General features: G+C 61.8%; 54 protein-coding genes and 2 tRNA genes (1 of these 56 only partly in view). 35 read left to right on the forward strand and 21 right to left on the reverse strand.

All coding sequences use genetic code 11. The features are described 5' to 3' along the window. Together AMS69_RS16400 and AMS69_RS19835 are read left to right on the forward strand one after the other, a co-directional pair. Positions 1 to 285, forward strand: a 285-nt coding sequence (locus AMS69_RS16400; protein WP_162230994.1) for a transposase, incomplete at its 5' end; no start/stop codon positions are given. Beyond that, the gene (locus tag AMS69_RS19835) at positions 282 to 1,031 is read left to right on the forward strand and encodes a sulfatase-like hydrolase/transferase (protein WP_274378016.1); all 750 of its coding nucleotides are present in this window, start codon (positions 282 to 284) and stop codon (positions 1,029 to 1,031) included. The genes AMS69_RS16400 and AMS69_RS19835, both read left to right, overlap by 4 nt. A 120-nt stretch (positions 1,032 to 1,151) precedes the next feature. Here AMS69_RS19835 and AMS69_RS20315 read toward each other — a convergent pair whose 3' ends face one another. Continuing rightward, positions 1,152 to 2,774, reverse strand: coding sequence for a hypothetical protein (locus AMS69_RS20315; RefSeq protein ID WP_155119986.1), 1,623 nt, complete (start codon positions 2,772 to 2,774; stop codon positions 1,152 to 1,154). Between the two features lie 138 nt (positions 2,775 to 2,912). On the opposite strand from AMS69_RS20315, the gene AMS69_RS16410 reads away from it, so the two are divergent. The 4 genes from AMS69_RS16410 (at position 2,913) to AMS69_RS20950 (ending at position 5,520) form a co-directional block, all read left to right on the forward strand. Beyond that, positions 2,913 to 3,707 carry a glycosyltransferase family 2 protein gene (locus AMS69_RS16410; protein WP_053969148.1) on the forward strand — a complete coding sequence of 265 codons (795 nt, stop codon included), beginning with the start codon at positions 2,913 to 2,915 and terminating at the stop codon, positions 3,705 to 3,707. A gap of 87 nt (positions 3,708 to 3,794) precedes the next feature. Beyond that, positions 3,795 to 4,958, forward strand: a complete 1,164-nt coding sequence (locus AMS69_RS19840; RefSeq protein WP_077067825.1) for a glycosyltransferase family 4 protein — start codon at positions 3,795 to 3,797, stop codon at positions 4,956 to 4,958. Between the two features lie 126 nt (positions 4,959 to 5,084). After that, positions 5,085 to 5,261, forward strand: coding sequence for a hypothetical protein (locus tag AMS69_RS20945; RefSeq protein ID WP_238378570.1), 177 nt, complete (start codon positions 5,085 to 5,087; stop codon positions 5,259 to 5,261). A 13-nt stretch (positions 5,262 to 5,274) separates the two neighbouring features. Beyond that, entirely contained in the window at positions 5,275 to 5,520 is a 246-nt protein-coding gene (locus AMS69_RS20950) for an ATPase (RefSeq protein ID WP_238378573.1), read from the forward strand. A gap of 6 nt (positions 5,521 to 5,526) precedes the next feature. Here the strand turns inward: AMS69_RS20950 and AMS69_RS16415 are convergent, their stop codons facing one another. The 3 genes from AMS69_RS16415 to AMS69_RS16425 are packed head-to-tail and all read right to left on the reverse strand — an operon-like array spanning position 5,527 to position 6,907. Then, positions 5,527 to 6,039, reverse strand: a complete 513-nt coding sequence (locus AMS69_RS16415; RefSeq protein WP_053969149.1) for a metal-dependent hydrolase — start codon at positions 6,037 to 6,039, stop codon at positions 5,527 to 5,529. A gap of 8 nt (positions 6,040 to 6,047) precedes the next feature. After that, positions 6,048 to 6,497 (reverse strand): UPF0179 family protein, encoded by a 450-nt coding sequence (locus AMS69_RS16420; RefSeq protein ID WP_053969150.1) that lies wholly within the window; start codon positions 6,495 to 6,497, stop codon positions 6,048 to 6,050. Positions 6,498 to 6,529: 32 nt separating this feature from the next. Next, the gene (locus AMS69_RS16425) at positions 6,530 to 6,907 is read right to left on the reverse strand and encodes a DUF5820 family protein (RefSeq protein WP_053969151.1); all 378 of its coding nucleotides are present in this window, start codon (positions 6,905 to 6,907) and stop codon (positions 6,530 to 6,532) included. A gap of 610 nt (positions 6,908 to 7,517) precedes the next feature. Between AMS69_RS16425 and AMS69_RS16430 the strand changes: the two genes are divergently transcribed. From AMS69_RS16430 to AMS69_RS16460, 7 genes are all read left to right on the forward strand, one after another. Further along, on the forward strand, positions 7,518 to 9,590 hold the full coding sequence (locus AMS69_RS16430) for a PrkA family serine protein kinase (protein ID WP_053969152.1): 2,073 nt from the start codon (positions 7,518 to 7,520) through the stop codon (positions 9,588 to 9,590). After that, on the forward strand, positions 9,590 to 11,872 hold the full coding sequence (locus AMS69_RS16435; RefSeq protein WP_053969153.1) for a PrkA family serine protein kinase: 2,283 nt from the start codon (positions 9,590 to 9,592) through the stop codon (positions 11,870 to 11,872). Before AMS69_RS16430 ends, AMS69_RS16435 begins: the two co-directional genes overlap by 1 nt. Next, complete coding sequence (locus tag AMS69_RS16440; RefSeq protein ID WP_053969154.1) at positions 11,863 to 13,179, forward strand: YeaH/YhbH family protein; 1,317 nt, start codon at positions 11,863 to 11,865, stop codon at positions 13,177 to 13,179. The genes AMS69_RS16435 and AMS69_RS16440 overlap by 10 nt, the downstream gene beginning before the upstream one ends. Beyond that, positions 13,176 to 15,215: a SpoVR family protein gene (locus AMS69_RS16445; protein WP_053969155.1), complete on the forward strand. Its 2,040-nt coding sequence runs from the start codon at positions 13,176 to 13,178 to the stop codon at positions 15,213 to 15,215. Before AMS69_RS16440 ends, AMS69_RS16445 begins: the two co-directional genes overlap by 4 nt. A 61-nt stretch (positions 15,216 to 15,276) precedes the next feature. Further along, the gene (locus tag AMS69_RS16450; RefSeq protein WP_053969156.1) at positions 15,277 to 15,663 is read left to right on the forward strand and encodes a CBS domain-containing protein; all 387 of its coding nucleotides are present in this window, start codon (positions 15,277 to 15,279) and stop codon (positions 15,661 to 15,663) included. A 93-nt stretch (positions 15,664 to 15,756) separates the two neighbouring features. Continuing rightward, entirely contained in the window at positions 15,757 to 17,082 is a 1,326-nt protein-coding gene (locus AMS69_RS16455) for a cytochrome P450 (RefSeq protein WP_053969157.1), read from the forward strand. A gap of 67 nt (positions 17,083 to 17,149) precedes the next feature. Further along, positions 17,150 to 17,542: a secondary thiamine-phosphate synthase enzyme YjbQ gene (locus AMS69_RS16460; protein WP_053969158.1), complete on the forward strand. Its 393-nt coding sequence runs from the start codon at positions 17,150 to 17,152 to the stop codon at positions 17,540 to 17,542. 22 nt (positions 17,543 to 17,564) lie between these two features. On the opposite strand, the gene AMS69_RS16465 is transcribed toward AMS69_RS16460, so the two are convergent. Further along, complete coding sequence (locus AMS69_RS16465; RefSeq protein WP_053969159.1) at positions 17,565 to 19,547, reverse strand: AMP-dependent synthetase/ligase; 1,983 nt, start codon at positions 19,545 to 19,547, stop codon at positions 17,565 to 17,567. Positions 19,548 to 19,710: 163 nt separating this feature from the next. Here AMS69_RS16465 and AMS69_RS16470 point away from each other — a divergent pair, with 163 nt between their 5' ends. After that, a complete protein-coding gene (locus AMS69_RS16470; protein WP_053969160.1) occupies positions 19,711 to 19,920 on the forward strand; it encodes a hypothetical protein in 210 nt (69 codons plus the stop codon). A gap of 99 nt (positions 19,921 to 20,019) precedes the next feature. On the opposite strand, the gene AMS69_RS16475 is transcribed toward AMS69_RS16470, so the two are convergent. The 4 genes from AMS69_RS16475 to AMS69_RS16490 form a co-directional block, all read right to left on the reverse strand. Then, entirely contained in the window at positions 20,020 to 20,199 is a 180-nt protein-coding gene (locus AMS69_RS16475) for a DUF7576 family protein (protein ID WP_004592530.1), read from the reverse strand. A gap of 138 nt (positions 20,200 to 20,337) precedes the next feature. After that, positions 20,338 to 21,519, reverse strand: a complete 1,182-nt coding sequence (gene glmU / locus AMS69_RS16480) for a bifunctional sugar-1-phosphate nucleotidylyltransferase/acetyltransferase (RefSeq protein WP_053969161.1) — start codon at positions 21,517 to 21,519, stop codon at positions 20,338 to 20,340. Positions 21,520 to 21,628: 109 nt separating this feature from the next. Beyond that, complete coding sequence (locus AMS69_RS16485; protein WP_053969162.1) at positions 21,629 to 22,867, reverse strand: DUF4352 domain-containing protein; 1,239 nt, start codon at positions 22,865 to 22,867, stop codon at positions 21,629 to 21,631. A gap of 192 nt (positions 22,868 to 23,059) precedes the next feature. Next, positions 23,060 to 23,134, reverse strand: a tRNA-Glu gene (locus tag AMS69_RS16490). 138 nt (positions 23,135 to 23,272) lie between these two features. On the opposite strand from AMS69_RS16490, the gene AMS69_RS16495 reads away from it, so the two are divergent. Further along, complete coding sequence (locus AMS69_RS16495; RefSeq protein WP_053969163.1) at positions 23,273 to 23,938, forward strand: DUF502 domain-containing protein; 666 nt, start codon at positions 23,273 to 23,275, stop codon at positions 23,936 to 23,938. A 30-nt stretch (positions 23,939 to 23,968) separates the two neighbouring features. Here AMS69_RS16495 and AMS69_RS16500 read toward each other — a convergent pair whose 3' ends face one another. Continuing rightward, positions 23,969 to 25,933 (reverse strand): 3-hydroxyacyl-CoA dehydrogenase/enoyl-CoA hydratase family protein, encoded by a 1,965-nt coding sequence (locus AMS69_RS16500; protein WP_053969303.1) that lies wholly within the window; start codon positions 25,931 to 25,933, stop codon positions 23,969 to 23,971. Between the two features lie 113 nt (positions 25,934 to 26,046). On the opposite strand from AMS69_RS16500, the gene AMS69_RS16505 reads away from it, so the two are divergent. The 3 genes from AMS69_RS16505 to AMS69_RS16515 all read left to right on the forward strand — a co-directional run bounded on the left by AMS69_RS16505 (position 26,047) and on the right by AMS69_RS16515 (position 28,698). Continuing rightward, a complete protein-coding gene (locus AMS69_RS16505) occupies positions 26,047 to 27,204 on the forward strand; it encodes an acyl-CoA dehydrogenase family protein (RefSeq protein WP_053969164.1) in 1,158 nt (385 codons plus the stop codon). Between the two features lie 237 nt (positions 27,205 to 27,441). Further along, positions 27,442 to 28,041, forward strand: a complete 600-nt coding sequence (cysE, locus tag AMS69_RS16510; RefSeq protein WP_077067826.1) for a serine O-acetyltransferase — start codon at positions 27,442 to 27,444, stop codon at positions 28,039 to 28,041. A gap of 45 nt (positions 28,042 to 28,086) precedes the next feature. Beyond that, positions 28,087 to 28,698: a DNA-3-methyladenine glycosylase family protein gene (locus tag AMS69_RS16515; RefSeq protein ID WP_053969166.1), complete on the forward strand. Its 612-nt coding sequence runs from the start codon at positions 28,087 to 28,089 to the stop codon at positions 28,696 to 28,698. Positions 28,699 to 28,728: 30 nt separating this feature from the next. Here AMS69_RS16515 and AMS69_RS16520 read toward each other — a convergent pair whose 3' ends face one another. Then, positions 28,729 to 30,081, reverse strand: a complete 1,353-nt coding sequence (locus AMS69_RS16520; protein ID WP_053969167.1) for a RimK family alpha-L-glutamate ligase — start codon at positions 30,079 to 30,081, stop codon at positions 28,729 to 28,731. A 114-nt stretch (positions 30,082 to 30,195) separates the two neighbouring features. On the opposite strand from AMS69_RS16520, the gene AMS69_RS16525 reads away from it, so the two are divergent. The 4 genes from AMS69_RS16525 to AMS69_RS16540 all read left to right on the forward strand — a co-directional run bounded on the left by AMS69_RS16525 (position 30,196) and on the right by AMS69_RS16540 (position 32,993). Then, positions 30,196 to 31,218, forward strand: coding sequence for a succinylglutamate desuccinylase/aspartoacylase family protein (locus tag AMS69_RS16525; RefSeq protein WP_053969168.1), 1,023 nt, complete (start codon positions 30,196 to 30,198; stop codon positions 31,216 to 31,218). Positions 31,219 to 31,317: 99 nt separating this feature from the next. Next, positions 31,318 to 31,737 (forward strand): succinate dehydrogenase, cytochrome b556 subunit, encoded by a 420-nt coding sequence (gene sdhC / locus AMS69_RS16530; protein ID WP_053969169.1) that lies wholly within the window; start codon positions 31,318 to 31,320, stop codon positions 31,735 to 31,737. Further along, the gene (locus AMS69_RS16535) at positions 31,737 to 32,102 is read left to right on the forward strand and encodes a succinate dehydrogenase hydrophobic membrane anchor subunit (RefSeq protein ID WP_053969170.1); all 366 of its coding nucleotides are present in this window, start codon (positions 31,737 to 31,739) and stop codon (positions 32,100 to 32,102) included. The genes sdhC and AMS69_RS16535 overlap by 1 nt, the downstream gene beginning before the upstream one ends. A gap of 3 nt (positions 32,103 to 32,105) precedes the next feature. Beyond that, positions 32,106 to 32,993, forward strand: a complete 888-nt coding sequence (locus tag AMS69_RS16540) for a succinate dehydrogenase/fumarate reductase iron-sulfur subunit (protein ID WP_004961005.1) — start codon at positions 32,106 to 32,108, stop codon at positions 32,991 to 32,993. A gap of 155 nt (positions 32,994 to 33,148) precedes the next feature. Here AMS69_RS16540 and AMS69_RS16545 read toward each other — a convergent pair whose 3' ends face one another. Continuing rightward, the gene (locus tag AMS69_RS16545; protein ID WP_053969171.1) at positions 33,149 to 34,498 is read right to left on the reverse strand and encodes a sensor histidine kinase; all 1,350 of its coding nucleotides are present in this window, start codon (positions 34,496 to 34,498) and stop codon (positions 33,149 to 33,151) included. A gap of 249 nt (positions 34,499 to 34,747) precedes the next feature. On the opposite strand from AMS69_RS16545, the gene AMS69_RS16550 reads away from it, so the two are divergent. Further along, on the forward strand, positions 34,748 to 36,574 hold the full coding sequence (locus AMS69_RS16550; RefSeq protein WP_053969172.1) for an FAD-binding protein: 1,827 nt from the start codon (positions 34,748 to 34,750) through the stop codon (positions 36,572 to 36,574). A gap of 39 nt (positions 36,575 to 36,613) precedes the next feature. On the opposite strand, the gene AMS69_RS16555 is transcribed toward AMS69_RS16550, so the two are convergent. Then, positions 36,614 to 36,934 carry a cupin domain-containing protein gene (locus AMS69_RS16555; RefSeq protein ID WP_053969173.1) on the reverse strand — a complete coding sequence of 107 codons (321 nt, stop codon included), beginning with the start codon at positions 36,932 to 36,934 and terminating at the stop codon, positions 36,614 to 36,616. 210 nt (positions 36,935 to 37,144) lie between these two features. Between AMS69_RS16555 and AMS69_RS16560 the strand changes: the two genes are divergently transcribed. Continuing rightward, positions 37,145 to 37,246, forward strand: a tRNA-OTHER gene (locus tag AMS69_RS16560). 363 nt (positions 37,247 to 37,609) lie between these two features. On the opposite strand, the gene AMS69_RS16565 is transcribed toward AMS69_RS16560, so the two are convergent. Next, positions 37,610 to 37,834 carry a DUF7385 family protein gene (locus AMS69_RS16565; RefSeq protein ID WP_049919159.1) on the reverse strand — a complete coding sequence of 75 codons (225 nt, stop codon included), beginning with the start codon at positions 37,832 to 37,834 and terminating at the stop codon, positions 37,610 to 37,612. A gap of 86 nt (positions 37,835 to 37,920) precedes the next feature. On the opposite strand from AMS69_RS16565, the gene AMS69_RS16570 reads away from it, so the two are divergent. From AMS69_RS16570 to AMS69_RS16585, 4 genes are all read left to right on the forward strand, one after another. Next, complete coding sequence (locus tag AMS69_RS16570) at positions 37,921 to 38,961, forward strand: nicotinate-nucleotide--dimethylbenzimidazole phosphoribosyltransferase (protein WP_053969174.1); 1,041 nt, start codon at positions 37,921 to 37,923, stop codon at positions 38,959 to 38,961. A 2-nt stretch (positions 38,962 to 38,963) separates the two neighbouring features. Next, positions 38,964 to 40,286: a cobyrinic acid a,c-diamide synthase gene (locus tag AMS69_RS16575; protein WP_053969175.1), complete on the forward strand. Its 1,323-nt coding sequence runs from the start codon at positions 38,964 to 38,966 to the stop codon at positions 40,284 to 40,286. Positions 40,287 to 40,356: 70 nt separating this feature from the next. Beyond that, positions 40,357 to 41,166 carry a diadenylate cyclase DacZ gene (gene dacZ, locus AMS69_RS16580; RefSeq protein ID WP_053969176.1) on the forward strand — a complete coding sequence of 270 codons (810 nt, stop codon included), beginning with the start codon at positions 40,357 to 40,359 and terminating at the stop codon, positions 41,164 to 41,166. 2 nt (positions 41,167 to 41,168) lie between these two features. Beyond that, positions 41,169 to 41,963 carry a mechanosensitive ion channel domain-containing protein gene (locus tag AMS69_RS16585; RefSeq protein ID WP_053969177.1) on the forward strand — a complete coding sequence of 265 codons (795 nt, stop codon included), beginning with the start codon at positions 41,169 to 41,171 and terminating at the stop codon, positions 41,961 to 41,963. 6 nt (positions 41,964 to 41,969) lie between these two features. Here AMS69_RS16585 and AMS69_RS16590 read toward each other — a convergent pair whose 3' ends face one another. Genes AMS69_RS16590 through purD form a run of 3 tightly spaced genes read right to left on the reverse strand, consistent with a single transcriptional unit; the run spans position 41,970 to position 45,437 of the window. Beyond that, positions 41,970 to 42,518 carry an acyltransferase gene (locus AMS69_RS16590; RefSeq protein ID WP_202904571.1) on the reverse strand — a complete coding sequence of 183 codons (549 nt, stop codon included), beginning with the start codon at positions 42,516 to 42,518 and terminating at the stop codon, positions 41,970 to 41,972. 20 nt (positions 42,519 to 42,538) lie between these two features. Next, on the reverse strand, positions 42,539 to 44,035 hold the full coding sequence (locus AMS69_RS16595; protein ID WP_080508856.1) for a TrkH family potassium uptake protein: 1,497 nt from the start codon (positions 44,033 to 44,035) through the stop codon (positions 42,539 to 42,541). Between the two features lie 58 nt (positions 44,036 to 44,093). Beyond that, the gene (purD, locus tag AMS69_RS16600) at positions 44,094 to 45,437 is read right to left on the reverse strand and encodes a phosphoribosylamine--glycine ligase (protein ID WP_053969179.1); all 1,344 of its coding nucleotides are present in this window, start codon (positions 45,435 to 45,437) and stop codon (positions 44,094 to 44,096) included. Positions 45,438 to 45,587: 150 nt separating this feature from the next. Between purD and AMS69_RS16605 the strand changes: the two genes are divergently transcribed. Together AMS69_RS16605 and AMS69_RS16610 are read left to right on the forward strand one after the other, a co-directional pair. After that, positions 45,588 to 45,851 carry a hypothetical protein gene (locus AMS69_RS16605; protein WP_053969180.1) on the forward strand — a complete coding sequence of 88 codons (264 nt, stop codon included), beginning with the start codon at positions 45,588 to 45,590 and terminating at the stop codon, positions 45,849 to 45,851. Positions 45,852 to 45,905: 54 nt separating this feature from the next. Further along, positions 45,906 to 48,059, forward strand: coding sequence for a thioredoxin domain-containing protein (locus AMS69_RS16610; protein WP_053969181.1), 2,154 nt, complete (start codon positions 45,906 to 45,908; stop codon positions 48,057 to 48,059). A 3-nt stretch (positions 48,060 to 48,062) separates the two neighbouring features. Here the strand turns inward: AMS69_RS16610 and AMS69_RS16615 are convergent, their stop codons facing one another. The 3 genes from AMS69_RS16615 to AMS69_RS16625 all read right to left on the reverse strand — a co-directional run bounded on the left by AMS69_RS16615 (position 48,063) and on the right by AMS69_RS16625 (position 52,461). Continuing rightward, positions 48,063 to 48,452 (reverse strand): thioredoxin family protein, encoded by a 390-nt coding sequence (locus AMS69_RS16615; protein ID WP_053969182.1) that lies wholly within the window; start codon positions 48,450 to 48,452, stop codon positions 48,063 to 48,065. Positions 48,453 to 48,562: 110 nt separating this feature from the next. Continuing rightward, entirely contained in the window at positions 48,563 to 50,716 is a 2,154-nt protein-coding gene (locus AMS69_RS16620; protein ID WP_053969183.1) for a beta-glucosidase, read from the reverse strand. A 41-nt stretch (positions 50,717 to 50,757) separates the two neighbouring features. Continuing rightward, positions 50,758 to 52,461, reverse strand: coding sequence for a histidine kinase N-terminal 7TM domain-containing protein (locus tag AMS69_RS16625; RefSeq protein WP_053969184.1), 1,704 nt, complete (start codon positions 52,459 to 52,461; stop codon positions 50,758 to 50,760). Positions 52,462 to 52,541: 80 nt separating this feature from the next. Between AMS69_RS16625 and AMS69_RS16630 the strand changes: the two genes are divergently transcribed. Both AMS69_RS16630 and AMS69_RS16635 read left to right on the forward strand, forming a co-directional pair. After that, positions 52,542 to 52,811 (forward strand): DUF5827 family protein, encoded by a 270-nt coding sequence (locus tag AMS69_RS16630; RefSeq protein WP_053969185.1) that lies wholly within the window; start codon positions 52,542 to 52,544, stop codon positions 52,809 to 52,811. Then, positions 52,808 to 53,632: an ATPase gene (locus tag AMS69_RS16635; protein ID WP_053969186.1), complete on the forward strand. Its 825-nt coding sequence runs from the start codon at positions 52,808 to 52,810 to the stop codon at positions 53,630 to 53,632. Before AMS69_RS16630 ends, AMS69_RS16635 begins: the two co-directional genes overlap by 4 nt. A 6-nt stretch (positions 53,633 to 53,638) precedes the next feature. Here AMS69_RS16635 and AMS69_RS16640 read toward each other — a convergent pair whose 3' ends face one another. Continuing rightward, the gene (locus AMS69_RS16640; RefSeq protein WP_053969187.1) at positions 53,639 to 54,214 is read right to left on the reverse strand and encodes an MBL fold metallo-hydrolase; all 576 of its coding nucleotides are present in this window, start codon (positions 54,212 to 54,214) and stop codon (positions 53,639 to 53,641) included. A gap of 122 nt (positions 54,215 to 54,336) precedes the next feature. Here AMS69_RS16640 and AMS69_RS16645 point away from each other — a divergent pair, with 122 nt between their 5' ends. The 3 genes from AMS69_RS16645 to thyX all read left to right on the forward strand — a co-directional run. Next, positions 54,337 to 54,921 carry a response regulator transcription factor gene (locus AMS69_RS16645; RefSeq protein ID WP_053969188.1) on the forward strand — a complete coding sequence of 195 codons (585 nt, stop codon included), beginning with the start codon at positions 54,337 to 54,339 and terminating at the stop codon, positions 54,919 to 54,921. A 10-nt stretch (positions 54,922 to 54,931) separates the two neighbouring features. Then, a complete protein-coding gene (locus AMS69_RS16650) occupies positions 54,932 to 55,591 on the forward strand; it encodes an RAD55 family ATPase (protein WP_053969305.1) in 660 nt (219 codons plus the stop codon). A gap of 82 nt (positions 55,592 to 55,673) precedes the next feature. Next, a protein-coding gene (thyX, locus tag AMS69_RS16655; RefSeq protein ID WP_053969189.1) for an FAD-dependent thymidylate synthase crosses the window boundary here: on the forward strand, positions 55,674 to 56,157 show its 5' portion. The gene runs 260 nt beyond the window's last position; 484 of the gene's 744 nt are visible here — the first part of the coding sequence; its start codon is at positions 55,674 to 55,676; the stop codon falls past the right edge of the window.

Consider the following 56,157-nt stretch of genomic DNA (forward strand, 5'->3'; position numbering starts at 1 on the left):
CTGACCGTCTACACGGACGGATTTCGGGCCTACGATCCACTCGACGATGACGAGAGCTTCCACCGAGAATCAGTAATTCACGGTGACGGCGAGTACGTTGATGAAGACGCACACGTGAACACGTGCGAGAGCCACGCGTCGCTGGCGCGACGGTGGCTCTCGCCGCACCGAGGTGTCTCAAAAGACAAACTGACAGCGTATCTCAGACCGTTCCAACTTCGGCGACGAGTCCTCCGCAAACCGGGACGAGAAGCACTGAAACAGATTATCCGAGAAGTTCTCTGACTCACCAACAATGTACTTCACAAGAGCGTACAAATTTACTCAGGGATGCAGATCGGGTAGCGGGGATTGATTCAGATAGGTATCGTCAATTATACGATGACGGATTGAGGTATGTTGATAAGCAGATAGAAAATTTCGTTAACCAGCTTAAATCCTCTGGAATGTGGGATGAAACAGTTCTACTTATTACAGCCGACCACGGAGAGGCGCTATTTGATAGAAAAGGAATGTATGGACATCCGAGACATCATCATTATGATGAGTTGCTTCACGTTCCGTTGCTAGTGCGAGCTCCTGATTTGCCGTCGCAGAGAATTCAAAGCTCATTTTCGTTGGCATGGATACATGAACTTTTCGCTGAACTCATCTCCAAGCCAATCGGAGATTTCCCCTCTACGAGTGGAAGCAATAGTTGTCTGTCAGATGACCCAGCAGAGGAACCCGTGATCTCTGATACGGTAGATGAGAACGGACACACGATAACACTCCGAGATGACACTTGGAAATATATTCGGCACAATGTCTCCCCGCCCCAAGATTTCTGGTATCCGTTCGGTGACAATGAACAGGCATATCGCTACATCACCGACCAAGGAGAGCGGAATCTAGCGGATATTTCTAATGTGAAAGAGATGTCAACAGCGGCAGAGAGTTATTTAATTTCGCCTGAGGACCTTCCTAAACTGGAGGGCGAGTTTTCACGAGATATGGAAGAACAGTTGGAAGATCTCGGGTATAAGATGTAAGTACCGGTGTTGCAGACAGATGGGATGTGAATTTAATAATTGTAAAGCCATTTCATGATGTAGTAAGGATTACAGTTCAGAGAGGTGATTCATACGTTTTCCTCTTATGTTCTCAGATCTCTATTTTTTTGCGAATAATCGAACGTTCCCGGACGAGTATACAGTCGATCGATGTCTTAGTTCTATGAGAGGCTTGTAATCGAGGACTTGTGTTCCACTCATTCGATAGCGGTTGATGTCTCTAAGCACGATATGTCCCTTTACACTGGAGACATTACCATTGAACATGGGCTCTCCAATCGGTGTCCAGCCGTCTTGCAATGAGTGTCCCTCTCCCGGTCGGTATGTTCTATCGGCTGATATTTCGTGTAGCTCGCGTGCGTAATATAGGTCGGTTGAGACATTGTCCGTCACTCCACCTATAGTTCCCTTTGCGTGTTGCTCTTCCTCAGTAAGATACTGCCTGAATTGGCCTGGGTGATCCGGTGACGCAATCGGTGCAGTCAATTGAACTAAAATAAGGAGTCCGACAATAAAGATTGTGCCCGCACTGGGGAGGCGTTCAACACCAAATTCAGCGAAAATAGCGAACGGAACAACCGCTAACAGGATAACTCGTGTATATGGAATATTGGGACCGAAGACCGCTATCGCAACAAGGAGAGCGCTTATCATCCCAGCGGAAATTAATAGCTGGATTGATGCATCGTTAGTTTTGTACTGTTTGTGGCTGAAAAATGCCCAGCCAATACCAGCCGCGGCACCAAGAGTTAACCAGTGTAGATTCGTTAGAATTGATCCCCAGAGTCCACCTAAGACCGGCGATGCTGCTGAAAGATCAACGGAGCCCGTGGTAAATGCCGCTCCGAAAAGAGATGGGAGGAGTATCACGTTGAACAATCCCCATCCAAAACTTGTCACAAAAAACCATTGTAGAGCAGCCAGACAAGCTAGGATTACAGTAAAAATCCCAAGCAGCCGGTCTCCCCTTGAAAATAATGTCGCTACAGCAAAAATTGGAGCAATGAATCCAAGAGAAAGTTTATGAGTGAAGGTAAGTGCGGCGAGTAGGACCAGTAATAGCGCCGCTATTTGAATTCTGTTGAGACCATTTTTACGGGAATCCATCTGGATATGGATGATAGTAGCCAAAAAGAAGGTAGCGACGAGCGGGACAGCCAGTCCCTGTGGAATCGGTTGGATGCTCCACGCTGCAAGTGTTGATGCAGTCGCCGTAATAATTCCCGCAATGAGTCCGTTATACTGAAATCGTCGAGCAATTGTTGTTGCCGCAAGCGGGGGAACAATTGTCAGTAATATTGGAGATATGATTAGGGCCCCTCGCCCTCCCACTTTCAAAAGTATTCCAGTGACTGCAGCGAGGACGTGGAAGTTTGCCGCAACCTGATAGAAGGCTAGGCTACCGATAGCTTCGGTTGACCCAGATTGAATGATTCGTTCAACGCCAACAGCAATTTTATCTGGATCCATCCCGATCATTGACGGAGTTGAGAGATAAATGTAAACACGGAACATGGTAAGACCGGACAAGAAGACTGCTAATGCAGCCATCAGGTTTCGCCGAAGTAGATATGCGGCTAGCAATAGAATAAGGGAGAAACCAATCATTGAAATATAGTATCCAAGTGGAAATAAGAAGGGTGTACCCGATATCCCGAGAAACGTGAGAATAAGTGCAATCTTAGATTTGTGTATATTTCTTTTCACGATGGAAAAGTTCACTCTGATTAGTTGTTTCCTTGATTAGCTTGTCAGTCCTAAAATCTTTACTCTAACGCGCTGGTGTTGACTGAGTTAATAAAACGACCGAATGTTTTAAAACCAACATTTATTTAGGCACAATACAGCAACACAGGGTAAATGAAATCACTCTCTGTTTGCACTGCCACATACAATAATTCAGATACAATAAGAAGGGCCCTTGACAGCATTAATTCGCTCGCCGATGAAATCGTTGTATTAGATAGTCATTCAACAGATGGAACAAGAGATATTGTCGACGAATATGCAAATTCAGTCATCTACGATTATGAATTTGAGGGATTCGCAGATATGTTTCGGACTGCAACAGAGAAGTCATCAAATGAATGGGTACTCTTTGTTGATGCAGATGAAGAAGTCAAGGAAGACCTAGCTCGTGAAATTCAAAACACCCTTGATAGCCCCTCTGAAGATGCATACCAAGCAGAGAAAAAAAACCGTATGTGGGGAGAGTGGATGCATGCTACCCACAAGCCGCGCCCGATTCTTGCTCGAAAGCAGGCACTTAGTTGGGATGACTCTTTAGTGGGAGAGGAATGGAAGGTCCGGGAGGAGTTTACTACAGGCGAGCTTCGTAATCCAATTCATCATTACGCCTACGATGACATTGACGAATATTTGGAAAAGTGGGTGAGATATACAGCAGCAGATGCACTCGACGAATGGAGAGCAGGACACACCCCATCGATTCCCAAATACTATTTCAAGGGCATTGCCGCATTTTGGTACCGGTATATATACGAGAAGGCAGTACTTGACGGATGGCAAGGGCTATTTTTTGCCGTTATGTCTGGGGTTTTCTACCCCGTAGTTGATGCCAAGATGCGGTATATTCAGATGGTTCAGAGGCAAAATGAGGATTGGGAAGATTGGTGGATTGAGACGAAGCTATAATTCTGATGATAATTATTTTGCTTCAGGGAACGCGGTATATATTCACTTGATGACAAGATATAATTGCTGGCGATATTTATTTTGTCTATGAAGATTGGATTTATAACATCAGAATACCCTCCAAATAACCCAGGAGGTGCGGGAATCAGCAGTAAATTAATTGTCGATAGTCTTCGCGATGAAGGTGTTGATGTCGATGTGTACGCCATCGTGGGCGATGAGGGTTCTCCCGAACTACAGGACGGAATTTATAAGCTACCGGACCAGTCGCACTATCCTGGCCCAAAAACCATCGGGGAGAACATCAGTGTATTTCGTCACTTACCTTCATTAGGTGAGTATGATTTACTTCATGCCTACAATGTTAGACATTTGCCAGGAGTGGTTCTGAGGAGTTCAGTTCCAGTTATTTCGACAATGAATAATCATACATGGATCTCGCCAGATGCCGAGCAACATCTCCGAGAAGGCTTACCCCAGTATGACTTACCAACGATCTTCCGTCACTCTCAGACTAATGGATACACTGGCATTCAGGCACCAATTCGTAGCGCAATAGAATGTGTTGGGAAAGCAGTAGCTAAGCGTGTTGACCACTACACCGTTCAGACTGAGGGGATGAAAACAGTAATGACCCGTTCTGGCTATGACCCCGAAAAAATAGACGTGATCCCAAATATTTTAGATGAGCGATTCAGGTCTGACGGAATAAGCAGCGAGCGCTATATACTATTTGTTGGCCAACTGTACGATCATAAGGGGCCGCTTGAAGTTATACGAGCGTTTGACGCTCTTCCGAGAAGACTAAAAGACAACTGGAATCTTAGAATCTATGGAAAAGGCAAGCTCAAATCAAAAATTGAGGCCATTATATCCGAGAAAGATCTCACACAGGTTAGCATAAATTATAGTTCCTACAGGAAACTACCGGAAGTTTACGCAAATGCAGGATTACTTGTTCATGCCTCAAAATACACAGAGCCATTTTCACGGACTTGGTTAGAAGCGATGGCGTCTGGAACACCACTCGTTGCCTCCAGAAACCCCAGCTCGTCAGACATTCTCAAAGATGTGGCCAAATTCTATGATCCGTTTGATACGCAGGCATTAACAGAAACTCTACAGGAGGTACTAGAAAACCAAAGTATGAGGGAATCAATGGCCAGATCCGGAAAGCACAGGGTGAAAAGATACACTCCAGAAAAGATAGGCAGAATGTATACCGATCTCTACAGTCGGATGATTTCGTAGTCGGACGTTATATTTAGTCTTGTGTAGCGCTATGAGTGAGGTCCCTGTGAAAACGACAGGTCACGTCTCCGTCATTACTGACCGAAGTATCACGTCTCTTATGAGTGCCTTCAGTTCTGGCCCGGTTTGTCGAACGGAATCACTCTAGGCATAGAAGAAGCCCTCGATATCGTCTGCAACGGAACGATCAGACTGGACCTACTCGAGCGCGTCGCGACGACGTTCGAAGATATCTGTCAGGAAGCGGTCTGGGAGGCAATTCGTCGCGGCGATATCGGTCCGTATTTCGAGGGCGGACGGTGAAGACGAGATTGATATCGTCGGGCTTGCTCCGGATGATGACCGTATACTGCTCGCAGAATGTAAATGGACAAGTGAGCCGGTTGGCCACGCACTCGTCACACAGCTCGGCGAGAAAACCGAGCGGGTTCGCTGGGGTTCGAACACTCGAGATGTCGAATTCGCACTGTTCTCGAGGAATGGATTCGTAGAGGGGCTCGCTAACGACATCGATTCGGACTGGTCGCCGTTCGGGCCAAGCGAGGTGGAGACGCTGCTGTAATCGACTTCATACTTCAAGCTGGGCTCTCAGGTCCGCTACCAGCACGTACGCCGCCAAAGCGAGAACGACAGCTGAAAACGCAGTCCAGAGGTGGAGATTCACCGACCCCGCACCGGCCCAGTTGGGGATAGCCGACCGAGCAACGGGAGGCTGGAGGGGCCAGAGCAGGTCCGGAGACATGCGTGGGTTCGGCGGGAGCAGTTGCTGATTATCGGCGACCAGGTGCGAGAGATGGGCGAACGCGAACGCCCCACCGAGCCGCGCCCGCTCCGTCCGGATGCCATACGCGACGACAGCAATCGCGAGCGGGAGCGCAAACGGGAGCGAGTGCATGAACACCCGCCCGGACGGGATGAGAAACAGTTCGTACGCCAGGGGCTTGTCGACGAGGTCCGGGAACTGGCTCCCGAAGAACGCGACTGCGAGTAACTGGAGCGACGGCAGTCGTTGGTCTCGAATGACCGCATACGCCGCGATGGGAAGGAGGGCGATAATGAAGTGCTCGCTTGGGAGGACCATATCTCGGCCTACTTGTCGTCGCCTTCCAACTTGACTAGCGTCAGGTCGCGGTCTAGCATGCAGTAATCATGCGGCGGGTCGCCGATAATCTCGTCAATCCGGTACTCCTCGTCGAAGTCGGCTCCGGCGGGCTCACAGTAGGGATGGCTGGGACACTCAGTGTGTGGACAGGGGCCCATCAGTGACGCTTTGCTCCCGGCATAGGCTCCCTTCGAGGGTACGTTCGCTTTGATCGGCGCGGGCTCGACTTCGACGGCCCGCACACCGTCTTGATGCATAGCGCAGTCTAGCGTTTGCCCGCTCTCTCTGACAGTGGTAATCCGGTACCGGGTCCCAGTCGTCAGATTGAGACACTGGTCGCGGTAGGGACAGCCCGCACAGCCGTTGGCTTCGCCGCGGTAGACGAACTCCGCGCCGGCCTCGGCGAGGCGCGTCCCGACGAGCGTGACGGTGGTCATACCGGGCTATAGAACGTCGCCACGGTAAAGTATCATGACCGCCCGGTCAGGTCGTCCAGTTTGTCGAGATACGCATCACGGGGTACCTGATACAGCGACCGGTAGTCCAGGTCGCCGTCGGCGAACCGGGTCGCCAGTTCAACAGCGCCTTCAACGGCAGTGTCGCGGCCCTCGTAGGAATCAGCGTCGCGCTCGACATCGGGCTCCAGATAGAAGGTGACGTACCAGCTCTCACCGGTCCGGTCAGCGCCGGGGCGACGGGTCCGCTTCCCGCGTGTGAGGTAGATGGTCGGCAAGCACGGTGCCGGAAACTGCTCGGAGTCGAAGACGTCCGGGCGGTACGCGAGGATGAGCTTCTCGTCGGTCTCGTTCCACACCGTCCAGTCGTCAGGGAGGCCCGACAGGTCCATACCGCTGAATTGGCGCGGACCGGCAAGAATCCGCTGGTCCGTCACAGGGTCCGTCAGCTCCAGATACCGACAGCCAGTTGCGCGACGGACGGTCAAGGCGTACCGTTGCGATACCGTGTGACCTGTTTGCAGCCGCCAATCAATCCGGCAACAGATTCACATCAATCCAGCGCTAAACACTGGCCGACACACCGAAGCGAACAGTTGACAACCGACACAGTATATAAACTAACGCAAAAATAATGAGATGTGCTAACATACGTGTGGCCCGCCATCCCCGAATTCGGCCGACCAGCGCACCGAAATTTATCGGCGGTTTGCCCATAAGAGGGCAAAGTTCTTATATGAACAGAAATCGTACGGTAAATAGTATCGGAAACAGTTCGGCACTGATTCCCGTTACCAAACCAGGTCGGAACAGTCCCCGTGTTCCGCCCGGCAGGTCAGCCATGGAAGGGCACACGCGCCACCCTGCAGTGAAGGGGTATTCAGCGGCTGTATGCGGTCACATCTGTAGCGAACAGCACCGACGACGAGTAGACACACAGCCCCGAGGCCAGCCCGCAACAGCCGGCGGTCGCCTGCAGCCACGACGAACTACTGAGATAGCATGAGCAAAAACAAAGAGACACTTGAAGCGCTGAGCAAGGAGTACCGTGACACGATACCGGCGGACCTCCGGAAGACGAACACGTTCGACTGGTATCTGCAACAGTTGTACGACGAACCGAAGATCGCCCGCAACGCCCACCAGCGCGTGGCGGACATGTTCGACTACTACGGCAAGACCTACGACGAGGAGGCCGGCGTCGTCGAGTACGAACTGGCGAGCGAGGACCCGCTGAACGACGGCGAGAACACCTTCTACGGCCGGGTCATCCACGAGGCGATCCACGAGTTCGTCAACAAGGTCAAATCCGGCGCTCGCGGGCTCGGTCCCGAAAAGCGAATCAAACTACTGCTGGGACCGGTCGGATCGGGCAAGTCCGACTTCGACCGCCAGGTCCGGCGCTACTTCGAGGACTACACGAGCCGGGACGAGGGCCGGATGTACACGTTCCGCTGGACGAACCTCTGTGACGTCATCCACGATCAGGACCCCGCCGACGACGTGGTCCGGTCGCCGATGAACCAGGACCCGCTCGTGCTCCTCCCGCAGGCACAGCGGGACAAGGTCATCGAAGACATCAACGAGGACCTCGATGCGCCCTACACCATCCGTAACGAGCAGTCGCTGGACCCGGCCTCGGAGTTCTACATGGACCGCCTGCTGGCCGAGTACGACGATGATCTGCAGGCCGTTCTCGAAAACCACGTCGAGGTCGTCCGCTTCGTCGCCGACGAGAACCAGCGGCGCGGTATCGAGACCTTCGAACCGAAAGACAAGAAGAATCAGGACGAGACGGAACTCACCGGCGACGTCAACTACTCGAAGATCGCCATCTACGGCGAGAGCGACCCGCGAGCGTTCGATTACTCCGGGGCGTTCTGTAACGCCAACCGCGGCATCTTCTCGGGGGAGGAGCTGCTGAAACTCCAGCGGGAGTTCCTCTATGATTTCCTCCATGCCAGTCAAGAACAGACAATCAAGCCCAAGAACAACCCCCGTATCGACATCGACCAGGTCATCGTCGGCCGGACGAACATGCCCGAGTACCGGGACAAGAAAGGCGACGAGAAGATGGAGGCCTTCAACGACCGCACGAAGCGCATCGACTTCCCCTACGTCCTCCAGTACGAGGCCGAAGCTCAGATCTACCAGAAGATGCTGCGCAACGCCGACCTGCCGGACATCCAGGTCGAGCCACACACTCTGGAGATGGCCGGCCTGTTCGGCGTGCTCACCCGCATCGAGGAGCCGGACAACGAGTCGATAGACCTCATCCAGAAGGCGAAAGCCTACAACGGCGAGATAGACGAGGCCGACGATGTCGACGTGAAGAAGCTCCGTGAGGAGGCGGAAAAGATGGCTGACATCGGCGAGGGGATGGACGGCGTCTCCCCGCGGTTCATCGGCGACGAGATCGCCGAGGCCATCATGGACTCGATGCACCGCAGTCGAGACTTCCTCTCGCCGCTGACGACGTTCAACCACCTCGAAGGCAACCTCGAAAACCACGGCTCCATCGACGAAGAGTCGTTCAGCAAGTACTACCGCTTCCTCGAACTCGTCCGCGAGGAGTACAAGGAGCGGGCCATCGAGGACGTGCGCCACGCGCTGGCATATGACATGGACGAGATACAGCGCCAGGGCGAGAAGTACATGGACCACGTCATGGCCTACATCGACGACGCGACCGTCGAGGACGAACTCACCGGCCGCGAGCAGGAACCGGACGAACAGTTCCTCCGCTCGGTCGAGGAGAAGCTCAATCTCCCCGAGGACCGCAAGGACGACTTCCGGCAGGAAGTGTCCAACTGGGTGTCCCGGCGCGCCCGCGAGGGTGATACGTTCAATCCGCAGGACAACGACCGCCTGCGCCGGGCGCTGGAACGCAAGCTCTGGGAGGACAAGAAACACAACATCAACTTCTCCGCGCTGGTCTCCAGTTCGGAGATGGACGACGAGGAGCGCAACCAGTGGATTGACGCCCTCATCGAGCAGGGCTACTCCGAGGAGGGAGCCAAGGAAGTGCTCGAATTCGCCGGTGCGGAGGTCGCCAAAAGCGAGATGGAAGAGTAATGACAGGCCAGGAGTACATCGACCGCGCGGACGAGTCCCTCGACGCCGCCTACGAGGCCCCGATGAGCCTCGCAGAGTACGTCGACGCCGTCCTCGAAACGCCCCAGATCGCGGCGCATGCCTCGAAGTACCTGCTCGACGCCATCGAAGACGCGGGGACGCGGCTGGTCATTGAGGAAGGCGAGGAGAAGGAGCGCTACCGCTTCTTCGACGACCCGTACAACGACGGCGAACACGCCATCCTCGGCAACACCGAGGTGCTGAACGCCTTCGTCGACGACCTCCGCTCGATTGCGGCGGGCCGCGGGAAAGACGAGAAGATCATCTGGCTCGAAGGGCCGACAGCGACGGGGAAATCCGAACTGAAACGCTGTCTCATCAACGGCCTGCGGGAGTACTCGAAGACGCCCGAGGGGCGGCGCTACACCGTCGAGTGGAACGTCGCCGGCGCGGGCGGCAACGCCACCAGCATGACCTACGGGAACGCGGCCATCGAGGACGAGGACGACTGGTACGAGAGCCCGGTTCAGGCCCACCCGCTGACGGTGTTCCCCGACGACGTGCGGACGGACCTGCTCACCGAGGTCAACGAGCGCCTCGACGACCACATCCCCATCCGTGTCGACGGCGAACTCGACCCGTTCTCCCGAGAAGCCTACGACTTCCTCGAAGAGCAGTACCGGCGACAGGGCGAGACGGACCTGTTCTCCGCCGTGACACAGCCGGCCCACCTCCGGGTGAAGAACTTCGTCGTGGACGTGGGCCGGGGCATCGGTATCCTCCACTCGGAGGACGAGGGGACGCCCAAGGAGCGGCTGGTCGGCTCGTGGATGCACGGGATGCTCCGCGAACTCGATTCGCGGGGCCGGAAGAACCCGCAGGCGTTCAGCTACGACGGCGTCCTCTCGCAGGGCAACGGCCTGCTGACCGTCGTCGAGGACGCGGCCCAGCACGCCGACTTACTCCAGAAGCTGCTGAACGTCCCCGACGAGAGCCACGTCAAACTCGACAAGGGCATCGGGATGGACGTCGACACCCAGCTGGTCATCATCTCGAACCCGGATCTGGAAGCCCAGCTCAACAAGCACGCCGACCGAGAGGGGCAGGACCCGCTGAAGGCGCTGAAACGCCGGCTCGACAAACACGAGTTCACGTACCTGACGAATCTCTCGCTTGAGGCCCAGCTCCTGCGGCGGGAGCTGACCAACGAGACGCGGGTCTGGGACCCCGAGTCTTGGGACGAACTGGAGACGTGGATTCAGGAGCCACTGACCATCTCGGTCCGGGATGATGTGGCCTCGGCCACCGAGAAGGAACTGGCCCCACACACCGTCGAGTCCGCCGCGCTGTACGCCGTCGTTTCGCGGCTCGACAGCGCCGAGATTCCGACCGGGCTGGACCTCGTCGACAAAGCGCTGCTGTTCGACCGCGGCTACCTGATGGAGGGCGACGAGCGCGTCGACATCGAGGACTACGACCTGGAGACCACCGCCGAGGACGGCGACCACGGCATCCCGGTCACCTACGTCCGTGATATCATCGCCGACCTGCTGCACGAGCCACAGGACCGCCATCATCCCGACCTCCCGGTCGAACACGTGCTGATGCCCCGGGACGTGCTCAACGCTGTCGCCGAGGGGCTGGAAGACGCACCAGTGTTCTCCACCGGCGAGGCCACCGAGTACGAGGAACGCGTCGTGACTGTCAAGAACTACATCTTCGGCCAGCAGGAACAGGACGTGCTCGACGCGATGATGCGGGACAAGCGCGTCGACGAGGCGACCGTCGAGGAGTACATCGAGCACGTCTACGCCTGGGAGTCCGACGACCAGATAGAGAACGAGCGGGGCGAACTCGTCGACCCGGACCCCCTGAAGATGAAGGTGTTCGAGATCGAGCATCTGGGCCGGTTCGACGAGAAGAACTACGACGGTAACGACCCCGACCACGCCGTCGAGCAGTTCCGCACCGACAAGATAATCACGGCGCTGAACCGCCACGCGTGGCAGCGCCGGGACGATGAGTTCCGCGTCGGCGACGTCAACCCCAAGGAGATTCCGGTCATCAACACTGTCCTCGGGAGCTACGACTGGGACGATATCAAGCGGACCTACGAGGACTTCGAACCCGGGCAGTGGGACAACCCGCCGTCCGGGACCGAGACGGCCCGCCTCAAGGCAAAGACGCTGGACAACATGGTCGAGATGTTCGACTACACGGCGGCGTCGGCCGAACTGACGAGCCGCCACGTCATGAGTCAGGTGAGTTATAGATGGGACTGAAAGACGACCTCGAACGGTACCGCGACGTGGGCGAGGAGCGCCGCCAGGACCTCGCCGAGTTCATCCAGTACGGCGACCTCGGCCAGTCTCGGGGCGACTCCGTGCGTATCCCGATCAAGATCGTCGACCTCCCCGAGTTCGAGTACGACCAGCGCGACCAGGGCGGCGTCGGCCAGGGTGAAGGAGCCGAAGAAGGCGACCCGGTCGGCCAGCCACAGCCCCAGCCCGGCGACGGCGACGACGGCGAGGACGGCGAGCCCGGCGAGGAGGGCGGCGAACACGAGTACTACGAGATGGACCCCGAGGAGTTCGCCGAGGAGTTAGACGAACAACTGGGGCTCGACCTCGAACCCAAAGGGAAGAAAGTCATCGAGGAAAAGGAAGGCGACTTCACCGATATCACCCGGACCGGTCCCTCCTCGACGCTCGACTTCGAGCGGCTGTTCAAGAAAGGCCTCAAGCGCAAGCTCGCGATGGACTTCGACGAGGACTACGTCCGCGAGGCGCTAAAAGTCGACGGCTGGGGGCCGGCCACGGTCTACGAGTGGACCCGCGAGCAGAACATGCCCGTCTCGAAGGCGTGGATCGACGACGCCTACGAGGAACTGCCCGCCGACGAGAAAGCAGTCTGGGACTCCATCGAGGAGATGGAGGACATCGTCGAGAAGGTCGAAACGTCCCAGCGCATCCGCCGGGAGGGCGTCGACCAGATCCCGTTCCGGCGCGAGGACGAACGATACCGCTACCCCGAAATCGTCGAGGAGCGGGAGAAAAACGTCGTGGTCGTCAACATCCGGGACGTCTCCGGGTCGATGCGCCAGAAGAAACGCGAACTCGTCGAGCGGACCTTTACGCCGCTTGACTGGTATCTCACGGGCAAGTACGACAACGCCGAGTTCGTCTACATCGCCCACGATGCCGACGCCTGGGAGGTCGAGCGCGACGAGTTCTTCGGCATCCGTTCGGGCGGGGGCACCCGGATCTCCAGCGCCTACGAACTCGCGGCGGAGATCCTCGAAGAGGAGTACCCCTGGAGCGAGTGGAACCGCTACGTGTTCGCGGCGGGCGACAGCGAAAACTCCTCGAACGACACCGAGGAGAAAGTCATCCCCCTGATGGAACAGATCCCGGCGAATCTCCACGCGTACGTGGAGACCCAGCCGAGCGGCAACGCCATCAACGCCACCCACGCCGAAGAGGTCGAACGCAACTTCCGCGACGCCGACAACGTCGCGGTCGCGTACGTCTCCTCTCCGGAGGACGTGGTGGACGCCATCTACGACATACTCAGCACGGAGGACCAATGAACAACGATAGATTCGCGAAACAGCGCGTGGCCGACGACCTCGACGAGCCCGTCGAGGAGGCCGGCAATCTCGCCAGAAAGCTCGGCCTGAAACCGTACCCGGTGAACTACTGGATCGTCGACTACGACGAGATGAACGAACTCATCGCCTACGGCGGGTTCCAGCAGCGCTACCCGCACTGGCGCTGGGGGATGCAGTACGACCGCCAGCAAAAGCAGGGGCAGTTCCTCGGTGGCAAGGCCTTCGAAATCGTCAACAACGACGACCCGGCCCACGCGTTCCTGCAGGAGTCGAACACGCTGGCCGACCAGAAGGCCGTCATCACCCACGTCGAGGCTCACGCGGACTTCTTCGCCAACAACGAGTGGTTCCGCATGTTCACCGACGGCTCCTCCCGGACGACGACCGACGAGTCTGGCGCGGATCGCCGCCGCGGCCCCGACGCCGCCGGAATGCTGGCCCGCCACGGCGACACCATTCAGGAGTACATGCAGGACCCCGACATCGAGCGGGCCGAGGTCGAGCGGTTCATCGACCACGTCCTCTGTCTGGAGGACAACATCGACCAGCACGTCCCCTACAGCCCCGTCGAGACGGTCCCCGAGGAGTTCGAGGACATCGAAGGGGCCGACGTGACCGAGCAACTGGAGGACCTCGACCTCTCCGAGGAGGTCAAGCGGCAGGTGTTCGACGAGGAGTGGCTGGACGCCCAGCGCGACGACGACGAGAACGTCACCTTCCCCGCCGAACCTGAGAAGGACGTGCTGGGGTTCCTCCGCAAGCACGGCATGCAGTACGACGCGGACGCCGAACGCGCCACGGAGATGGACGACTGGCAGCTGGAACTGCTGGAACTGCTCCGTCGGGAGGCCTACTATTTTGCACCGCAAAAAATGACGAAAATAATGAACGAGGGGTGGGCCTCCTACTGGGAATCCCTGATGATGACCGGCGAACAGTTCGCCGGCGACGACGAGTTCATTCTCTACTCCGACCACATGTCGAAAGTGCTGGGGTCGGGCGGACTGAACCCCTACAGCCTCGGGCTGGAGATCTGGGAGTACGTCGAGAACACGGAGAACCGCCGCGAGGTCATCGAGCGCCTGCTCCGCGTCGAGGGCATCACCTGGCGGAACTTCGACGAGAGCGTCGACTACGAGAGCGTACAGGAACACCTCCAACCGCCGGCGTGGCTCACCGACGTTCCGGGCCACCTCGACGACCTCGACCCCGAGGACCCCCGGGTCGATAGCGAGGGACTGGCGGCAGCACGCGACGGCGAGTTCGATGTCGACCAGTACCCCTGGAAGGTGCTGACCTACGAGGGGCTGGCACAGCGGCACTACTCGCTGGTCAAGCCCCAGTACCGCGGGTTCGTCTCCCGGGTCGGCCAGGAGGAACTGGAGCGGACCGCCCGCTACATGTTCGACGACTCGCGCTACGACAGCGTCGAAGCAGCGCTCGCGGACGTGGACTACACCCGCGGCTGGGAACGGATGCGGGAAATCCGGGAGAGCCACAACGACGTGACCTTCCTCGACGAGTTCCTCACTCAGGAGTTCGTCGACGACAATGACTACTTCACCTACGAGTACACCCACGCCTCCGGCGACTACCGGGTGACCTCGACGGACCACGAGGACGTCAAGAAGAAGCTCATGCTGCAGTTCACCAACTTCGGCAAGCCCACCGTCGTCGTCGAGGACGGCAACTACCAGAACCGCAACGAACTGCTGCTGGCCCACCAGTACAACGGCGTGATGCTCGACATCGGGCAGGCCAAGGAGGTGCTCAAGCGGACCTTCGAACTGTGGGGCCGTCCGGTGAACCTCCTGACCATCGTCAAGGAGTTCGACGACCACGACGTCGAGGTGGCGAAACGGCGCGACCGCGAACCGGAACCCGAGGAGGTCGGCAAGCGCATCCGCTACGACGGCGACGAGGTCACCGTTACCGACGTGGACTGGGCCGAGGTCGAACACCTCACGGCGACCGACATCGACTACAACACCAAGCCCGACGAATGGCTGGCCTGAGCGCCCGTCGTCTGTATTTATCGCCCCCAAATCGTATGTGAAACCGTCCCTAGGTCCGGGTATGAGCGACGCGACTGTCGCCGAGTTCATGACATCGCCGGTGCTGACAGTGACCGGTGACGAGATAGCGCTCGACGTCGCGGCGGCGATGGACGACCAGGCAATCAACTCCGTCGTCGTCGTCGACGAGGCCTGTCAGGCCGAGGGTATCCTCACGTCAACGGACTACGTCCGGCTGACCGCCGATGGCGTCGACCCCACGGAGACGACTGTCGCGGACCACATGACGAGAGACATCGTCACCGCATCGCCCGACACGACGTTGTCTGCCGTCGCGGCCCGGATGCGAGCGAACGACATCAGCCACGTTCCGGTCGTCGACGACGAGGACAGAGTGACGGGAATCCTCTCGGCCACGGACCTCACCAGCTACCTCGCGAACGGCTGAACGGCACGCGTACGGAGTGAGCGCGTGACCACTTCGGAAGGTGCGTGTTATCTTGTACCAAAGATTTTTGCGTATCTGGGCTAACCCGCGGCCATGGAGCGAGAGGCGCATACGCCACCGGGACTGCCAGTCGTGGGCAATCTGCCGCGGTTAGCGAGGGACCCGCTGCGGTTTCTCACCGGGGTGCAAAACGCCTACGGGAACCAGTACCCCCTGGTCCGGGTCGACCCACCGGTCGGGCAGTCGGTGACGGTCGTACTCGACCCCGAACTCGCCCACGAGATTCTGGCCGACCGTGCCCGCTTCCGCCGTCCGAGCGTCGGCGTCCAAGAGCAACGGCGACAAGGACTCGTATCGAGTGACGGCGCGCTCTGGGAGCAACAGCGGTCCGTACTGGACCCGGAGTTCGTCGGCGGTCGGCTGGCGGAGTACGCGGAGATCGCGGGCGAGACCCTGGAGGAGACGCTGACCGAGTGGCCCGAATCGGGGACCGTGGACCTGTTCGAGGAACTGTCGATACTGACGATGCGGGTCATCACGCGGTCGCTGTTCAGCCGGGACACCGACCGCGAGCGCGGGGAGCGCGTCCATGAGGCACTGGCCACGCTCAACGACGAGTTCGACGCTTCCGTGTTCGACTTGCTCCTGCCCGAGCGGTTGCAGTCCGGTGTCTCCAGCGAGTTCGAAGCGGCCGACGCGGTGCTCGACTCGGTCGCGGCGGAGTTCGTGGACTGGCACCTCGACCACGAGGACCCCCCGCGGGACGTGATTACCGCGCTCGTCGACGCCAAGGCCGACCCGGACATCGAACTCTCCGAGAACGAACTCATCGACCAGACCGTGCTGTTCATGACCGGCGGCCAGGAGACGACGGCGCTGACGATAGCGTACGCGTTCTACTGGCTCTCACAGAACCCGAAAGTCAAAGAGCGCGTCAGAGCCGAAGCGAGGGACGTACTCGACGGGGGACGGCCGGGCTGGGCCGACCTGTCCGAGCTCACCGTTACCGAGCGGGTCGTCAGGGAGACGCTGCGGCTGACGCCGGCGGCCTGGAACGTCTCGCGCGAGCCCCGCGAACCGCTCACTCTCGCCGGCACGCAACTGGACGAAGGCGAGTTCGTCATGCTGCCGATATACGCCCACCACCGGGACCGTCGCGCGTGGTCCGACCCGCTGACGTTCGACCCGGACCGGTGGGGCACGACGGCCTCGCGCGGCGACGACGCGTACTACCCCTTCGGCAGCGGACCGCGGGTCTGCATCGGGCGACAGGTCGCCCTGACCGAGGCGCAGTTCGCCCTGGCCCACGTTCTCCAGCACTACGACGTGGCGGTGACGGCGGACGAACTCGACTTACAGCCCAGCGTGACCCTGCGGCCCTCGGGGCCGCTCGAAGCCGAGGTCTCGGCACTCGACTAACGGGCTGGGGCGACCGCTGGGTTGAAATGGTCCTGTCTGCACAGTTACGCAGAGAGTGTAATTCGACATGAGCACGACTCGGTTCACCGTCGAAAGCGACGCCCACACCGATGTGATTGATATCACCGAGCGCGTCCGGGAGGCAATCCCCGCAGACGCCGAGGGTACCTGTACCGTATTCGTCCGCCACACCACGGCGGGCATCACAGTCAACGAGGCCGAGCCGCGGTTGCTGGGCGACCTCAGCGACGCACTCGGTGACCTCGTCCCGGACAGCGGGTGGGCCCACGACGAACTGGACGGCAACGCGGATGCGCACGTCCGGGCACTGTTTGTCGGGCCGAGCGAGACGATTCCCGTCCGCGACGGGAGCCTCGATATGGGGACGTGGCAGTCAGTGCTGCTCGTCGACTGTGACGGACCGCGCGAACGAGCCGTCGACGTGGTCGTTACCGACTGAATCGGAGTTCCGGTGACCCCGGTCAGGCCGCTTCGACCTGCTGGTCGCCGTATATCTCGGCGAGTTTCTCACGGTACGCGCTGCGGATGTTGCGGCGCTTCTTTTTCATCGACGGAGTGAGCAAGTCGTTCTCGGCGGTCCACTCCCGGGAAACGAGCGCGAACGACTTGATCCGCTCGACGCGTTCGAGTTCCTCGTTGACTGCGTCGACGGCGGTCTGGACCCACGCGTGGACACGTTCGTCGTCGACCAGTGTTTCGGGGTCGTCGGGGAGGTCGACGCCCTCGCTGTCGGCCCACCGACGGAGTTCCTCGAAGTTCGGAACGATGATCGCGCCAACGAACTTCTGATCGTCGCCGACAACCATGACCTGATCGACCCGGTCGCTCGTCGCGAACTGGTCTTCGATGGGCTGTGGCGCGACGTTCTTCCCGGTCGAGAGGACGAGCAGCTCCTTGAGCCGGTCGTGATAGATGAGGAAATCGTCGTCAGTGCGTTCGACGATGTCGCCGGTGCGAAACCACTGGATGCCGTCGATCTCCGTGAACGCCCGCGTCGTCGCATCGGGCGCGTTCCAGTACCCCTGCGTGACGTTCGGGCCGTCGACGAGCAGTTCGCCCACGTCGCCAGTGGCGTCGTCGAATTCGCTGGCGTCGACGACACTGGTATCGATGCGAACGTCGACAGCAGGTAGCGGGGCTCCCAGCGTTCCGGGTCGGATGTCTTCGGGCGGGTTCACAGTCAGGACCGGCGACGTCTCCGTAAGCCCGTACCCTTCGAGTATCGTCAGCCCCATCCCGAGGAACGTCTCACAGAGCGTTTTCGAGAGGCTGCCGCCGCCGCTGACCATGAACTCGATGTTTCCGCCGAGCCGTTCTTTGACGGTGCTGTAGACGAGGCGGTCCGCGAGCGAGTGTTTCGCCGTGAGCATCGGTCCCGGGTCGTCGGTCCGGGCGTAGTCCCGAGCCACGTCCATCGCCCAGTCGAAAATCCGCTTTTTCAGCGGGGACTCGCTGGCCTGCGTTCGCATATTGTCGAAAATACGCTCGTAGACTCTTGGGACACTCAACCCGGTCATCGGCTGGACCGTCTGGAGGTCGTCGGCCAGCGTATCCGGGCTTTCGGCGTAGCCCACAGCTGCGCCGGAAGCATACATGAAGAAATGGCCGGCAAGGCGTTCGAACACGTGCGCCAGCGGGAGGAACGCTATCGAACGTGTCTCGGCGGTAACGGTCGGCAGGTCCGACGGCTTGTCCGGTCGCGGCCCGATTCGCCTGCGCGTCTGGTTGACGTTCGCCCGGAAATTGCGGTGGGTGAGCCGGACCCCTTTCGGCTGCCCTGTCGTTCCGGAGGTGTAGATGAGGCTCGCGAGGTCATCGGGGTCGCGCTCGTCGAGCCAGGACTGGTACGCCGACTCGCTGAACGTCTCCTTGCCGCGCTTGTACACTGTGTTGAGTGTGTATACGTCCTCACGGTCCACGTCGGTGTCGTCCATGACGACGATGAACGAGAGCGAGAGGGTGTCCTCGACAGCCAGAACGCGGTCCAGCATCTCAGTGTTCTCCACGACGACGGCGCTCGCCTCCGGGTCCGACAGCAGATACTGGACCTGGTTCGGTGAGGAATCCGTGTACACAGTCGTCACTACCCCACCCGCAGAGAGAACGGCAAAGTCGCTCAGCGCCCACTCCATCCGCGTGTTCGCCAGGAGACCGACGCGAGTGTCCGGGCTGACACCGAGATCACGGAACCCTGCGGCCAGATGTTTGACCAAGTGATGCATCCGCTCGTAACTGAGTTCGGCGTAGTCGCCGTCGGGAGCCGCCGGTATCACGTCGTCAGTCAATGACCGATCATAGACGCCACCCTTGTACAACTGGGCCGTCGTGTCGGCGTTCCGCGCCGCGCTCGCGGCGAACATTTCGCCCAGTGTATCGTCGCCGATGACTTCGTCAGTGTACGCTTCCTCGGCCTGACGCCAGTCAGAGTGATTGCCTGCGGTCATGTCATACCGCAGTGTTCACTAGGCCATCCCAAATATGTGCAGGATGTTAACACTCAATTGGTTTGTCGGAGTTGATTCCGTCAACGGTTTTGAAAGAAGGGGCGACGACAGGGCGGCGAGGTGCCGCACTAGAATTTTATCGCGGCCACAGCATAGTCGACCTATGGTCATCTCGACGGAACCAGCCTGGGATGATGCCGTAGATCAGTTCGTCAAGGACTACGAGAACGCCATCGTGTACGCCGATATCGAGCAGGAGACTGTCTTGCACGAGGGTGCGGTTCGGGTCCTCGCAAACGGCTGGGTCGAACTCCCCACGGGGCGGCTTCTCTCACCGGACGCTGTCCACCACATCGATACGCAGATGGGATGAAACGAACAGACGGCTTTAAAACAGGAGATGCATCCGAACGGCCCAAGTCGCGAGCGTCATACGGCAAGCGGTCGCCGGCAAAAGGTTAGAGCGAACGCGTTACTGCCACTCTAGCCGGCAGTCCTCGTTGCAGAAGTGGGCTGTTTCGACGCTGCCGTCCTCTATCCATGTGATGACGCGGTGAGTCACTTCGTTAGCGATAGCATCACCGCAGGTAGCACACTCCGGTGCCTCGTCCTCGTCGATATCTTCGTGGTGATCTGATGTCGGGTCGACCATCTTAGTTGAGAGTGTCTTTCACGCCACTTAATCCCACATACTTACACTGAACGTCACGAACATACACGAATGTCGAACCGGTAACAGAAGGCCAGTAGCAAGGACGTGAGACAGACGGGAACCCACTATATGGTCCCGTTATCGGTCCCGGGTAACGGACTCTCCGGGGGTCGTCGTCGCGCCCGATGAAAGGACGACGCCGGCGTTCAGACTGGTGTTGATGGCCGTCTTCGCACCATCGCCCGCGACGACGCCGAACTTCCGCCGGCCCGTCGAGACGCGGTCACCTTTCACCGTCATCCGGACCGGGTCGCCGTCGTGGCGGAGGTTCGCCACCTGCGTTCCTGCGCCGAAGTTGACCTCGCGACCGATGACGCTGTCACCCACATAGGAGACGTGGGGGACATTCGAGCCAGCCATCAAAACCGTGTTCTTGAGCTCGACGCCGTGGCCGACGTGGGTATCTTCCCCCAGAAGGGTCGCCCCGCGGACGTAGGCGTTCGGTCCGACGTGTGCGCCCGAGCGGACCAGCGCCGGCCCCTCGATGACGACACCGGGTTCGATGACCGCGCCCTCCTCGACAACGACTTCGCCACGCAGATCCGCATCACCCCGAACTTCCCCGTCGAGTCGCCGGTCAAGTTGTCCCAGTTTCCACTCGTTGGCTTCCAGCAGTTCCCAGGGACGGCCCACGTCGAGCCAGCGGTTGACTTCGACGGCTGTGACCGTCGACTCCTCGATGACTCTCGCGAGGACATCCGTGATTTCGCGCTCCCCGCGGTCGCTGAGCGGCACGTCAAGCCAGTCCCGTGCCTCGGCCGGGAAGACGTACGCCCCGGCGTTCGCCAGGTCCGTCGGTGGGTCGTCGGGCTTCTCGACAATGCCGGTGACAGTGTCCCCATCGGTCGACAGGACGCCGTAACTCGTCGGGTCGTCCACCTGATAGGCGGCGACCGACGGTGCGGCGTCGAAAAGACCACTGAGGCTCGCTGCGTCATAGAGGTTGTCACCGTTGAGAACTGCGAATGGGCCATCGAGGTGTTCCCTCGCAGCGGCCACCGCGTCGGCGGTCCCCAGTTGCTCCTCCTGAACGGCAAAGCTGACCGGGACGCCGTTGTACTTGTCGCCGAAGTACGAGCGGACCGCCTCGGCCTCGTAGCCGACGACAAAAATGAGTTCGTCGGCCCCCGCCTGAATTGCCGTGTCAGCGGTGTGTGCCACCAGCGGTCGGTCAGCGACCGGGAGCATCGGCTTCGGTGTGTGGTCTGTCAACGGCCGCATACGCGTCCCCTGCCCCGCCGCGAGTACAACTGCTTGCATGGTCGGTCCGTTGCCCGGCCCGGAAAAATACCTACCGCTGTTGACTCGTTCGGGAGGCGATAGATACAGGAATCACGGTGAGACGGTCGTGGGGCCGCCGTAACGACGCCTATTCTACGGCCTTGAACGTCCACTCTGCCCCGAAGGGGGTCGTCCGGTAGTCCCACCGCCTGTCCGAATCCGGTTCCGTCACCAGTTCGATGGTTCTGGTTTCGCCAGCGGGAATCCGCTGCGTGTAGGGTCCATCGGAGTCAATGTACCACGTATCTGCGGAGTATCCGGCGAGTATGCCCGGATCATCGGGCGTCTTGAACTCAAGAATGGACTTGAACACCCCCGCGCTGTCACCCACGTTTTCGACCTCCATCTCAACTATCGCTTCATCGCCTGTAACGTCTTCCGGCGGAACGTCGATGTTCGCCATTTCGAACTCGGGGAAGCCACCGGGGGATTGAAGCGGGATCTCGATATCAGCGACCGCACTCCCTTCTGCGAGGTTTATTCCGAAAGTGAGGTCGTCGACCTTGGCCTTCGGAACGGCGTAAATCAGATGGCCGCTGTAGGTCTGCCCTGGATTGATGTTCTTCCCGACTGCGTTCGTTCCATCACGACTTGCGGCTGATTGGCTCACGAAGCTCGATTCGGGAATGACAAAGTCATCCTTGGACACCGTCTGGGCCTCGCCAGTGCCATTTTCGAACGTAACGCTCAGAATAAGCAGAATATTATCTGAGACAGTTTCGCGAATGGCATGTGCGGTGGTATCGCCCAAGGTCCGCTCGCCAGAGGGCAGCTCGTAGGTTATCATCTGCTCGTAAGTCATATCGGACACTGTGGCCTGAACCCCACTGGCAAGCTCCATGGATTCCCCAGTGCTTCCCTGCTTCGGGAGAACCGACACAGTTGAAGTGACCGTATCGTCGACGGCGTAGAAATCTGACGACGCTTCGAACGCCCACGCGCCGGCGTACTCGGCGTCGACACGATAGCTATGCGAGACTTCTTCGCCGGATGCCAGTCCATCAGCGTTGACTGTGACTGTCTGTGGCTCAGTGTCAGCTGACTCCGAATGGACGAACTCTATGGTTGCCTCCCCGGAGATCGGCTCGCCTCCGACGTTGACCGCAGTTACGTCGCCCTCAATGGTATCACCGAACGCGACTTCCTTTGGCCCACTCACGGAGAGCAGTTTCAGCCGCGCCGGTGCCTCCTGATCTACTTCATAGGTAGGTTCCGGCGTTGGCGTCGACTCACTACTTCCGTCTCCACCGTCGCTACCACTACATCCCGCAAGGCTGAGTGCAGCAATGCTGCTTCCGAGTGTACGTACGTATGTTCGTCGATCCATGTACTACTGGCTTTATATACTCATATAAATATGTTTTCTCTCACCCATATAGTTATCAAACATCAATAAATAAAGAGCCTACATTACAAGTTCTTAGCAATGAAAGCAGAGCTACGTGTGTACTAGTCAAAGAACTCACACTTCGGGCAGCGTGGAGAGCAGTCGCTGACCGGTTTGTTTACGACAGTAATGTGCTCGGTCAGGGATTTGAACCCTGGTCCTCGGCTCGAAAGGCCAAGATGATTGGCCGGACTACACCAACCGAGCGTACTCACTCGTTCCGGGTGGACCAATTTAACCCCATCGAAATAGACGCTACCTGAGGATGCGTACCATTCACAGAGACATCCAGACAGGGTGACAGCTGTCGTCACACTTTATCGGTCAGACCGACTGACCCACGGTATGTCGGTCACTTCGTTCATCAAGAGCAACTTCTTGGCAGGGCTCGTTCTCGTTGGTCCGCTTGTGGCAACCATCGCCATCGTCCGCATCGTCTTGAGTTGGGTCGGGGGGTTCCTCGACCCGCTCATCCGCGGGACACGGCTGGCGGCGCTGACTGCGAACAACGTCTTGCTTGCCCAGTTGCTGACGCTCTCGGTTCTCGTCGCGCTCGTTACCGTTCTGGGCTATCTCGCCCAGCGAAGTATCGGCCAGCAGCTCTTCGGGAAGACGGGCCAACTGGTCACGTTCGTACCCGTCGTCCGGACCATCTACGGCAGTATTCGGCAGATGACCACCTCCGTGGTCAATCGGCAGTCGGACTTCGAGTCCGTCGTGTACGTGGAATACCCTCGGGAGGGCGTCTACCAGCTTGGGCTGAAAACAGGGACGAGCCCCGCAGATATCTCCGAGGCAGCCGGTGAACGCGCATCGAGCGTGTTCATTCCCGGAAGCCCGAACCCGACCCAAGGGATGCTCGTGATGGTTCCCGAGAGCCAGACCTACGAGTCCGACCTCAGCGTTCGGGCAGCCATCCGCCTGCTGATGACGACCGGCATGGCACAGTCCAACGACGCCGTTCCACTCGACGAGCCCGAGGTCAGCAGCGGAGTGACCGACGCCGGGTAAGGTGGCGACGACGCTGCTGGGACCAGCAGCTTACTTGCCTTCGAAGTCCGGTTCTCCGTCCCCCATGAACGCGTTGATGCCCTCCATCACGTCGTCGGTACCGATGAGGTGGCCGAAGGCCTGCGATTCGACTTCGAGGCCGGCGTCGATGTCGTCGCGGCCGGCGAGCATCGCACGCTTCGTGAGTTTCTGTGCGACCGGCGGGCCGGCGGCCATGTCTTTGGCCAGCTCCAGCGCCCGGTCGTGCAGGGCATCGTTGTCGACGACCTCGTTGATGAAGCCGTACTCGGCCATCTCGTCGGCGTCGTAGCGGTCGCCGGTGAAGATGATCTCCTTTGCGCGGCCTTCCCCGACGATGCGGGCGAGGCGTTGCGTGCCACCCCAGCCCGGCAGCAGGCCGAGGTTGTGTTCGGGCTGGCCCAGTTCGGAGCGTTCCGAGGCCACGCGGAGGTCGGCACAGGTCGCCAGTTCCATCCCGCCACCCAGCGCGTAGCCGTCGATACCGGCGACGACCGGCATCGAGCACTCTTCGAGTTTCCCGAAGGTTTGCTGGCCCTTGCGGGAGAGTTCAATAGCGTCCAGCGGCGTCGCGTTCGAGGCCATCGCCTGGACATCGGCTCCGGCGGAGAATGCCTTGTCGCCGGCTCCGGTCAGCAGGATGGCACGCACCTCGTCGTCGTCTTCGAGCAGGTCGACGGCGTCGGCGAGGTCGTCCATCAGTTCCGGGCTGACGGTGTTCATCCGGTGCGGGCGGTCGAGTTCGATGTGCCCGACCATGTCACCGGGATATTCGACCGTGACGTTGTCGAACTCGGCGTCATCCTCGTCTTCGCTGCCGTAGAAGCCACCGTCCTCTGCGGCCTCTCGAAGGCCGTCAGAGACGGCGTACCGCTCCGCACCGGTCTCCTCGTGGGTTTCTTCGAGTGTGTCGACGAGCGTCTCAAGGCCAGTCTTGTCGGCGATCTTCGCGGGACCGTCCGGGAAGCCGCCGCCGAGCTGAACGGCCTGATCGATGTCCGCGACGGGGGCCACGTCGTTCTCGACGAGCTTCCCGACCTCGTTTGCCATCACGGCGACGAGGCGGTGCTCGACGTCTTCGCGGCCGGCGTCGGTCGGAATGTCGACACCGCCGTTCTCGTAGTCGTAGAAGCCTTGCCCGGTCTTCTTCCCGAGTTCCTCGTTCTCGACTTTCTGTTCGAGTAGCGGACACGGGGCGTAGGGCTCGCCCAGCACTTCGTGCATGTATTCGAGGACGTGGAGGCCAACGTCGTTACCCACCTGATCGGAGAGTTCGAACGACCCCATCGGCAGGCCCATGTCGAACTTCGTCGTCGAGTCGACCTCGGCGATGGTCGCCTCATCGCTGTGGACGAGCCACGCGGCCTCGTTCATCAGTGGGACGAGGATGCGGTTGACGATGAACCCCGGCGAGTCCTTACGGACGCGGACCGGTGTTTTACCGAAGTCCTCCGCAAGCGCCTCGATGGCGTCCAGCGTGTCGTCGCCGGAGTGTGCGCCGGAGATTACTTCGACCAGTTGCATCCGCACCGGCGGATTGAAGAAGTGCATCCCGCAGAACTGCTCGGGCCGTTCGGTCACTTCCGACAGTTCCGTGATGGAGAGGCTGGACGTGTTCGTGGCGAAAATGGCGTCTTCGGGGGCGTGTTCTTCGACCTCTGTGTACACGTCCTTCTTGATCTCCATCTTCTCCGGCACAGCCTCGATGACCACGTCGACGTCGCTGACTGCTTCATCGACATCGACAAGCGGCGTCACGCGGTCCAGTGCTGCATCGGCCTCTTCCTGCGTGATCTGGTCTCGCTCGGCCAGCTTGTTCAGCGACCATTCGATGTTGTCGTAGCCGTCCTCGACAAACTCGTCTTTGATGTCTCGCATCCGCACGTCGTAGCCTGCGAGTGCGGCCACTTCGGTGATTCCATGGCCCATATTCCCGGCACCGAGCACGGCGATAGTGTCAATATCCTCGAAATCCATGACATATCGTTCCACTGCCGGCCGAGGCTTCAACGTTTCTCTCATTAGAAAACCACTTTCGAGTTTATTTCGGATTACAAACCATTAATGCATTTCACGTCAACACACCACATATGGACTTCCAGCTAACGAAAGAGCAGCGACAAATAAAAGACGAGATCGCCCGGTTCGCGGAAAACGAGATCAAACCTGTCGCGACCGAGTACGACACCGAAGAGAAGTTCCCCCGAGAGATCGTCGAGAAGGCCGCCGAGATGGGGCTGACAGGCGCAAACATCCCGATGGAGTACGGGGGCGCAGGCTACAATACGCTGACGAACGCCATCATCGCCGAGGAACTGTTCGCGGCCGATCCCGGTATCGGTCTGAGCATCCAGTCGGCCGCGTTCGGTGCCGACGCTCTCATCGGATTCGGCTCGGAGGCCCAGAAAGAGGAGTATCTGGAGCCGGTCGCGACGGGCGATGCCATCATGGGCGCGGCCATCTCCGAACCAGACACCGGCTCGGACGTGTCGTCGGTGTCGACGCAGGCGCGAAAGGAGGGCGACGAGTGGGTCATCAACGGCAACAAGATGTGGATTACCAACGGCTCAGTCGGCGACTACTTCGTCGTGCTCTGTGAGACGGACCCGGACGCAGAGGGGCGGTACAACGGCTTCTCACAGATTCTCGTCGAGTCCGACCGCGACGGATTCGAAGCAGAGAAGATTACGGGGAAGCTCGGCATTCGCGCGTCGGACACAGCAGAACTCATCCTCAACGACGTTCGCGTCCCCGAGGACAACCTCGTGGGAACGCGCGGGGCCGGCTTCCTCCAGATAATGCAGTTCTTCGACGAGACACGGACCGGCGTGGCCGCGCAGGGCGTCGGTATCGCTCGCGGGGCCGCCGAGCGCGCTCTGGAGTACGCACAGGACCGCGAGCAGTTCGGCCAGTCCATCTCTGAGTTCCAGGCCATCCAGCACAAGCTCGCCGAGATGTTCACCGAAATCGAGGCCGCACGGCAACTCACACACAAGTCCGCCTGGAGCGTCGACAACGACGCCGACCAGCTCACCCAGTTGGCCTCGATGGCCAAAGAGAAGGCCTCCCGCGTCGCCGTCGAGACAGCCGACGAGGCCGTCCAGATTCACGGCGGCGCTGGCTACGTCAACGACTTCGATGTCGAGCGGTTCTACCGCGACGCCAAGATCACCCAGATCTACGAGGGGACGACCGAAATCCAGAAGAACATCATCGCCCGGGAACTGCTCGGAAAGGGCATGACCTGAACAGGCACCGGGTATCCGCGTGCGCTGCCAGTCGCCCCAGTGTGCGCTTACTGGGTGGTGAAACGGGTGGTCGAACCACTGCTTTTTAAGCTACCGAGCATCGTAGTTGTGGTATCCATGGGCGACCGAGTTCCGGAACGTACGACTCGCCCGCTTCGGACCGTAATCAGTTGCCGCTCTCTCCGTCGCTGCTGTTGTCCTCAGTAACTTCCGTCCGGTGATTCGGACCGCGACCGGCTGGTCTCGTGCGCAGACGATACGCTCCACCACAACACACCAATGCTTGACCGACTGAAAGCGGACATCCGTACAGCACTCGCAAAGGACCCCGCGGCGACCAGCGTCGTGGAGGTCGCACTCACGTATCCCGGCCTGCACGCGATCTGGGCCTACCGGGTCGCCCACTGGCTCTGGATGAACGACCGGACGCTGCTCGCCAGACTCATCTCCCACGTCACGCGGTTCCTGACCGGCGTCGAGATCCACCCCGCTGCGGAGATCGGCGACCGCGTGTTCATCGACCACGGAATGGGTATCGTCATCGGTGAGACGGCCGAGATCGGCGACGACGTGCTTCTGTACCACGGCGTCACCCTCGGCGGCACGTCAATGCGTCGTGAGAAGCGCCACCCGACAATCGAAGACGGCGCAACCGTCGGTGCTGACGCCTCGATAATGGGACCGATCACCGTCGGAGAGAACGCGTCCGTCGGCGCTGGCGCTGTCGTCGTCGACGACGTAGCGCCGGAGACGACAGTCGTCGGCAACCCGGCGGAACCAGTCGGTGCGGGCGGTGTCACTTCACCGAATCCAGACCCTATCATCGCCGACGGGTAACAGCGACAGACACGTTCTTTTCGGTCGAGCTAGTACCACAGAATCATGAGTGACTCGCCACACGAGGCGTTACGTGCAGACCCCGACATCGGCCCGCTGGTCGCGGCACACGGCGAACTCACGCTCGACCCCGCATCGGACCTCTTCGAGCGGCTCGTCGTTTCGATTCTCCGCCAGCAGGTGTCGATGGCGTCGGCCGCCGCGACGCGAGAACGACTGTTCGACGCCGTCACTGTGACGCCAGCGGGCATCAGAGAGGCAGACGACGAGATTCTCCGGGATGCCGGTCTCTCGCGGCAAAAGACCCGGTACGTAAACGAGGTCGCCGACACGTTTCTGGACCGTGACTACTCCCTGGAGACGTTCGAGGATGCCACCGACGAGGAAATCCGCGAAGCGCTGACGGCGATTACGGGCGTCGGCGACTGGACCGCAAACATGCAACTGCTGTTCGCGTTTGGCCGCGAAGACGTGTTCCCGGTCGGCGACCTCGGCATCCGCAAGGGATTCGAAGCCGTCGTCGGAGAGGGGTACAGCCGCGCAGAGATGCGCGAGTACGCCGAGCGGTGGTCGCCGTATCGGAGCTACGCGAGCCTGTATCTGTGGCGGGCCAGCGAGGACATCGCCGAGAGCGTCGCGGAAGTGCGCGAGGACTGAGCCGACTCGGAATCTGGGACGAGCGGGTCGTTACTCCTCGCTCTGTTCCTCTTCTTCTGTCTCCACGTCTGACTCGTCGTCCGCGCGGCGGGTCACGTCGACCTGATAGTGCTTGAGGATGTCCCGTCCCAGCAACAGCGGGTAGTCCATGTGCCCGCGGTCTTCGACGCTGGCGGTGACGGTGTGCTGGGTCCCGCCGACGCCGACGACGAGGTCGACAACCGGGCGCGAGCGGCCGGACTTGAGACTCCCGGACTTGATCTTCACGATGTCGAGAATCGGCCCCGTTCCGATTTCCGCGGCGAGCTTGGCGTCGATACTGGTTCTGGTCGCGCCCGTGTCGGACTTCGCGAGAACGGACTTGGTCCCCTGGGTCCCGGTGACGACGACCTCCTCGATGTAGCCCACAACGACGTTCTCCTGAGCCTGCGGCTGTGGCTTCTTCGGCGTACACGCGGGCTTGGAGTCGTCGAGTCGGTCCGAGAGTCGTTCGACGGTTTCATCGTCGACACTCCCACCGGCGCGCTCGATGGCAAGCTGGGCGATATAGGGGGCGGGGCTGACGCCACTTGCTTTGAACAGGCCGCGGAATCCGGCGGTCGGATTGACTTCGAGCACGTAGTACCCGTCGTCGCTCTGCACAATGTCGACGCCGGCGTAGTCCAGGCCGATAGCCTCGACTGAATCGAGTGCGATTTCTCTGACACGCTCGGGGAGTCCGCCCGTCATGTCCTCGACCTCGCCGCCGAGCGCGACGTTCGTCCGCCACTCCCCCTCGGGCGCGTAGCGGTTCATCGCGCCGACGATCTGGTCGCCGACCACGTACACGCGGAGGTCGTGATGGCGTTTCTCGTCGTGTTCCATGTACTCCTGTAAGAACGCGTAGCGGCCGCCGACCTGTGCGTTGACCTGGTTTTCCATGTCGACCATCCACGTTCCGCCGCCGTGGGTGCCGATGGCCGTCTTGTACACCGCGCGGTCACCGAAGCGGTCCCGCTCCTCGTTTAATAGATCGCTCGACAGCGCGAGCAACGCGTCCGGGACCGGGACGCCGGCGTCGGCCAACGCAGCAGCGCTCGCAAACTTGTGTAAGGCCGTCGTCGCCGCCATCGGCTCGTTCAACATTGGCGCGAGCCGGCTGATCGTCATCCCCAGCCCGATCCCCTCCGCCGGGTGTTCGTCGCTGGAAAGTAGTAGCCGGTTCGCGACCACGTCGACGCTTGGTTCGAGCGTCATGTCGCCGTCGGTGACGCCAATCGCGGTGTTTTCGGTCCGAAGCCACTCCGTGTCATAGCCCATCTCGTCGACCGCGTTCAGGATGGCCTTCGACTCCTTGCTTGAGTGGAGACTGAGAACACCCACCGTGAGGTCTTTGTCGCCCATGCTGTCGCTTTCTGCCGGCCCCAGTATAGGTGTACGGATGTGGCATACCGCACTGTCCCATCGGAGAGTCGACTCGCCGGAGGGGTTTTAGCCACCGCCTCTTGTTGTGAGTGCATGGGCAAGGCCGAGCCGTTCACTTACGACGGGGGAATTGTGTCGCCGGGGGAGACCCGCAACATTCGCTACACGGTCAGCGAGACGTATCTGGGGGATGCCGTCCGAATGCCGGTTACCATCGTCAACGGGAAACGGCCCGGTCCGACAGTGTTTCTCACCGCAGCGGCACACGGCGATGAACTCAACGGCATCGAGGTCGTCCGGGAGGTGGCCCACGAGTGGGACCACGAGGGGCTGGCGGGGACGCTGATCTGTCTGCCAGTGCTGAACGTCCCGGCGTTTCTGGCACAGGAGCGATACCTGCCCATCTACGACCGAGACCTGAACCGCTCGTTCCCCGGCGACCCCGACTCGACGAGCGCGAAGCGGATGGCCCACAAGATTTTCCGGAACTTCCTGGCCCCCTGTGACGTGGGTCTCGATTTCCACACGTCCACACGCGGGCGAACTAATATGCTTCACGTCCGGGCGGACATGGACGACCCTGCGGTTGCGCGGGTCGCAAACGCCTTCTCGTCGAACGTCATTATTTCCTCGGAAGGGCCATCGGGGTCGCTCCGGCGGGAGCTGAGCGATTCGGGCGTCCCGACGATCACGATAGAGATGGGCGAAGCCCACCGGTTCCAGCGGCCGCTCATCGACTCAGCACTGGAGAGTGTTCGGTCAGTGCTTGCGGAGTTTGGCCTCCGTGACTCCGATACGGTCCGGTGGCCGGGCTGGCGGACGGTCATCGACGATAGCGGCGAGAAGACCTGGATACGGGCGGACTCGGGGGGCCTGGTCGATATGCACTACGACCGCGGCGACCTGGTGTATGAAGACGACGTAATCTGTACGATCGCGAATCCGTTCAAGACGGAGAACACGCTGATGCGTGCGCCGTTTACCGGCCTGCTGGTCGGCATCCTCGAGAACCCACTGGTGTACCCCGGCAACCCCCTCTGTCACCTTGTCAGACTTGACGACCGGACACAGCGGGCTATCGAGTGGAACCGCCGGACCGACGACGACGATTGGTAACTGCGGAGTAGTCAATTGACGAACGTCTTCGGGCAGGATTCCGGCGATACGCGTCCGTTGTAGAAACTACTATCTGTCCCCGGACTAACCCCCCAGTGTATGAGTCAGTCTTACAATCGCGGCACCGTCGAGGACTTCGGACGGTGGCGGGAGTTCACGGCCGGGATGTGGGCCTGGATCTTCCACAAGTTCACCGGCTGGGTTCTCGTGGGCTACCTGTTCACCCACATCGCGGTGCTGAGCACTTCGGTCGGCGTCGATCCGGCGAGCGCACAGGCAGGCACCGACCTCTACACCAGCACGCTCAGCGGCCTCGAATCGCTGCTGATCGTCCGGTTCCTCGAAGTCGGGCTACTGGCCGTCGCCGTCTTCCACATCCTCAACGGGATTCGACTGCTGATGGTTGACCTCGGCGTTGGGCTGGAATCGCAGGACAAGAGCTTCTACGCGTCGCTCGTGCTGACGGGAGCCATCGTCGTCGCAAGCGTGCCGACGTTCCTCGGGGGGAAACTACTCTAATGGCACAGCACTACTCCTCCTTTGATCGTGGCGGCCGTCGCTGGCTGTTCCAGCGCCTGACAGCGGTGTTCCTGATCGGCGTGCTCGCATTCCACTTCATGCTGTTGCACTTCGTGAACCACGCCGCAGATATCACGTTCCTGGGCACGCAGGCCCGAATGAGTCAGGTCAGCTACTTCGCAACGATGTGGCTGTTCCTCGTGACCGCGACGTTCCACGGCGTCAACGGCGTGTACAACGCGCTGGTCAACCAGGGACTCACCGGTTCCCAGAAAAACGCAGTCAAATACATGCTCGGCATCGCCGGCCTCCTGCTCGTCGTGCAGGGGACCCGCGTGTCGCTGGCCATGACGACCCTCGTCTGAACTATGAGTACGCAAATCGAACAACAGGAAACCGAAACGGAGGCCGACGAGGAGACAGAGCCCGAGGTCGAATCCCCGGGTGACCGTCGGCGCGCACAGCGAGACGAACGACAGGCACAGGAGCAGGCCCAGCGGGAAGTCGAAGAGGAGACGCTCGACGACGAAGACACGATCACGCTGAAGGTGTTCCGCTACGACCCCGAGGTCGAGGGGAAGCAGGAACCACGGTTCGACGATTTCCGAGTCCCGTTCCACAAGGGAATGACTATCCTCGATGCCCTCATCTACGCACGGGACCACTACGACTCATCGCTGACCTTCCGACACTCCTGTCGACAGGCCGTCTGTGGGTCCGACGCGCTGTTCGTCAACGGGAGGCAGCGCCTCGGCTGCAAGACGCAGATATCCGAGCTTGAAGATCCGGTCCGCATCGAGCCACTGCCCCATCAGGAGGTCGTGAAGGACCTCGTCGTCGACATGGAGCACTTCTACGACCAGATGGAGGCCGTCGAGCCGTACTTCGACGCCGACGAAACCCCGGACGACAAGCTCGAAGAGCAGCGCCAGACCCGGGAGAACCGCGAGAAGGTCAAGATGTCCACGCGGTGTATCTGGTGTGGCGCGTGCATGTCCTCGTGTAACATCGCCGCCGGCGACAACGAGTACCTCGGCCCCGCCGCCATCAACAAAGCGTATCGCTTCGCGATGGACGAACGCGAGGGCGAGAACCGCAAGCAGGAGCGCCTGCGCATCATCGAGCAGGAACACGGTGTCTGGCGCTGCCAGACCCAGTTCTCCTGTACCGAAGTGTGTCCGAAGGACATCCCGCTGACCGAGCACATCCAGGAGCTCAAGCGGGAAGCCGTCAAGAACAACCTGAAGTTCTGGTAACGCGGTTCGACTGGCTAGTTTTCCGTTCGCGGTCAGAGTCCGACAGCGACTGTGACTCACGTCGAATCGCCACAACGACCGTGATCTGTAGTTGTACGTTCAACCGCGAGACATAGGTTTGGAAAGGATCGCAGGCACGAGCGCAACACCGCAGTTCAGCTATCGCAACAGATAAACTCGAAGCGGGCACCGCCGCTTTCGCTGTCGGTGGCGATGACCTCCCAGTTGTGTGCGTCGACGATTTGTTCGACGATGCAGAGCCCGAACCCGGTTCCATCATCGGCCGTCGAGTAGCCAGGTTCGAACAGGTCTGCGGTGCCGTCCTGAAAGCCTGCTCCGTCGTCTGTGACGTAGAACCCCCACGGCTCCGTCCCGACGGTGACGGTCACGTCGTCGCCACCGTGTTCGATAGCGTTCCGAAAGAGGTTCTCCAGTAATTCCAGCATCGCGCCTTCGTCGGCCTCGATGCTGTCGTCGGCGTCGGTTTCCAGCGTCGCGTCTCGGGTGTCGACCATCGACCAGGCCCGCTGTGAAAGGGCGTTGAGGTCGACTGTCTCGATCTCCGCCGGGTCGACGCCCTGTTTGGCGAGCACGAGCAAGTCGTCGATGAGCGTGTACATTCGGTCGATGCTCCGCTCTGCTCGCTCGAAGTGTGCTTCTTCGCCGGTCTCACGCGCGAGTTCGAGCGAGCCGTCAAGGACATCCAGCGGGTTCCGGAGGTCGTGACTGATCGCGTCCGAAAACCGCTCAAGGCGCTGGTTCTGTCGTTTGAGCTCTTGTTCGCGCTGTTTCTGTTCGGAGATGTCGCGAGTCGTCACGACGACGTGGTCTTCCAGCGGGCCGCTTTCGACCTGCTGGCCGCGGGACTCCGCCCATATCCAGTCGCTGTCGGCGTGGCGATATCGGTGTTCGATAACGGCGACGTACCCCGGGTCGTCTATCATCCGCCCGAACTCGGTGAGCGCGGTCGAGAGGTCGTCCGGGTGGACGTACTCGAAGAGGTCCGAGTCTTGCATCTCCGCTTGCTCATACCCGAGGACGCGTTCCACAGACGGGCTGATGTACTCGACGCTGCCCTGCTCGTCGAACACAGTGAGCACGTCGGAGGTGTGTGTGACGAACTGGTGAAACTGGGCCTCAAAACGCGGCCGGTCGCTGACATCGCGGGAGGTGAACACTCGGCAATCGCGGTCCGTCTCAGTGTCCGTTGAGACGATGGTTTCGAGCCAGACCCAGTCGCCGTCGGCGTTCCGGAACCGGTACTCCGTTCCGTCGTCATCCCGTTCGCCCGCGAGTGTGGCGTGGACGCGGTCTGTATCTTCTGGGTGGACGAGATCCAGCCAGTTCGTGCCGACGAGCGACTCCATATCGTACCCGAAGACGCGTTCGATGGCCGGACTCACGAACCGTATCACCAGTTCGTCGTCGGTTACTGTCAGAACCGACGGTGCCTCTGCTAACACCGCTTCGAAGTCGTCAGTTGACGTGAGGTACTGGTCTGGCATCAGCGTTGAAACGGGCCGGGGCCCGTGGTGAGACTATCCGGTTGGTCTAGTATCAGTAGTTGGTTCCTAAGTATTCACAGCGTGTGATATAATTCCACCGGATAGGCCAAAAATTCACTCTACCTGACAGTAAGTCCCGGTGTCAGAAGCGGGCCGCAGCTCACCGATAATGTTACGCTCGGTAACGCAACAGGGAGGCTTAAGTTTGGCTAATCCTAAGCCGAAACTACGCCAAGAGACACTCTCACAATGTACGAACACGATGTCATCGTGGTCGGCGCGGGTGGCGCTGGCCTCAGGGCGGCTATTGCAGCGGACGAAGAGGGTGCAGATGTTGCCCTCGTGACCAAGCTCCATCCGGTTCGGAGCCACACAGGTGCCGCGGAGGGGGGAATCAACGCCGCACTCCAGGAAGGCGACTCCTGGGACCTGCACGCGTACGACACGATGAAAGGGTCCGACTACCTCGGCGACGCCCCTGCCATCGACACCTTCGCCAAGGACGCCCCGGAAGAGGTCATCCAGCTCGAACACTGGGGAATGCCCTTCTCGCGCGAGGACGACGGCCGTGTCTCGCAGCGCCCGTTCGGTGGCCTCTCCTATCCGCGGACGACCTACGCCGGTGCCGAGACCGGCCACCACCTGCTGCACACGATGTACGAGCAGGCGGTCAAGCGCGGCATCGAGGTGTACGACGAGTGGTACGTGACCCAGCTGGCGGTCACCGACCACGACGACCCCGAGGACCGCGTCTGTCACGGCTGTGTCGCCTACGACATCAAGTCCGGCGAGATACAGGGCTTCCGGGCGAACAACGGCGTCATCCTGGCGACCGGTGGGCTGGGGCAGGCCTTCGACCACACCACCAACGCCGTCGCCAACACCGGCGACGGCTGTGCGATGGCCTACCGCGCCGGCGTCCCGATGGAAGACATGGAGATGATCCAGTTCCATCCGACGACGCTGCCGTCGACGGGCGTCCTCATCTCCGAGGGGGTCCGCGGCGAGGGTGGGATCCTCTACAACGACGACGAGGAGCGGTTCATGTTCGAGCACGGGTACGCCAACAACGAAGGGGAACTGGCCTCCCGTGACGTGGTCGCCCGTGCCGAACTGACTGAAGTCAACGAGGGTCGCGGCGTCGAGGACGAGTACGTCGACCTCGACATGCGCCACCTCGGCGAGGAGCGCATCCTCGACCGCCTCGAGAACATCCTCCACCTCGCGGAGGACTTCGAGGGCGTCGATGGCCTCGAAGAGCCGATGCCGGTCAAGCCCGGCCAGCACTACGCCATGGGTGGCGTCGAGACCGACGAGAACGGCGAGACGTGTATCGACGGCCTCTACGCGGCCGGTGAGACCGCGTGTGTTTCGCTACACGGCGCGAACCGACTCGGGGGGAACGCCCTGCCGGAACTGCTCGTGTTCGGTGCCCGCGCTGGCCATCACGCCGCCGGCAAAGACATGAAAACGGCCGAAATCCAGACCGGCCCCTCCGCCAAAAGCGAGCCTGGCGACGTGGAGCCACCGGTCGAACCCGGCGCAATCGACGCCAGCAGCGGCGATGTTGCCGCAGACGGGGCCGCCGTCGAACCGAAAGCGGTACTCGAAAGCACCGTGGAGCAGGAGCGCCAGCGCGTCGAAACCCTCATCGAGTCCGACGGCATCAACCACGCCGAAGTCCGCGCGGACGTTCAGGAGACGATGACTGACAACGTCAACGTGTTCCGGACCGAAGAAGGGCTTGAGAAGGCCCTTCGTGACCTCCGAGCGGCGCGCAAAGAGTACGAGAACGTCGCCGTTGAGGACCCGTCCCGGACCTACAACACGGACCTCATCCACACCATCGAAACCCGCAACATCCTCGACGTGGCCGAGGCCATCACGCTCGGCGCGCTCGCCCGCGAGGAGTTCCGCGGCGCACACTGGCGTGCGGAGCATCAAGAACGCAAAGACGAGGAGTGGATCAAGCACACGATGCTGGCCTGGAACGAGGGACAGCCGGAGCTGTACTACAAGCCCGTCATCCTCGAAGGCGACGAAGAGACCTACGAACCGAAGGTTCGGTCGTACTGACGACCTGCCCACTGGCAGCCATATCCGTTTCTGCGGGTTTCAGGGCGCGCCGACGAGGACAAACGTGCTCTCAGTATCGCCGTTGTGGATCGTTCGCTCCGCCTCCGGCGGGAGCCTGATTGCGTCGCCCGTTTCGAGGGACACCTCGTCGCCGTCAACCTCGACAGTCGCTGTTCCCTCGACGAGGACGTACACCTCTTCGTGCCCTTCGTCGGCGTGATCGTGCGGCTTGCCCGTCCAGCCAGCCTCACAGTCCAGCACAGTGACGCCAACCTGTTCACAGTCCAGCGGGTCCCGGAGGAAATGCATCGCTTCTGCCACCGGTTCCACGTCAGTGTAGTTGACTTTCGTGTAACTCACGTCCAATACTGTCGTCGGCAAGCGCAAAATAAGTTGTTGTGAATCCGAAATGAGTTGGCAAGAGATAGATAGCGCTCCGACGACAGACGCCACCACTGATGATACGGGACAGCGCCCGGCTAAACGTCACTCGACTGCCGAGAGCGTTGCGTGCGGAAACACCCGGAATCATCACTTACTTGGTTGTCAGGAACGTATAACTGGTAGCTTGGAAGGGTGGCTCAGTGGTAGAGCGCTACCAGCCAACATGCCAGAATCGGTTGGTGGTTACCCCGCAAAGGGCTCCGCGTGGTTCGACTCCCGCCCCTTCCATTTGAGTCGTTCATTGTGAGCAGCTGCACCGGCTTCGGAAGTGCCACGCTGACAGATCAGTCCTGATAGTTAGGCTGGCCAGAATTACCGCAACACCGTAGGGGCGGCTGGGACCTGCGGGTAACTGTTGGTGTGAGAGCTGGCGGCTCACAGGAAGTGGAAAGGTAAGGAATGTGGGGGTGGGGGGTGGGGGTGGTGCGGCACCAGTATGGTGCCTATCAGAAGTTATGCGGGGAGCCGTATAAAAAATCACCGCTGGAATTATCATATCTGATTTCTCGCCAGGCCGTCGGTATCGGACACCACGCCATCGCCGTAGAGAACAACCGGAGAACAACAGCGACGTGTCCCGATTTCGATCAGTTACTTGTGGGTAAACAGCACAACGCTCCCGTCATTGATGGTCGTACAGAGATCCATCTCAAAGTCGAGATTAAGCGACGTGAACTCCTGCTTGCAGACGACCATATCGTCGAACGGCTCTTCACAGGACGGACAGGCTACAGCCGTCGTGTTCTGGTACGAAGCGATCGCCTCGTTATCCTCGCGCGGCGTCAACGACGAGCGGAGTTCGTCGAAATCGTCCATGTTCGGGCAACCGCGGGCGTGCGGCATAAATCATGCGCCGCTCTGGCACCAAGGTATTAAAGTCAACTTGTGGTAATACAATTGCAATGACTGCACCCGGTGGCGGAACGCGCTTTGCACTCGTCGCAGGAACCACGGAAACCGCAAGTCGGGCGGGGATCAGCGCCGCTGGAGCCGATCCCGAACTCATGTCAGTGACGCCCGCGGCGGATGCGGAGTTGGTGACATACGGCAGTCCGGTCCGGACGGACGTGACACCGGTCAGTCCGAGCGGCTGTCCGACGCCGGCACTGGTGACACGGGCTGTCCGAGAAGTTCTGGGATTTGACACCACAGTTATCGACGGCGGACTGGCGGAGCGAACGGGAGCGCCAACAGTCTCTGTCGGCGCACGTCCGGGAAAAGACATCACAGAGCAAGACCCGGTGTCGACGGCTCACGGGGCGTTCGCGGCCGCCCGACAGCTCGGGCAGGCGCTCCCGGCCGACGAGCTGTATCTGGGCGAAACCATTCCCGGCGGGACAACGACAGCCCTCGGCGTCCTTCGGGCATTAGGCGAGAACGGAATGGTCTCGTCGTCGCTTCCGGAAAACCCCACTGAGCAGAAGGAGAAACTGGTCGCCGAGGGACTCCAAGCCAGTTCGTTGTCACCGGGTGACGCCGCAAACGAGCCGAAACGGGCGGTCCGCCGGATGGGTGACCCCGTCCTGGCAACGCTCGCTGGTCTGACCGCGGGGGCTGTCGAGAGCGATACCGCCGTGACACTCGCCGGCGGTAGCCAGTGCATCGCCGTCGCTGCGCTGGTCCGCCACGGCGGCTACGAGGGACCGCTTGGACTGGCGACGACGAGCTACGTAGCTGAGGACGAGAGTGCTGACGTGCGAACCTCGGCTGCTCGGCTCGATCTCGATCTGACGGTGACAGACCCCGGCTTCGACCAGAGCAACCACGTCGCGATGGAGCGGTTCGTCGCCGGCGAGGCCAAGGAAGGGGTCGGGATGGGCGGCGCGCTGGCGCTAGCCGACCGCGCCGGCATCCCGATGGCAGAGGTACGGGACCGCTTCGCGGCCATCTACGACGACCTGATCGGCGACGCGCCCTCAGCGACGGCCGAAGAGGGGACGTGAGGATGGACGGAGTTGTCCTCGCGGGCACAAGCTCCGGTGTCGGCAAAACCGTTGCCACGCTGGCGACGCTGACAGCGCTCGAAGACGCCGGATATCAGCCCCAGCCGGCCAAGGCTGGCCCGGATTTCATCGACCCGAGCCACCACGAGGCGCTCGTGGACACGCCCTCACGGGCGCTCGACCCCTGGCTCGCTGGCGAGGACGGTATGTGTCGCACCTACTGGCGCGGTACGGGCGATATCTGCATTGTAGAGGGCGTGATGGGCCTCTACGACGGGACGAAAACGTCGACGGCAGCCGTTGCCGAGGGACTTGACCTCCCGGTCGTTCTGGTCGTGGATGCAAAAGCCGGGATGGAGAGCGTCGCCGCAACGGCGCTGGGGTTCGCACAGTACGCCGACCGCATCGGCGCTGACATCGACGTGGCCGGCATCCTCGCCCAGCGCGCCCACGGCGGCCGGCATGCCGACGGTATCAGGGACGCGCTCCCCGAAGACCTAACCTACTTCGGCCGGATTCCGCCGATGTCGGACCTGGAGATTCCCGACCGCCACCTGGGGTTACAGATGGGATCCGAGGCTGGCCTCAACCGCGACGCGCTCGAAACGGCGGCGGAGACTATCGATGTCGAGCGGCTGGTTGACGTGGCCCGGGCACCGCCGGCAGTCGCCTCCGAAGCGGCGGCCAGCGGCGACGGCGCGACGGCCGACAGGCGGGTCGCCATCGCACAGGACAGCGCGTTCTGTTTTACTTATCCCTCAGTACTCGAACGGCTCCGTGCCGAGGCGACGGTAGAGCCGTTCTCCCCGGTCGCTGGCGATCCAGTCCCCAACGCCGACGCGATATACCTGCCCGGCGGCTATCCGGAACTCCACGGCGAGTCGCTCGAAACCGGTGGGACGCTCGATGTGATAGCCGACCGCGCCGCCGACGGCGTCCCAATCTACGGCGAGTGCGGCGGCCTGATGGCGCTTTCGGAGTCGCTGACGACGACCGACGGCGACACCTACGAGATGGCCGGGGTCCTCCCCGCGGACATCGAGATGCAAGACCGGTATCAGGCGCTCGACCACGTAGAACTAGCGGCGCGGTCAGACTCCGTCGTGGCTGGGACCGGGGCGCACCGCCGCGGACACGAGTTCCACTACTCCGCTGCGACCCTCGACAGTGACGCGTCGTTCGCCTTCGATATGGTTCGGGGCGACGGTATCGACGGCGAACACGACGGTCTCACAGAGTACAACACCGTCGGCACGTACTGCCACTGCCACGGAGAAAGCGGCGCGTTCGACCGTCTACTGGCAGTGCCCTCGAGGGACATCTGACTGAAGTTGCCGTCGGACGCGTGGCTGACTGCCCGCAACCTTTTTTTCGACAGACAGCATCGTTCTGATAATGAACGAGTTGCGCGACCTGCTCGGAGACCTGGTCGCAGACGTCGACGCCGTGTTCCTGTTTTCCCCGAACGCGTCGTTCTTCGAGGAATTCGCCGACGTCGACGAAGAAATCGTCGTCGTCGGCCCGGAGAACACCCTCGATGCGGAGCCGTTCGTCGAGCTACCCATCGATTTCACCGACCTCGAAGGCCGTCTCCGCTTCGGTATCGAGGGCGCACTGGAGCAGGGCATCGTCGACGAGGGCGACGAGGTACTCTGCGTGACCGAAGTGCTGGACGGTGCCGAGAACACGCTCGTGCGGGTCCAGACGAACGACTTCTCGCCCTCCGGCGTCTACGACATGTTCGTCAACTCGCGGGCAGACGCAAGCGTTGTCCGCGACGTCTTCGAGGTCGCCATCGAACTCGGAAAGAAGGGGCAGAAAGGCAAGCCCGTCGGCGCCCTGTTCGTCGTCGGCGACGCGGGCAAGGTGATGAACAAGTCCCGGCCGCTGTCGTACAACCCCTTCGAGAAGTCCCACGTCCACGTCGGCGACCCCATTGTCAACGTGATGCTCAAGGAGTTCTCGCGCCTCGATGGGGCGTTCGTCATTTCAGACGCCGGCAAAATCGTCTCCGCGTATCGGTATCTCGAACCCTCCGCGGAGGGGGTCGACATCCCCAAAGGACTCGGCGCGCGGCACATGGCGGCGGGAGCGATCACCCGTGACACCACCGCGACGGCGATCGTTCTCTCGGAGAGCGACGGGCTCGTACGGGCGTTCAAAGGCGGGGAGTTGGTCCTCGAAATCGATCCCGAGGAGTACTGAGGATGCAGCTCGGCTTCGACTGGGCGACGATCATCCGGCAGGTGTTCTCACCGCAGGGAACGTTCGTCCTTTCGCTCGTGGTACTGGCTGTCGGCATCGTCCTCGGCTATCTCGTCTGGCGCTCCTCTCGGCGGTTCATGCGCGAACTCGGCGTACCAGAGGCGGTAGAGGGAACCCCGTTCGAGCGGACGGCGAGAGGGCTCGGGACATCGACGGTCGGCATCGTCTCGAATCTGGCGGCGCTGTTCATCTACATCACGACGGTCACTGCCGTTCTCAACATCGCACAACTGACCGACCCAGAACTGTACTGGGCCCGCTTCACGTCGTTCCTGCCTGACCTGTTTATCGCCCTGTTCGCCGTCATTATCGGCCTCATTGCGGGCGATAAGGCCAAGCTCATCGTCTCCGAGCGGCTGCGCAGCGTCAAGATGCCCGAGGCGACGGTGTTGCCAGAAGTCGTCAAGTACAGCATCTTCTATCTGGCAGTGCTCATCGCGCTCGGCCAACTGGGCGTCGAAACCCTCGCCCTGCTCATTCTCCTCGGGGCGTACGCGTTCGGGCTCGTGTTCGTCTGCGGGCTGGCACTGAAAGACATCCTGCAGGCCGGTGCGGCCGGTCTCTACCTCTTGTTGACAGAGCCATACAGCATCGGTGACGAGATCGTCATCGGCGACCAGAGCGGTATCGTTCAGGAGGTTGATATTCTCGTCACGCGTATCGAAAGCGACGGTGAGGAGTATATCATCCCGAACAAGCGGGTGTTCAAGACGGGTATCGTCCGCATCCGGAGCTAAGCTGCGTTACGGTTCTTCGGTCGCTGTGTCGTCCGAGCCAAGCGGCTCGGCCGGAACACCGGCGACGGTCGTCTCCGGCGGCACGTCGTCAGCCACGAGCGAGTTCGCCGCGACCTGTGCGCCCGGACCGATTTCGACGCCGGGAAGGACAACCGCGCCCGCGCCGACCATCGCCCGCTCACCGACGACGACCTCGCCGGTGCGGTACTCGTCCTGCAGGAACTCGTGACACAGCAGCGTCGCGTCGTAGCCGATGATGGCGTGGTCCTCGACGGTGATGAGTTCGGGCCAGAACACGTCCGGCGTCGACTCCAGCCCCCACGCAACGCCGTCGCCGACGGTGACGCCGAGCCGGGACAGCAGCCAGTTCTTGAACCGAAGGCTCGGCGAGATGCGACAGACGAGGATGACGACGTAGTTGACCATCACCCGGAGCGGGTGTTTGCCGTCCGGCCACGGGAACAGGGAGTTGTACGGGCCGGGCGTCGGGTGCTGGCGCAGTCGGTCGTGTCGTGGACCACTCACGTCCGTCGTGTACGGGGCCGCGATAATCAAACCCGTCGGCTCGCCGGCGGTCACCGCGTCCAGAACGTCGGCGTCAGCATCACCAGCACGGGAACGATCTCGATTCGGCCGACCCACATCAGCAGTATCATCAGTACTTTGCTCGACCGGGCGAAGCCCTCGTATGTCCCGTACGGGCCGGCCTGTCCGAACGCGGGGCCGATGTTGAAAAACATCGACGCGGCGGCACTGAGGGCCTCGAACTCGGTTATCGGCGCGCCAGAACGCTCCCCATCGACAACGAGGAGGACAGTACCGATGACGAAAAACACCATTGCCACTAACGTGTAGGCGTACACGTCGCGGACGGTGTCTTCACTGATAGCCTCGTTGCTGAGTCTGACCGGGCGGACGCTCTGTGGATGGGCAGAGACGTTCAGGTCCCGCCAGAACGACTTGGTGACGACGAGCCAGCGGAGCGTCTTGACAGAGCAGGTGGTGCTTCCGGCCATCCCGCCGATGAACATCATGACGAAGAGGACGTTCTTGGCCCCGGCGGACCAGGTGTTGAAATCCGTCGAGGCGTAGCCGGTCGTCGTGACGATGGCGGCGACCTGGAAGACGGCGTGTCGGACAGTGTCCCCGACACCGCCAGTGACGCCCTGGTCGAGTACCAGCAAGCCACCAACGAGCATGGAGCCGACAGCAAGGATTCCGAGATAAAACCGGAACTCCTCGCTATTGCGCAGTCTGTGGGTATCGCCACGGAGCAGCGCATACAGCAGGACGAAGTTCGTCGCGCCGACGATCATGAACAGCGTGACCGCCCACTGGACGGCCGGCGAGAACGCGCCGATGCTCTCGGCTCGCGGGGAGAATCCGGCAGTTGCGATGGCGGTAAAGGCGTGGGCGACTGCGTCGAAAAGCGTCATCTCGGGCGCGAGGCCGCTGGCACCCAGCCCCGCGAGAATCAGCGCCGCCCCTGCGGTCAGTCCTAGGTACAGCAGTCCGAGGATGCGCGCCGTCTTCTCGATGCCGGGGGTGAGCTTCGTGACGTTCTCCGTCCGCGCCTCGGTCTCCATGAGCTGTGCGCCCGCGACCGAGAGCCGCGACAGCACGGCCGTCGCAAGCAACAGGACTCCCAGTCCCCCGAGCCACTGGAGGACCTGCCGCCACATGAGCAGCGCCTGCGAGTGGGCGTCGAAGTCCCGGATGACCGTCGCGCCGGTGGTCGTGATGCCGCTCATCCCCTCGAACAGGGCATTGACCGGGCTGTCAAACACCCCCGTCCCCTCGATGTACAGCGGCATCGCACCGACGACAGCGATAGTCAACCACGCCAGCGAGACCGTGAGAAACGCCTCACGGTCTCGGATGTGTTCGCGCTCGAACCGGGCCAGCGCTTTGCCGACGCCGAGAGTGACTGCTATCGTGACCAGATACGGCCACGGCGACTCGACGTAGAGCAGGGCCACGACAACCGGAATCGCCAGCGGGACGGCTAACCACTGCATGATAGCCCCGAGAACGTTCAGCGCGGACCGGATATCGACGGTTGTCAGTGCCACCGCAACTCACCGTCCGGCGGGCCGCCACCACGTGACCGCTGACGCTGCAACCACGCGTTCAGTCCGCACCGCTGCGGATGTCGTCCATATGGTCGATACGCTGCTGAACGAGGTCGTCTTTGCCGATATCGTGTCGAACCCGAAGGCCTTCCGTGCCGGCGCGCTCCAGCGACTCCTCGGCGATGGCTTCCGCCTCTGCGATGGTCTCGGCGAGGCCGACGACGGCGTAGGACCGCGATGTCGTGGTGTAGATGCCGTCGTCGCGGTCGTCGACGCTGGCGTAGAACAGCAGCGCCTCGGGGGCGGCGTCGCCGGACTGATCGGCGTGTTCCTCGACGACGCTCGCGATGACCTCGTCGTCGATGGTGACCTTCGCGCCGGCGTCGGGGTCGGTCGGGTAGCCGTCCGGGACGGCGTACTTGCAGACGGTCGCCAGCGGGCGGAAGGAGAGCTGTGGCAGGGGGTCGTCGTCGCGTGCGGCCGTCAGCACGTCGAGGAAGTCCGTGTTGAGGACCGGGAGCGTGTTCATCGCCTCGGGGTCGCCGAAGCGGGCGTTGAACTCCACGACACGCGGCCCGGTCTCGGTGAGCATGAACTGGCCGTAGAGGACGCCTTTGTAGCCGTCCAGCGCTTCGACGGTCGCGCGCAGCACGTCGACGGCGTCCATGTAGTCGTCCTCGTCCATGAACGGCAGGTGGAGGCTGGCGTCGGAGTAGCTGCCCATGCCGCCGGTGTTCGGCCCCTCGTCGCCCTCGTAGGCGCGCTTGTGGTCCTGCACGGCGGGCGTCACCCGAAGCTGACCGTTGGCGACGAACGCCTGGACCGTGAACTCCTCGCCGACGAGCCGTTCTTCGAGGACGACGCGGTCGTAGTCGGCGTTCCGGAGGTACTCCTTGGCCTCCTCGGCGGTACACTGGTCGCCGATGACCCGGACGCCCTTGCCGCCGGTGAGGCCGGCGGGCTTGACCGCGAGGTCGCCGTCGTACTCGTCGATGTATTCGCAGGCGGCGTTCATGTCCTCGAACGTCTCGAAGTCCGGACAGCCGGGGATGTCGTGTTCCCGCATGAACCGCCGCTGGAACGCCTTGTCTGTCTCGATACGGGCCTCCTGCTCCTGTGGCCCGAAGGTGTAGATGCCGGCGTCGTCCAGCGCATCGGCGACTCCAGCGGCGAGGGCTGCCTCGGGTCCGATAACCGCCAGCGTGGCGTCGACCTCCCGGGCGTAGGTCGTCACGGCCTTCGGATTGGTCGTGTCGAGTGCCTCGAAGCCGTCGGCGAGAGCGACGATGCCCGGGTTCCGATTGCTAGCACAGGCGTACAGCTCCCCCGGCGAGTCCGCGAGCGAGCGCGCAATCGCGTGTTCCCGGCCACCGCCACCCACGAGCAGCACTGTCTCTGACATACCCGAAGGCCGGATTGGCTCTCACGTAAGTATTGTCTTTTCGCCGGTTTTCGCTGACTGTGGCGGTCGTTTCTGTTCGGGCCCGCTCATGTGCAAGTCGCCGGATGGAGACCGGGAGCTACTTTACCCGACCGTCTGACAGACGGGTACATGTCCCCTCCCCGCCCATTCATCAACCCCGCAACAGGAGAGCTAGACACGACCCAGATCCTCTCGGAGGCCGTTCCGCTCGCGAAGCTCATCGGCGTGTTCGTTGCTGGGAGCCTCCCCCTCTATGCCATCGCGATCTTCGGCGCGGAGAACTCCGCACTGGGTGCATTACTGGCCCTGTTCGGTGATTTCATCCTCGCCGTCGGAGCCGGTGTCGTCCTTATGTACGTCATCGCCCGTGGAATCCGGCTGGCCGGCGAGTGAGTCGTCGCTGCCAGCGTCGCGTTCCTTTTCACCGCGGCGCTCCCAGCCACGGGTATGAGCGACGCCACGGACCCGACGGCCCGAAACCGACTCGACGAGGCGGAAAGCCCGTATCTCCGCCAGCACGCGGACAATCCCGTCAACTGGCAGCCCTGGGACGAGACAGCCCTAGAGGCCGCAGAGGAGCGGGACGTGCCCATCTTCCTCTCTATCGGCTACGCGGCGTGTCACTGGTGTCACGTCATGGAGGAGGAGAGCTTCGAGGACGAGGAAATTGCCGAACAACTCAACGAACACTTCGTCCCGATAAAGGTCGACCGCGAGGAGCGACCGGACCTCGACTCCGTGTACATGAGCATCTGCCAGCAGGTCACCGGCGGCGGCGGGTGGCCGCTGTCGGCTTGGCTCACGCCCGAGGGCGAGCCGTTCTACGTTGGGACGTACTTCCCGCCAGAGGAAAAGCGCGGCCAGCCGGGCTTTGGCGACCTGCTCCAGCGCCTTTCGGACTCGTGGTCGGACCCCGAACAGCGTGAGGAGATGGAAAACCGTGCCCGGCAGTGGACCGAGGCCATCGAGAGCGACCTCGAAGCGACGCCCGCCAACCCAGAGGACCCCGCCGAGGACATCATCCAGACCGCTGGCACGATTGCCCACCGCGGGGCCGACCGACAGGACGGCGGCTGGGGTTCCGGCGGGCCGAAGTTCCCACAGAACGGGCGACTGCACGCACTGCTACGAGCATCCGCCGACGGCGGTCAAGAGGACTATCTCAACGTCGTGGAGGAGACGCTCGACGTGATGGCCGACCGGGGGCTGTACGACCACGTCGGCGGCGGCTTCCACCGCTACGCGACGGACCAGCAGTGGGCGGTCCCGCACTTCGAGAAGATGCTGTACGACAACGCCGAGATTCCCCGTGCCTTCCTCGCCGGCTACCAGGCCATCGGCTCGGAGCGGTACGCCTCGGTCGTCCGGGAGACCTTCGAGTTCGTCCAGCGCGAACTCCAACACCCCGACGGGGGCTTTTTCAGTACGCTCGACGCCGAGAGCGCACCGCCTGATGACCCCGACGGCGAGACCGAAGAAGGGCTGTTCTACGTCTGGACGCCCGAGCAGGTCCGCGACGCCGTCGACGACGAGACGGACGCCGAGATTTTCTGTGACTACTTCGGCGTCACGGAGCGGGGGAACTTCGAGGGGGCGACGGTGCTGGCCGTCCGGAAGCCGGTCGCTGTGCTGGCCGAGGAGTACGACCAGAGCGAAGACGAAATCACGGCGACCCTCCAACGGGCGTTAAACGAGACCTTCGAGGCCAGAAAGAGCCGACCGCGACCGGCCCGCGACGAGAAGGTCCTGGCCGGCTGGAACGGCCTGATGATTCGTGCGCTCGCAGAGGGGGCTATCGTTCTCGACGACCAGTATGCCGACGTGGCCGCCGACGCGCTCTCGTTCGTCCGGGAGCACCTGTGGGACGCCGAGGCGGGGCGGCTCAATCGCCGATACAAGGACGGTGACGTAGCCATCGACGGCTACCTGGAGGACTACGCGTTCCTCGGCCGCGGCGCGCTGACGCTGTTCGAGGCCACCGGCGACATCGAACACCTCGCGTTCGCAATGGACCTCGGACAGGCCATCACGGAGGCGTTCTGGGACGACGAGCAGGGGACCCTGTTTTTCACCCCGACCGGCGGCGAATCGCTGGTCGCACGGCCACAGGAACTGACCGACCAGTCGACGCCGTCCAGCACTGGCGTCGCCGTCGACCTCCTGCTGTCGCTGTCGCATTTCAGCGACGGCGACCGCTTCGAAAGCGTGGCCGAGCGGGTCCTCAGGACCCACGCCGACCGCGTCTCCTCGAACCCGCTCCAGCACGCCTCGCTCACGCTGGCGACGGACACCTACGAGCAGGGCGCGCTGGAACTCACCCTTGTCGGCGATCAGTCGGACTACCCGACGGAGTGGCCGGAGACACTCGCCGAGCGGTACGTTCCGCGCCGTCTGCTGGCCCACCGACCGGCCGACGAGAGTCGCTTCGAGCAGTGGCTCGAAACACTGGAACTGGACGATTCACCGCCGATCTGGGCCGGCCGCGAGCAAGTCGATGAGCGGCCAACGGTGTACGCCTGCCGGAACTTCGCCTGTTCGCCGCCGAAACACGACCTCGGGACGGCGTTAGACTGGGGCGCGGGAACTGACGACGCGGAGTAAGAATCAGGCCATTTCGGCTTCGATTTTGTCGGCGAGATACACCGCGATAGGGACCGGCTCCTCCTCGACGAACCGGGCTATCTCCTCGCCATTGTGTTCGACGACGACGGTCGGGATGAGTTCGATGTCGTACGCCTCGACCTCCGGGCCGGTCTTCGAGCCGTCCTCCTCCTTTTCTACGGGGTAGTGGTGGACCTGTTCGTCGGGTACACCCGCGGCTTTCAGGGCCGCCCCGAAGTCGGGGAGCTGTGCCCGGCAGTCCTTGCACCAGTCGCCGCCCCATATCTTGTACTCGAACTCGTCGGCGTAGCGCGTGAGAATGTCGACAGTGTCGGAGTAGGCGTCTTCGACCCACACCGGATTCGGCTCCATGGTTTCGAGCGTCTGACTCATGACCGGCTATATGTATCCGGGGGGCTTGAAATCCCCGGCCACGGACTCCCCGATTCAGACGGGCTTCAGCGGAAAGAGCCGCGTTTCAGCCGAGGCAAAGACCGGACACGCTACCGGTCGACCGTCACAGTCGTCCGAATGTCCCGCGACGACCGCCCGATCTCGATTGTGTACGTTCCGCTGTCGACCGTCCACCCGGAGTCGGAGGCGTACCGAGAGAACGCGAGATCGTCCAGTGTCAGTGTCACCGTCTGTCGTTCGCCGGCGTCCAACTGCACAGCCGTGAACCCGGCGAGTTCGCGCACGGGGCGGTCAGCGTCCTCGACAGACGGCGGTCGGACGTAAGCCTGAACGACCTCCCGGCCCGGCCTGTCAGCGACGTTCTCGACAGCGACTGCGACGGTCTGCTCCGCTGTAGGTTCGGCATCGCCGTATTCGAATGTCGCATACGAGTGCCCGTGGCCGAACGGGTAGGTCGGGTCAACCTCCGCGTCGTCGAAGTGCCGGTAGCCGACAAAGACGCCCTCGTCGTAGTGGGCTTGTTCGTCGACGCCGGGGTAGCGGCGTTCGGCTCCTGCAGTCGGGTACTGGCTTTCTGGGGCGAACGTCACCGGGAGCCGGCCGCTGGGGTCGCGGTCGCCGTAGAGGACGGTTGCCGCCGCGTCACCGTCCGCCTGTCCGGGGTACCACTGTTCGATGATCGCGGCCACGTCCTCCCGCCAAGGGAGTTCCACGGGGCCGCCAGACCTGACGACGACGACGGTGTTCTCGTTGGCGGCCGCGACGGCCGAGACGAGTTCGTCCTGCCGGCCCGGCAGTTCAAGCGACTCTCGATCACGGGCCTCCGTCGTTGCATCGCGGACAAACACGACGGCGACATCGGCTGCCGCGGCCGCGTCGACAGCGTCCTCAAGCGAGGGGTCCCGTCGGTCGGAGTCCGCGGCCGTCCCGTCGGCATCGTCGTCACCGACGAACGGCAGGAGGTCGAACAGCGAGACGGACTCGATCTGTGGGACGCCAAACGCGGTCGTGACTGCGCCCTCGGCGCGAGATTCGATTCCTTCGGCTGGCGACACCGAGTGGACCGGCGTCGTCTCGGAGGAGCCACCACCGCCGAGTTTCGGCTCGTCGATGTTTGGCCCGATAACAGCTACGTCCGCCCCATCCGCTAGCGGCAGGACGCCGTCGTTGTCGAGCAGTACCGTCCCGCGGGCTGCCACGTCCGACGCAATATCGCGGTGGCGCTGACTGTCGATTTCACCAGCCTCGTCGTCGCTTTCACCGTCTTCGGAAGCAGTCCGGCTGCCGTCAAGTCGCCCGAAGCGATCCATCTGGCCGAGAACCCGCCGGGCCATGTCGTCCAGCCGGTCGGCTGGAACCTGGCCGCTGTCGATGGCCTCCGCGAGCGGGTCACCGAACAGGCCCGCGCGTGTCGCGTCCGGGATGCCGTCCGGCCACTCGAACTCCTCGTCATCCGCGGTGTCGCTATCGCCGGCTTCCGCTGTGCCGGGGGCCGCTACGCCGGGCATCTCCACATCTAGGCCTGCGTTGGCCGCGCCGACAGTACTCTCCAGTCCGTACCAGTCCGAGACGACGTAGCCGTCGAACCCCCACTGGCCTTTGAGCACGTCACCGACGAGGCGCTCGTGGTCACTCATGTGCGTGCCGTTCACTCGGTTGTACGCCGTCATCACCGAGCCGACGCCGGCGTCAACGGCCGAACGGAACGGCGGGAGGTACAGCTCCCGGAGCGTCCGCTCGTCCACCTCGGCGCTGACGGTCGTGCGGTGGGTCTCCTGGTTGTTAGCGACGAAGTGTTTCACCGTGGCGACGACATCAGCGGACTGGATGCCGTCGATAAGGCCGGCTCCGACAGTGCCGGCGTGGACGGGGTCTTCGGAGAGGTATTCGAAATTGCGGCCACACTGCGGGACCCGGATGACGTTCACGCCGGGCGCGAGCAACGCGTCCTGTCCGAGCGCCATCGCTTCGCGGCCCATCGCCGCGCCCTGTCGCCGGGCCAGGTCGGTGTCGAACGTCGCTGCCGTCGCAATCGACGCGGGAAAGGCGGTCGCACGATGGCCCTCTGCTCGGATGCCGAGCGGTCCGTCAACGAGACGAAAGGGTGGAATCCCGGCCTCGTCGACGCCCGAGAGGTACCCTGTCGCCGTGCCCTCCGGATCAGTTGCACCGCGAACGAGCGCGAGTTTCTGTGCGCGGGACAGCCGGGCGAGCAGCGCTTCGATGTGGTCCTCATCAGCCATACCGAAGGTCACGGCCGGGCGGGCCTTAGACTGTCGACTGGCTATGACGCCGACTCGGGCCGTCGCGCGGATTCCGCTCCGAGTCCCGAGACGACGAGTTTCGCGCCGCCGGATCGGCTTTCCGTCATCTCGACGTCCCACCCGTGGGACTTGACGACGTGCTGGACGATTGCCAGTCCGAGGCCGGTCCCCGACTCGGAACTGGTGACGCCGTGCGTGAATATCTCCTCTCGTTTCTCGGGTGGGACGCCGGGTCCGTTGTCGGCGATTGCGAACCCTTCGGGGGTGGTGTCGACGCGTATCGTCACTGCCCTGGCCGCGGCGTCGTCCGACCGCCCGCCCGCGGCTCCGTGCTCCACACTGTTCCGAACCACGTTCTCGAACAGTTGCAGGAGCTGATCACGGTCGCCGACAATCTCCCTGTCGCCGTCGATCTGCAGCGCCGCCTCGCCGGTGTCAACGTGACCCCAGGCCGCCTTCGCCAGCGCCGAAAGCCGTAGCTCGACCCGGTCGGTCGTCTGCTCGTCGCGGGCGAAGGCGAGGACCTCGTCGATGAGGCTACTCATCCGTTCGTGGGCTTTCTCCACACGGTCGAACTCCTCGGGGTCGTTCCGCTCCCGAGCCAGCGCCAGCCGGCCGGAAGCCACGCTCAGCGGGTTCCGCAGGTCGTGTGAGAGGACGGCGGCGAACTGGTCGAGCTGTTGGTTCCGGCGTTCGAGCTCCCGCTGGCGCTCCTTCTGGTCGGTGATTTCGTGGACGAGGAACACGCGCCCGACCAGGGCGTCGCGGGAATCGTACAGCGGGGAGAGCTGCACGTCGAAAAAGCGGTCGCTGTGTTCGATGACGGTCTGCGTTTCCGCTATCTCGTCGTCCAGACAGCGGACCTTTTCGAGTAGCTCGGGCAACGTTTCGAGGGCGTCATCGGCCGACTGCCCGATCACGGACTCGTCCTCGAGGAGCCGACGCCCGGCATCGTTGGCCTCGATTATCGTATCGTTCGTGTCGACGACGAACACGGCGCTGTTGAGCGACTCGACGACCTCGCGGTAGGCGACCGGCGAGATGTCAAGCAGCCGTCCCCTGAAAAACGCCCACGAGAGGACGAGGCCGGTTCCGCCGACCAGCAGTGGCGTGAGCGCGATGTCGGTGTCCGCGAAGGTGCTGACGACGCTGCCGAACCACGGGAGGAACACGGACAGCAGGACCGCGTAGACCTGCTTTCGGTACAGGTCCCCGGAGACGAGCGCGTAGTGGATGATGAGCGCGCTCGAGGCCGCGATGAGCGCGTACGAGTAGACGAGGTGGCCCCAAAACACCGGCCCGAGAGCGAGTTCCCAGCCGTACATGCCCGCGTCGGTCGGGCCGGAGACGCTGTATATCAGCCCGTCGGGGCCGAGCAGGAGCGCGCCGAAGAACGCGATGGGCTCGACGGACAGGAGCGCGTACGTCCGCGGCCCGAGGAACCGCTCTTTCCCGGTGTAGGCCAGCGCGAACACGAACAGACCCCCGACGGCGACGACCACGCCGACGAACACGGTGTGGGCCCAGACCAGCGCCAGTTCGGTGCCGCGGGTGAAGATGCCGGCCGCGACGGATGCGGTCCAGACGACGAGCCCGGCGAGCAACACCGAGAGCGCGGTCCCGCCGGTGTAGTCGCGCCGCCCCCAGGCGTAGACTGACAGCGTCCCGACGACGACGGCCACGACCAGCAGGAGAAAGGCGTAGACGACGAGCAGCGTGGCCATTAGCGTACACTCCGCCCGGACGAGTAAATGGGTTCCGCCGGTTCGAGGGATTTACCCACCCGCTCGGCATACCAGCAGGTATGCCTGTCGACAAGCAGGAGTTCGACGAGATACTGTCGTTCGAACTCCACGAACCTGCGGACATTCTCGACGCCGACAAACTGTACACGATCCCGGAAATCGCCCGTCTCCTGCAGGGGCTCCCGGCAGACGCCGAACTCAGCGAGGCCAACGAATCGGTGTTCATCGACTGGGCCATCCCGTGGATGATCTTTAATCAGGATGCCCTCGTGATCGCCGACCCGCAGGACGACGACGTGGTCGGACTGTACGGTCTTGCCGAGTCATGAATCTCCTTGTCGCCGGCAGCGACCGCGTCGACGCGGGCAAGACCACGTTCAGCGTCGGCCTGCTGGAACGGACCAGCGCCCAGGGGTTCAAGCCCAGGGCGGGCAACAACTACTGGTTCGACCACGACGACTATCAGCGAGCGACGACCGACGGGCGGCTGTACGGCAAGGACGCCAAGCGCCTCGCGGCCGCGTCCCCGGGCGACACGGTCCCCGAGGAGATCAACCCGATTCACCGCCTGTGGCATCCCTCGCCGGGGGCGGAAACTGGCCTCCTCGGCAAGGAGAACCAGCAGTTCGTCGTCGACCGGGTCGGTCGCCCGAGTTCCGAGACGGGCGTCGAGTACGTCGTCAACGGGACCGTCGACCTGCCCGACTCCGTCGCCGACCGGCTCCCGCTGGCCGACGCGCCGCGGGTCACCTCGGTGGCCGATTTCAACGACCTGATGCGCGTGATGCACGTCGAAGCACTGGACTCCCTCGCAGCAGATATCGAGTCGGCCGACCGGGCGGTCGTCGAGTCCTACGGCGACGTGGCCCGGCCGCTGTCAGGTATCGAACCCGACGCCGTGGCCGTCGTCGAACCGGGCCGAGCGCGTATCTACGACGGCGAGCGGTACGCCAAGGCCTGTCAGATTGCCACCGGCGGCCCCGGCGACGGCCAGCTGGAGGAACGGGTGCCGAACGTTGTCGACCTCATCGAGCAGGTCGCGGCAGTACGGCTACCCGCGCTCGACAGCGAACAGCGCAGTGACCCGGCGGCCGTCGCCGATGCCTACGACCACGCCTACGACGCGCTGCTGGCCTGTGCGTTCGACTGAGCGCGGTCAGAACTTCGCGGCTTGCAGCGCCAGTTCGATGTCCTGATACGGCGCGTCGGTAACGCTCGGTCCGTGGCCGGTGTGCATCTCCCCTAGGTCCTCGTCGACAACCGACAGCACCCGGTCGATGCTCTCGACGAGCAGGTCCCGGTCCCCTTCGTCGAGGTCGGTCCGGCCGAAGCTCCCGTTGGCGAAGACGAGGTCGCCGGCGAACAGGACGCCGGCGTCGGCCGAGTAAAAGCAGAGGTGGTCGTTCTTGTGGCCGGGCGTGTGCAGCGCCCGGTAGTCGTGGTCACCGAGCTGTATCGTCTCGTTGTCGTCGATAGCGTGCTCGATGCCGTCTTGCTCCGTGTCGTAGCCGTACACCGGCACGTCGAACGCGTCGACGACGCTGTCGAGGTTCTCGACGTGATCGTAGTGGGTGTGGGTGACAGCAATGGCGTCGATATCGTCGACGCGCTCTTGGACAGACGACACCACGTCGAACTCGTTCCCGACATCGACCAGAACCGTTCGGTCTCCGGTGACGAGGAACACGTTGCTGGTGAAGGCCTGTTGCCCACGGGCGAGATTTTGAATCATTACCCGCCTATTTGCTGTCATGCCGGATGTGGGTATCGTTCTGTCAGCGGTCGAGACGCGCTGCACGCCCGCACCCACAGGGCTATGTACGTGGATATGCAAACGGGGGATAGTAGAACATCATGTCAGATTCGGACCTACCTGTAGTGCTTATCGTCGAAGACGAACCAGACGTTGCCGAGACGTACAAACTGTGGCTGCAACAGGAGTACGAGGTCCGCATGGCACAGAACGGCGACGAGGGCCTAGAGCAACTGGACGCGGATGTCGACGTCGTCTTGCTCGACCGGATGATGCCCGGACTCTCGGGGGACGAAGTGCTGGAGCGCATTCGGGAACGTAATCTGGGCTGTCGGGTGGCGATGGTCACCGCCGTCGAGCCGGACTTCGATATTCTGGAGATGGGCTTTGACGCATATCTCTCGAAGCCGATCCGGAGCGAACAGCTCCACGAAACGGTCGACAATCTGCTGGACCGCTCCGAGTACGACTCCCTGCTACAGGAGTACTACGCGCTCGTCGAGAAGCAGGCAACGCTCGAAGCGACGAAGTCGAGCGCGGAACTGGCGGAGAGCGACCAGTACGACGAACTGACACAGAAAGTCGCGGAGATGCGAGACGATCTCTCGGATACACTCGGTGGCATCGAAGACGACTCCGATTTCATCGCAACGCTTCGCGGACTGAGCAACGATGAAGACAACTGAGCGACAAACAATGTATGATCTCACCTCAGTACTAGAGTTCGATGCGCTCAGTGAGGTCCGGCCAGGATCCAGTATCCTGATCTCCGGCCCGGCAATGAGCGGGAAGGACCGGCTTGCATACGATATTCTCGCCGACGGTCTACGCGAGGGGGACGGCGCGGTGGTCGTGACGACCGGTGACGGCGCAGGCAGCGTCATCGAGGAGTTCCGGTCCCTCGTTCCCGACCTCGACGACTCCCAGCTCGGTGTCATCGACTGTCGCGGCGAGGGTGGCACGGACGAGGAGGCAATCGGCAACGCCCACGCACACCACGTCTCTTCGCCCGGGGACCTCACGGGCATTGGTATCGGCATCACGAAGGCGCTAGAGGGGCTGCACAACGCCGGCAACGAGCAAGGTCGACTGGCCCTCGTCTCGCTGTCGACGATGTTGACCTACACGGACAAGAAGACCGTCTTCAAGTTCTGTCACGTGCTGTCCTCGCGGCTGGACTCCGCGGGCTACATCGGTGTGTTCACCATCGACTCGGGCGCCCATGACGACCAGACCCTGCAGGTCATCAAGCAGGCGTTCGACGGGATGATCGACGTGCGCGACGCCGAGGGTGGCGGCCGAGAGGCCCGCGTGCTTGGCCTCGCCGGCGAGCCGACCGACTGGCAGGACATCTGAGTACGGAGCCATCTACAGGAGGTCCGAACGCCCTGCCGGCCCGGGAAGGAAGTATTTTGCCGCTCCGGGACACCCACCCGATATGGACGTAAAGCTGCTCGAAGCGACAGACGACCCCGAGGATCTCATCTGCAAGGCAGCACGCAACGACTACAGCGACACCTCCGTCGGCAGCCAGTCGTTCGAAGCGACGATGGCTGAGGTCGACGGGGATACCCTCGACGACAAAAAGGAGACGCTCATCGGGCATCTGCTCGACCACGGCCACTTCGGTCCCTTCGAACACGCGCAGGCCACTTTCGCCGTCGAAGGCGTCTCCCGCTCCTGTATGGCTCAGATCACCCGGCACCGACACGTCTCCTTCGACGTGCAGTCGATGCGGTACGTCTCCTTCGACGACGTGGACCCCGAAGCCGTCCGGGAGGGCGAACTGGTCGTGACGCCACCGTCCGCGACGGACCCGGACTGGATCGGCCGGAACCAGCAGAAAGCGAGCGTCTCCGACGAGGAGTTCGAGAAGCGCACGGAGGTATTCAAAGACACCATCGAGCAGGCGGTCGAGTCGT

The sequence above is a fragment of the Haloarcula rubripromontorii genome, assembly GCF_001280425.1.
Taxonomy (GTDB): Archaea; Halobacteriota; Halobacteria; order Halobacteriales; family Haloarculaceae; genus Haloarcula; species Haloarcula rubripromontorii.

Bases quoted from the DNA above. Each gene is read 5' to 3' on its own strand.
- AMS69_RS16500 (WP_053969303.1), bottom strand. From the start codon at position 25,933: ATGGATTTCGAGGATATTGACACTATCGCCGTGCTCGGTGCCGGGAAT.
- AMS69_RS16630 (WP_053969185.1), top strand. From the start codon at position 52,542: ATGCCTGTCGACAAGCAGGAGTTCGACGAGATACTGTCGTTCGAACTC.
- AMS69_RS16575 (WP_053969175.1), top strand. From the start codon at position 38,964: ATGGACGGAGTTGTCCTCGCGGGCACAAGCTCCGGTGTCGGCAAAACC.
- AMS69_RS16430 (WP_053969152.1), top strand. From the start codon at position 7,518: ATGAGCAAAAACAAAGAGACACTTGAAGCGCTGAGCAAGGAGTACCGT.
- AMS69_RS16585 (WP_053969177.1), top strand. From the start codon at position 41,169: ATGCAGCTCGGCTTCGACTGGGCGACGATCATCCGGCAGGTGTTCTCA.
- AMS69_RS19840 (WP_077067825.1), top strand. From the start codon at position 3,795: ATGAAGATTGGATTTATAACATCAGAATACCCTCCAAATAACCCAGGA.
- AMS69_RS16610 (WP_053969181.1), top strand. From the start codon at position 45,906: ATGAGCGACGCCACGGACCCGACGGCCCGAAACCGACTCGACGAGGCG.
- AMS69_RS16640 (WP_053969187.1), bottom strand. From the start codon at position 54,214: ATGATTCAAAATCTCGCCCGTGGGCAACAGGCCTTCACCAGCAACGTG.
- AMS69_RS16650 (WP_053969305.1), top strand. From the start codon at position 54,932: ATGTATGATCTCACCTCAGTACTAGAGTTCGATGCGCTCAGTGAGGTC.
- AMS69_RS16645 (WP_053969188.1), top strand. From the start codon at position 54,337: ATGTCAGATTCGGACCTACCTGTAGTGCTTATCGTCGAAGACGAACCA.
- AMS69_RS16535 (WP_053969170.1), top strand. From the start codon at position 31,737: ATGGCACAGCACTACTCCTCCTTTGATCGTGGCGGCCGTCGCTGGCTG.
- purD (WP_053969179.1), bottom strand. From the start codon at position 45,437: ATGTCAGAGACAGTGCTGCTCGTGGGTGGCGGTGGCCGGGAACACGCG.
- AMS69_RS16410 (WP_053969148.1), top strand. From the start codon at position 2,913: ATGAAATCACTCTCTGTTTGCACTGCCACATACAATAATTCAGATACA.
- AMS69_RS16485 (WP_053969162.1), bottom strand. From the start codon at position 22,867: ATGGATCGACGAACATACGTACGTACACTCGGAAGCAGCATTGCTGCA.
- AMS69_RS16570 (WP_053969174.1), top strand. From the start codon at position 37,921: ATGACTGCACCCGGTGGCGGAACGCGCTTTGCACTCGTCGCAGGAACC.
- AMS69_RS16625 (WP_053969184.1), bottom strand. From the start codon at position 52,461: ATGGCCACGCTGCTCGTCGTCTACGCCTTTCTCCTGCTGGTCGTGGCC.
- AMS69_RS16465 (WP_053969159.1), bottom strand. From the start codon at position 19,547: ATGACCGCAGGCAATCACTCTGACTGGCGTCAGGCCGAGGAAGCGTAC.
- AMS69_RS16445 (WP_053969155.1), top strand. From the start codon at position 13,176: ATGAACAACGATAGATTCGCGAAACAGCGCGTGGCCGACGACCTCGAC.
- glmU (WP_053969161.1), bottom strand. From the start codon at position 21,519: ATGCAAGCAGTTGTACTCGCGGCGGGGCAGGGGACGCGTATGCGGCCG.
- AMS69_RS16425 (WP_053969151.1), bottom strand. From the start codon at position 6,907: ATGGACCTGTCGGGCCTCCCTGACGACTGGACGGTGTGGAACGAGACC.
- sdhC (WP_053969169.1), top strand. From the start codon at position 31,318: ATGAGTCAGTCTTACAATCGCGGCACCGTCGAGGACTTCGGACGGTGG.
- AMS69_RS16435 (WP_053969153.1), top strand. From the start codon at position 9,590: ATGACAGGCCAGGAGTACATCGACCGCGCGGACGAGTCCCTCGACGCC.
- AMS69_RS16440 (WP_053969154.1), top strand. From the start codon at position 11,863: ATGGGACTGAAAGACGACCTCGAACGGTACCGCGACGTGGGCGAGGAG.
- AMS69_RS16605 (WP_053969180.1), top strand. From the start codon at position 45,588: ATGTCCCCTCCCCGCCCATTCATCAACCCCGCAACAGGAGAGCTAGAC.
- AMS69_RS16475 (WP_004592530.1), bottom strand. From the start codon at position 20,199: ATGGTCGACCCGACATCAGATCACCACGAAGATATCGACGAGGACGAG.
- AMS69_RS16455 (WP_053969157.1), top strand. From the start codon at position 15,757: ATGGAGCGAGAGGCGCATACGCCACCGGGACTGCCAGTCGTGGGCAAT.
- AMS69_RS16525 (WP_053969168.1), top strand. From the start codon at position 30,196: ATGGGCAAGGCCGAGCCGTTCACTTACGACGGGGGAATTGTGTCGCCG.
- AMS69_RS16565 (WP_049919159.1), bottom strand. From the start codon at position 37,834: ATGGACGATTTCGACGAACTCCGCTCGTCGTTGACGCCGCGCGAGGAT.
- AMS69_RS16620 (WP_053969183.1), bottom strand. From the start codon at position 50,716: ATGGCTGATGAGGACCACATCGAAGCGCTGCTCGCCCGGCTGTCCCGC.
- AMS69_RS16420 (WP_053969150.1), bottom strand. From the start codon at position 6,497: ATGACCACCGTCACGCTCGTCGGGACGCGCCTCGCCGAGGCCGGCGCG.
- AMS69_RS16545 (WP_053969171.1), bottom strand. From the start codon at position 34,498: ATGCCAGACCAGTACCTCACGTCAACTGACGACTTCGAAGCGGTGTTA.
- dacZ (WP_053969176.1), top strand. From the start codon at position 40,357: ATGAACGAGTTGCGCGACCTGCTCGGAGACCTGGTCGCAGACGTCGAC.
- AMS69_RS16540 (WP_004961005.1), top strand. From the start codon at position 32,106: ATGAGTACGCAAATCGAACAACAGGAAACCGAAACGGAGGCCGACGAG.
- AMS69_RS16415 (WP_053969149.1), bottom strand. From the start codon at position 6,039: ATGGTCCTCCCAAGCGAGCACTTCATTATCGCCCTCCTTCCCATCGCG.
- AMS69_RS16550 (WP_053969172.1), top strand. From the start codon at position 34,748: ATGTACGAACACGATGTCATCGTGGTCGGCGCGGGTGGCGCTGGCCTC.
- AMS69_RS16515 (WP_053969166.1), top strand. From the start codon at position 28,087: ATGAGTGACTCGCCACACGAGGCGTTACGTGCAGACCCCGACATCGGC.
- AMS69_RS16470 (WP_053969160.1), top strand. From the start codon at position 19,711: ATGGTCATCTCGACGGAACCAGCCTGGGATGATGCCGTAGATCAGTTC.
- AMS69_RS16460 (WP_053969158.1), top strand. From the start codon at position 17,150: ATGAGCACGACTCGGTTCACCGTCGAAAGCGACGCCCACACCGATGTG.
- AMS69_RS16635 (WP_053969186.1), top strand. From the start codon at position 52,808: ATGAATCTCCTTGTCGCCGGCAGCGACCGCGTCGACGCGGGCAAGACC.
- AMS69_RS16505 (WP_053969164.1), top strand. From the start codon at position 26,047: ATGGACTTCCAGCTAACGAAAGAGCAGCGACAAATAAAAGACGAGATC.
- AMS69_RS16615 (WP_053969182.1), bottom strand. From the start codon at position 48,452: ATGAGTCAGACGCTCGAAACCATGGAGCCGAATCCGGTGTGGGTCGAA.
- AMS69_RS16450 (WP_053969156.1), top strand. From the start codon at position 15,277: ATGAGCGACGCGACTGTCGCCGAGTTCATGACATCGCCGGTGCTGACA.
- AMS69_RS16495 (WP_053969163.1), top strand. From the start codon at position 23,273: ATGTCGGTCACTTCGTTCATCAAGAGCAACTTCTTGGCAGGGCTCGTT.
- AMS69_RS16520 (WP_053969167.1), bottom strand. From the start codon at position 30,081: ATGGGCGACAAAGACCTCACGGTGGGTGTTCTCAGTCTCCACTCAAGC.